The organism is Pseudomonas sp. PAMC 26793, assembly GCF_000313235.1.
In the GTDB taxonomy this organism is placed as follows: Bacteria; Pseudomonadota; Gammaproteobacteria; order Pseudomonadales; family Pseudomonadaceae; genus Aquipseudomonas; species Aquipseudomonas yamanorum.
Window position 1 is genome coordinate 56,997 of record NZ_AMXG01000015.1, and the last position, 57,671, is coordinate 114,667.

Here is a 57,671-nt window from a genome sequence, read left to right on the forward strand (position 1 = left end):
CGGCGCTGATAAAGGTCAGGTTGGCCACCAGCAAGACGGTGGTCAACAAGACCAGCAGGGCCGCCAGCAGTTTTTGCCCAACCGGTAGATTTTCGAGACGCTGGCGCAGTGGCATCAAGGTTTTCGCTGCAAAGGAACAAGCAGGCAGGGTAGCGCGTGCTTCAGTCGCTGGGCAATCCGCGTGCAGACAGTTGCTGTACCAGGCGGACCTGAAGTTGTTGCAGGTGCGGCAAGGTCAGTTGGTGACGTGCGGCCGCCTGGCAGGCATAGCCCAGCAAGTAGCTGATTTCGGTGCGTCGGGCATTGGCCACGTCCTGGTACATCGATGAGTAATTGGCCGCCGTGGCCTGGATCACCCGTTCCACTTCGCTCTGCAAATCCTGTGCGGCGGCGGGTTGGCCGCAGCATTCCAGCAGTTCGGCGAGTTCGGCGCACAGGGTGGCCACTTCGCACTGATGGGCTTGCAGTTCCCCATTGCGGCATTCATACAGCACAGTCAGCGGGTTGATGGCGCAGTTCAGGGCCAGTTTGCGCCACAGGCGGGTGAGGATATCGGTGCTCCACGCATGGGGGATGCCGGCGGCTTGCAGGTCATCCAGCCACAGAGGCGGGGTAGGGTGGCTCGCATCTCCCAGCCAGGTGTAGCCATGGCCGGCAAACACGACCCGCCAGTCGCTTTCGCGAAACGCGCCTTCGGTGCTGGAGGCAAAGATGCAGCGGGCTTGGGGCAGTTGGGCGGCGACTGCATCCTGGCTGCCCAGGCCGTTTTGCAGCAGGATCAGCTCGGCGTCGGGTGCCAGACGATGTTCAAACTGTGCGACGGCCTCTTGGGCGTCGTAGGCTTTGCACGCCACCAGCAGGCGATGAATCGGCCCAGGGCTGTCGGATGTTTCGCCGACGACTGGATAGGTGTGAGCCACGCCGTGCTCGACCAGGGTCAGGCCCTTGCCGGTCTGATAGCTCGCCAGCCGCGCGTGGTCCCGCAGGATCAGGCGCACCGGCAACCCGGCGCGGGCCAGGCGGGCAGCCCACAATGTTCCGAGGCTACCAGCGCCGAGGACATGCCAGGTGGTCGACATCAGTTTTTACTCCGTAAGGCTGCCCGCAGTGAACGAGGCGAAAGAACCGCTATAATGCCCGGGCATTTTAGCCTGGGCGTGCTCCATCTCTACTGAGCCGCGCCCCTTTTTATTGGAGAAATTACATGCCGTCGTTCGACGTGGTATCCGAACTGGACAAACACGAAGTCACTAACGCCGTCGAGAACGCCGTCAAGGAGCTGGATCGCCGCTATGACTTGAAGGGCAAGGGCAGCTTCGAGTTCAAGGAAAAGGAGCTGACCGTCAACCTGACCGCAGAAGCCGACTTCCAGCTGGAAGCGATGATTGAGATCCTCAAGCTGTCCCTGGTCAAGCGCAAGATCGATGCGCAGTGCCTTGAAATCAAGGACGCCTATGCCTCCGGCAAGCTGATGAAGCAGGAAGCCGTACTCAAGGAAGGCATCGACAAGGAGCTGGCGAAGAAAATCGTCGCCCACGTCAAGGACGCCAAGCTCAAGGTCCAGGCCTCTATCCAGGGCGAGCAGGTACGTATCACCGGCAAGAAGCGTGACGACTTGCAAGAGGCCATTGCTGCCCTGCGCGCCAAGACCTTCGACATGCCGCTGCAGTTCAATAACTTCCGCGACTGATAGCACTTTGGGGAACCTGTGGGCGTTTTTGACGTCCCACGCCCCAGAACCAGCGCCCACCATTGAGCCCTACGGGGCTCAATTGTATTTAGGGCCAACCAATAGGCCGAGCATCCGGTAAACAGGAGAATGTAGATGGACTTGAACGCTGAAGTGGATCACCTGATCAAGAGCTCGGAGTCATGGTTACCGATGATCATGGAATACGGCAGCCGATTTTTGCTGGCGGTGGTCACCCTGGCCATCGGTTGGTGGCTGATCAACGTCTTGACCCACCGAGTGGGGCGTTTGCTGGCACTGCGTAATGCGGACCTGGCGCTGCAACACTTCATTACCAACCTGGCGAACATTGCGCTCAAAGTCATGCTGGTGGTCAACGTGGCCTCGATGATCGGCGTGGCAACTACGTCGTTCGTTGCCGCGATCGGTGCCGCTACCCTGGCCATCGGCCTGGCCTTGCAAGGCAGCCTGGCGAACTTTGCCGGCGGCGTGCTGATTCTGTTGTTCCGCCCGTTCCGCATTGGTGACTGGATCGAAGCCCAGGGCACTTCCGGTACCGTCGACAGCATCCAGATTTTTCACACCGTGCTGCGCACCGGCGACAACAAGACGGTGATCATCCCAAACGGCAGCCTGTCCAACGGCCTGATCACCAACACCAACCGTCAGCCGACCCGCAAGGTAGTGTTTGATGTGGGTGTCGACTACGAAGCCGACCTGCAGAAGGCCCGCGAAGTGCTGCTGGAACTGGCCAAGGATCCACGGGTGCTGGCTGATCCGGCGCCGGCAGCGGTAGTTTCGACCTTGGGCGACAGTTCGATCACGGTATCCCTGCGAGTCTGGACCAAGACTTCGGATTATTGGGATGTGATGTTTATGTTCAATGAACTGGCACGTGACCGTTTGAAAGCCGCGGGGATTGATATTCCATTTCCGCAGCGGGTTATTCGCGTCATGCAGGAAAGTGCAGTGAAGTAAACGTGCGACGTGCGGATTAAACTTGTCTGGTGTGTCAGGTTTTATTCGCGGGGTTGAACTAGATAGCTAGCTTGCTAGTTATTCGGTTGTTGAGATCAAGTTGCAATAAAAAAGCCGCTCACTTGTGAATAAGTGAGCGGCTTTTTAGTTAGAGCCGAAGCCCTAAGTCATCGTTGTAATCAAACTGGCAATTACAAGATGTTCAGCGGGTAGTTTGCAATCAGGCGCAGCTCGTCGATCGACGGCGAGCCGTAGTAAACGCTATCACTGGAGCGGTAGGTAGCTTGACGCAGACGCAGGCTCAGGTCTTTAGCCGGGCCGCTCTGGATCACGTACTTGGCTTCGATGTCACGTTCCCACTCTTTGGCGTTGTTGGTCACGCCATTGTCAGCACCGCTACCGGTGACATAACGAGTCATGAAGCTCAGGCCTGGAATGCCGAAAGTGGCCATGTTCAGGTCGTAACGAGCTTGCCAGGATTTTTCACCTTCAGCGTTGAAGTCGGAACGGGCAACGGAGTTGGCGAGGAAAATCGTGCCGCCGCCGTCTACGCCGTAACCGTAGTCGCCGTCACCGGTGACCTTCTGGTAGGCCAGGGTGAAGGTGTGAGCGTCGATGGTGTACGCGCCTTGCAAGCTGTAGGCACGGTTGTCGAGCTTGGTGGTGTTGTCTTTTTCTGCGCGTTGCAGACCAAGGCCATCACTTTTGGTGCTGTAGATGTTGAAGTCAAAGGCCAGCGACTGTTCCTTGCTCAGGGCATGGGTCCAGTTGATGTTGGCGTAGGTCTTCTTCCAGTAGTCTTCGGTTTTCGCGTAGTACAGGCTACCGGTCAGCTCTGGGGTGAACGCGTAGACGCCACCGACAAAGTTGGTTTCCTTCAGGCCCAGGCTGTCATGGTAGGTCTGGGCTTGCGCGGTGCTGGCGGTGAAGTGACCACCTTCCAGTTTCAGGCCCTTGATCTCGTTGCTGGTGATCGAGACACCTTGTGGCAGCTCTGGCAGCAGGCGGCTGTCGTCGGAAGCGAAGACAGGAGCGGTGGTGTATTGGTCGCCGATTTTCAAGACCGTGTCGGAGAAACGGAATTTAACGGCGGCGCCACCTTTGGAGTAGTCATCCTGTGCACGGCCGTCGGAGCCGTTAGGGAACAGGCCGGTACCGGCACGACCCTTGCCGCTGTCGAGCTTGACGCCCAGCAGACCGATAACGTCTACACCGACACCGATGGTGCCTTGGGTAAAGCCCGATTGGTAAAGACCATTGAAGCCCAGACCGGTTTCTTCGCGGCGGCTCTGAGTGCCCGAAGGATTGTTACGGAAGTCGCGGCTGAAATACAGCAGGCGAGTGTTGATGCTGAAAGTGCTGTCTTCAACAAAGCCCTTGGCATCGTCCTGGGAGGACGCGATTGCGAACTGCGAGGTGCCTGCTGAAACAGCCAGGGCGATCATGCTCCACTTCATCACGCGCATCGTGATTTGCTCCTTTGGTTTTAGGAAGAGTACTGCCGTCCCACCTATATTTTTGTCTGGGCGGCTCTTTCTTTTTTGTGTCGGCGCAAAGTTATATCACGCAGACATTATTGACGATACTTGCACATCTATCCTTTCAGCTTCTTTACGGGCCTGTCGTAAATTGCTAGCTCCATGTCGCAAATTCACAGTCCACTTGTAACCGGACTGACAACTTCAATACTGTTTAAAAGCATCGAGGTAGGGGGGGAACCTCCCTTCTCAAAGTTTTAACTCTTTCCTGAAAAAGCATTGAACCGCTGTTGTTTTCCGTCGCGAAACACCTGCTTCCTGCCGGTGCCGTTGTCGACGATGCAGGGGTGAATGCAACAAGCGTGCACAAACCGGTAACCGAATGTGATTTTTTCGTGAAAATTGTCAGCGGCCTGTAAAAACCGCATAAGCACGGGCTTTTTACGCCGTTTGGTTTGGCCTTGTTCCACCTGCCGCGCTTCTCTGCGGTGGTGCATAAAACCTGCACCAGAACAAAACGTTACCGGTTCACCCCTTTCTGTGGGTAGTCGGCGGATCCCTTTGAGGCACAAATGGGTCATTTTGGTGCAGGTGTTCCTTGACTGCGTTTTTGCTAGAAGTCGCTCTTCGCCCCTTGAAAGCCCTCTGGCTCAAGGTCTTGAGGGAGCGCCCGCGTCCCGACTTTGACTGCATCCGGATACATTGGTCATTTAGCGTAGCTGAAATATTGGTCTGTCTCGAAATGGTGCGCTTTTTTTCATGACGTGCTGTTTGGGCGCGTATTTGGCCTGATGCATTCGCCGTGAAGCGCTCGGCATTCGCAGGTATGCTGGGCGCCTGAAACCTGACCCGCCGAACGGGAGTGACTGCTGTGTTCGCCTTAGATCCACGTCTTCAACAAGACACCTTGCCCATTGGGGATTTCCCCCTGTGCCGGCTGCTGCTGTCCAATGACTCGAATTACCCCTGGTTCATCCTGGTGCCGCGCATCGACGGTATCAGCGAAGTGTTTCAACTGGATGTCGCTGACCAGCAGCGGGTGTGGCAGGAAAGCACGGTGCTGGCGCAACTGCTTAATGAAGGGTTTGGCGCCGACAAGATGAATATCGGTGCCCTGGGTAACGTGGTCAGCCAACTGCACGTGCATGTAATCGTGCGCAAGCGCGATGACGCTGCCTGGCCGGCGCCGGTCTGGGGCAAGCATCCGGCGAAGCCTTACAGCGACGAGCAGGTGGCGGCGATTCGTGCACGCCTGCGCGAGATCCTGCCGGCTGATTTCATGTTTCTGGAGGCTTGAGTCATGGACCTCCAAGACCGTGTGACCGATCTGGAAAGCCGCCTGGCCTTTCAGGACGACACCATCGAGACCCTCAATGACATCCTGGTCACCCAACAGCGGGCGGTCGAACGCCTGCAGATGCAGATGACTGCGTTGCTCAAGCGCCAGGAAGAAATGGGCGGCCAGTTCGAGTCATCCGAGGAAGAAGCGCCGCCGCCTCATTATTAATAAGGCAGGGATGAATCCCCGGGCGTAAAAAAACCGCGATGCAGCCAGGCTGCATCGCGGTTTCTTTTTTCGGGGTGCTGGAATCAGCGACGCGGCAACGCGGCGATCACATCTTCAGCTTGCAGGCCCTTGTCACGATTCATGACGGAGAACTCCACGCGTTGGCCTTCCACCAGTACGCGATGGCCTTCGCCGCGAATCGCCCGGAAGTGGACGAAGATATCGTCGCCCGAATCCCGGGAAATAAAGCCGAAGCCCTTGGAGGTGTTGAACCACTTCACGGTACCGGTATCCCGGTTGGTCATGTCGTAGCTTGGCGACGCAGCGGCCGGGGAGGAACGGTAGAAACTGATGGCCAGATGAAGAACGATGGCGACCAGTGCGATTGCCAAACTGAGCAGGACGGCCGGGTGGCCACCGACTTCAGGCATAGGCGCCAGCAGGGTGAGGGTTTGCACGACAACAGCCAAGACCAGCAGGGCGCTGACCAGGTTTTGCAGTTGATGACGCGGGCCTTTGTTCCAGTAAGGAATGACTGGAGCCAGTGTCAGGTTAAGAAGACCAAAAAAGGTCAGGTAGAGAGCGTCAGGTTGTTGCAGGTAAGGCAGGGTTTCTGATCGCAGGCTGGGGATAAAGGACAGCAGCAAAGCTGCAGCGCCCGTTAGCAGGTGGACGATTTTCAACATTTTGATTAACTCACGTTAAGACGGATCACGAGGAAGAGCTGACTGGCACGGTTCGCTTCTGAACAATGGGAGGCGTTGGACACGTACACGGGTATCAGCCTATGCCGCTTGCCGCAAACAAAAACGGCGGCGACACGCTGCCTATTTAACAGCAAAGCCTGTGCCTACTCAAATCAAGCATTTCGGGCTGTTGCGAGGCATGCGGCATTTCTGCGTCAAACGCTTGTCCTAGACAGGTGCGGTTTTTTTTCGCCGGCGGCGGATAATTTTTTTTCGGCAGGGCTTGAAGCTTTGCCTGCCGTGTAAACCCGCTCTGCGAGGGGCGATTTGCCGCACCTCGAGAGGGTCGGCCGGGCTGCGCAAGGCCGGCACTCTTGCTAGAGTGGTCCTGCACCTGATCAATGAATGTTTATCAATTGAAGGGGAAACACATGGCAATCGATATTGGTATCAGTGAAGAAGACCGTAAATCAATCGTTGACGGACTTTCGCGCCTGCTTTCCGATACCTATGTACTTTACCTGAAGACCCACAACTTCCATTGGAACGTAACGGGCCCGATGTTTCGCACACTGCACTTGATGTTTGAAGAGCAGTACAACGAACTGGCGCTGGCGGTGGATTCAATTGCAGAGCGTATTCGCGCCCTGGGCTTCCCCGCACCGGGTGCTTATTCGGTGTACGCACGACTTTCTTCGATCAAGGAAGAAGAGGGTGTGCCGAGTGCGGAAGACATGATCAAGCAATTGGTCGAAGGCCAGGAAGCGGTTACCCGCACGGCCCGGGGCATCTTCCCGTTGCTGGATAAAGTCAGCGATGAACCCACTGCGGACTTGCTGACCCAGCGTATGCAAGTTCATGAAAAGACCGCGTGGATGTTGCGTTCCCTGCTCGAAAACAAGTAATGCCGGTGGCGGGTGGGCGTCGAGCTGACGCCCCTCGCGTGCCTGTTTTCCGGCGATTTCCCTGACCCTGCGAGCTTCCTGATACACGCGTTGGCTTGTCCTACGGCGATCGGCTCCCTGTCTTCTGGCTGCACTTGTCTTCTTGATGTTTTATAGCTCAACGGCCAACGACAACACTGATGAGTGGCCGTCAGGCAATGGAGTGTCAAGTGTATGTCACGCGGAGCAGGTAATGGAGTTATGGAAACGTGCGGGTTGCACAAGATAAAGGTAGATCCCTTTGCCAAAGGGTTCGATATGAACTTGGCCAGGCCATTATCCCGATCCGTTCGGCTTAATGGTTTTTCGACGTGTCTGCGACTCGAAGAGGTCTATTGGAATATCCTTGCGGAAATAGCCCGGATCAATACATGTTCGGTCAGTGCGTTGCTGTCTTACGTGGACCGTGAAGTGCACTTGCGATATGGCGGTGTAAAGAACTTCAGTGGTCTGGTCAGGGTGGTTTGTGTGGTTCATGTATTGAAAGAGCGCCTTAATGCGCCGGGTGTCCATCCGGACCTGGCATGATCCTTGTGCCAGTCGCCAGGCTCGGGATTGCCCCGGGTCGGGCGCCTGGCAGAAGCCTGCTGCAGCCACCTATATAAAGAGCAGCGCGCCGCTACGGCTGCACAGCCTCGATTTACCAGATATAATCCCGGGCTTTGCTGCGCATGCCGGGATTTTCCCACGGGATAGAGCCAGGGCAGGGCGTGGCGCAGTAATGATCTGATCGCCGAGACATCTCCATGCCCATGTACGACTATCAATGCGCTTCCTGTGGTCATCAGTTGGAAGCCATTCAAAAGATCAGCGCAGCGCCGCTGGTCGATTGCCCTGCCTGTCAGGCTCCGGAGCTCAAGAAGATGTTGTCCATGCCGGGCTTTCGCCTGAGTGGCAACGGTTGGTACGAGACCGATTTCAAGACCGGTTCGAAGAAGAATCTGGCCGGCGGCGACAAAGCAGACTGAGTTGAACTCTACGCGCAGGCTCCTGCATTATCCGTCACCTGACTTAGCTGTACGGTGATGAGGCAGGCCTCCACCGAATTTCGAATTACGAGAAGCGAAACCACTATCATGATGCGCAGCCACTATTGCGGCCAACTGAACGAGACCCTGGAAGGTCAGGAAATCACCCTTTGCGGATGGGTTCACCGTCGCCGCGACCACGGCGGGGTGATCTTCCTCGATATCCGTGATCGTGATGGTCTGGCCCAGGTGGTGTTCGATCCGGACCGCGCCGAGAGCTTCGCCGCCGCCGACCGCGTGCGCAGCGAGTACGTCGTGAAGATCACCGGCAAGGTTCGCCTGCGTCCGGCTGGTGCCACCAACGCCAACATGGCGTCGGGCATGATCGAAGTGCTGGGTTACGAGCTGGAAGTGCTGAACGAGTCGGAAACCCCGCCGTTCCCGCTGAACGAGTTCTCTGACGTTGGTGAAGAAACCCGCCTGCGTTATCGCTTCCTGGACCTGCGTCGCCCGGAAATGGCCGAGAAACTGCGTCTGCGTTCGCGCATGACCACCAGCATCCGTCGCTTCCTGGACGAGAACGGCTTCCTCGACGTCGAGACGCCGATCCTGACCCGTGCTACTCCGGAAGGCGCCCGCGACTACCTGGTGCCGAGCCGTACCCACGCTGGCTCCTTCTTCGCCTTGCCGCAATCGCCACAGCTGTTCAAGCAACTGCTGATGGTGGCCGGCTTCGACCGTTACTACCAGATCGCCAAATGCTTCCGTGACGAAGACCTGCGGGCCGACCGCCAGCCGGAATTCACCCAGATCGACATCGAGACCAGTTTCCTCGATGAAAAAGAGATCATGGGTATCACCGAGCAGATGATCCGCAACCTGTTCAAGGAAGTGCTGAACCTGGAGTTCGGCGAATTCCCGCACATGACCTTCGAAGAAGCCATGCGCCGTTACGGTTCCGACAAGCCGGACCTGCGTAACCCGCTGGAACTGGTTGACGTTGAAGACCAACTCAAAGACGTTGACTTCAAGGTGTTCAGCGGCCCGGCCAACGACCCGAAATGCCGTATTGCCGCCTTGCGCGTGCCTGGCGCTGCGAGCATGCCGCGCAAGCAGATCGACGACTACACCAAGTTCGTCGGCATCTACGGTGCCAAGGGCCTGGCGTACATCAAGGTCAACGAGCGCGCCAAGGGCGTTGAAGGCCTGCAGTCGCCAATCGTCAAGAACATCCCTGAAGCCAACCTCAACGTGATCCTGGATCGTGTTGGCGCGGTTGACGGCGACATCGTGTTCTTCGGTGCCGACAAGTCGAAGATCGTCAGCGAAGCGCTGGGTGCACTGCGGATCAAGGTCGGTAACGACCTGAACCTGCTGACCTGCCAGTGGGCGCCGATGTGGGTTGTCGACTTCCCGATGTTCGAAGAGAACGACGACGGTAGCTTCAGCGCGCTGCACCACCCGTTCACCGCTCCGAAGTGCACGCCGCAAGAGCTCGAAGCCAATCCGGCTGGCGCTCTGTCCCGTGCCTACGACATGGTGCTCAACGGCACCGAGCTGGGTGGCGGTTCGATCCGTATCCACCGCAAGGAAATGCAGCAATCGGTCTTCCGCCTGCTGGGCATCAACGAAGATGAGCAGCAAGAGAAGTTCGGCTTCCTGCTCGACGCCCTGAAGTACGGCGCGCCGCCTCACGGTGGCCTGGCCTTCGGCCTGGACCGTCTGGTGATGCTGATGACCGGTGCCCAGTCGATCCGTGAAGTGATTGCCTTCCCGAAAACCCAAAGTGCTGCCGACGTCATGACGCAAGCACCGGGTGTGGTGGATGCCAAGGCACTGCGCGAGCTGCATATCCGTCTGCGCGAGACACCAAAGGCTGAGTAAGGCCGCAGCGTGAAAGCGCCATAGGGTTTTACATTGTCAGCTAAGGGCGCATCTTCGGATGCGCCTTTGCGTTACAAGGGCTGCACGTTAAAGAGGGAAGTCCCGCCTGGGGCGGGATTGACAGGTTTCTACAGAATTTCGGAGTTGTGTTATGGCTGGCCATTCCAAGTGGGCGAACATCAAGCACCGCAAAGAGCGTCAGGATGCCAAGAAAGGCAAGATCTTCACCAAGTGGATTCGCGAGCTGACCGTGGCTGCGCGCCAGGGTGGCGGTGACCCGGGTTCCAACCCGCGCCTGCGCCTGGCCTTGGACAAGGCCCTCGGCGCCAACATGAGCCGCGACATCATCGACCGCGCCGTGGCCCGTGGTGCCGGTGCGGCCGATACCGACGACATGGTCGAGTTGAGCTACGAAGGCTACGGCCCGGGTGGCGTGGCGGTGATGGTCGAGTGCATGACCGACAACCGCAACCGCACTGCGGCTGCCGTGCGCCATGCGTTCAGCAAATGTGGCGGCAACCTGGGCACCGACGGTTCGGTGGCCTACCTGTTTGAGCGCAAGGGGCAGATCTCCTTCGCGCCGGGTGTTGACGAAGATGCGCTGATCGAAGCAGCGATGGAGGCCGATGCCGACGACGTGGTGACCAACGAAGACGGTTCCATCGACGTGTTTACCTCGTTCGCGGGCTTCTACTCGGTGCGTAACGCGTTGGAAGCGGCCGGTTTCAAAGGTACCGATGCGGAAATCGTGATGCTGCCCACCACCAGCGCCGAGCTGGACCTGGATGGGGCGCAGAAGGTGCTCAAGATGCTCGACATGCTTGAAGACCTGGATGACGTGCAGAACGTCTACTCCAATGCCGATATCCCGGAATCGGTAGCCGAACAGCTAGGCTGAGGGATGATGCAGATCTAATGTGGGAGCGGGCTTGCTCGCGAAGGCGGCGTGTCAGTCAGTCGATAAGGTGACTGATACACCGCCTTCGCGAGCAAGCCCGCTCCCACATTTTGATCTTGGCTATATCAAGAATTTTTTATCCAACTGCAGGCGTTATGACTCTAATCCTAGGTATCGACCCCGGTTCGCGAATCACCGGCTTTGGCGTGGTCCAACAGACCCCGCGAGGCTGCGTGTACGTAGCGTCGGGCTGTATCCGTACCGGCGCCGGCGAGTTGGCCGAGCGCTTGCAGATCGTTTACCGCGGCGTGCGTGAAGTGATCCAGACCTACGGGCCAGTGACCATGGGCATCGAAAAAGTGTTCATGGCAAAAAACGCCGACTCCGCCTTGAAGCTCGGCCAGGCCCGCGGTGCGGCCATCGTCGCGGGTGCCGAGGAGGGCATGGAGATCGCTGAATACACCGCGACCCAGGTCAAGCAAGCCGTGGTCGGCACCGGTGCGGCCAACAAGGAGCAGGTGATGATGATGGTCATGCACATGCTCAAGCTCACCGCCAAACCGCAAATCGATGCCTCCGACGCCCTGGCCATTGCCATTTGCCACGCCCATACCCGCTCCAGCCTGATGCCTCATGGCTTGGGTACGGCACGCAGTCGTGGCGGCCGGCTTCGTCTCTGATAGCATCAGCGCAATCATTCTGCGTGGGGTGCACGAGCGGCCTGTACTGTCGGCCGGCATGCCCGCGTTATTACCGGTCAGGCCTTGATCTGAGCCGATTCTTAAGGATTCGAACGTGATTGGACGCTTGCGCGGCACCCTGGCTGAGAAACAGCCGCCGCACCTGATTCTGGATGTAAACGGGCTGGGCTATGAGCTGGAAGTGCCCATGACCACCCTCTACCGCCTACCGTCGGTCGGTGAACCGCTGACCTTGCACACCCACCTGGTGGTGCGCGAAGACGCACAATTGCTCTATGGTTTTATTGGCAAGCGTGACCGGGACTTCTTCCGTGAGCTGATCCGCCTGAACGGCGTGGGCCCGAAGCTCGCGCTGGCACTGATGTCGAGCCTCGAAGTCGATGAACTGGTGCGCTGTGTGTCGGCCCAGGACACCTCGGCGCTGACCAAGGTGCCAGGCGTTGGCAAGAAAACCGCCGAGCGCTTGCTGGTGGAGCTTAAGGACCGCTTCAAGGCCTGGGAGGTCGTGCCGAGCATGTTCGCCCTGGTGCCTAACCAGCCCGATGCGCCGGGTGTGCCGGTGGCCAGTGCTGAAAACGATGCAGTCAGCGCGCTGATCTCCCTGGGCTACAAGCCCCAAGAGGCGAGCAAGGCCGTGTCGGCCATCAAGGACAAGAACCTGAGCAGCGAAGACATGATCCGCCGCGCCCTGAAGGGAATGATTTAAGTGATTGAAGCTGATCGTCTGATCGCGGCCACCGGCCCTCGTGATCGTGAAGAAGTCCAGGACCGGGCGATTCGCCCCCTGAGCCTTGCCGAATACATCGGCCAGCCCACCGTGCGCGAGCAGATGGAGTTGTTTATCCAGGCGGCGCGCGGGCGCAGCGAGTCCCTGGATCACACGTTGATCTTCGGCCCGCCGGGCTTGGGCAAGACCACCCTGGCCAACATCATCGCCCAGGAAATGGGCGTGTCGATCAAGTCTACCTCCGGTCCTGTGCTGGAGCGTCCGGGCGACCTGGCGGCGCTGCTGACCAATTTGGAGCCCCACGACGTACTGTTTATCGACGAGATCCACCGGCTTTCGCCCATCGTCGAGGAAGTGTTGTACCCGGCCATGGAAGACTTTCAGTTGGACATCATGATCGGCGAAGGCCCGGCCGCGCGCTCGATCAAGCTCGACCTGCCACCGTTCACCCTGGTGGGGGCCACCACCCGTGCGGGCATGCTGACCAATCCGCTGCGAGACCGTTTCGGAATTGTTCAACGTCTAGAGTTCTATAGCACGGCGGATCTGGCCACCATCGTCAGCCGTTCGGCGACTATCCTCGGCTTGCCCCTGGACCCCGAAGGCGCGTTTGAAATCGCCCGCCGCGCCCGGGGTACGCCGCGGATTGCCAACCGGTTGCTGCGTCGGGTGCGCGACTTTGCCGAAGTACGCGCCAAAGGGCATATCACCAAGCCCGTGGCAGACCTGGCGCTGAACCTGCTGGATGTGGATGAGCACGGCTTTGACCACCAGGATCGACGCCTGCTGTTGACCATGATCGAAAAATTCGACGGCGGCCCGGTGGGCGTGGACAGCCTCGCGGCAGCCATCAGCGAAGAGCGGCATACGATTGAGGATGTACTGGAGCCGTATCTGATCCAGCAGGGCTACATCATGCGTACACCGAGGGGGCGTGTGGTCACCCGGCATGCGTATCTGCACTTTGGGTTAAACATTCCGTCACGATTGGGCGAGATGCCCGTAGTAGACGAATTCCTTGATGCAGTGGACGATTAAAAACGCTTGGCGATTCGATTTATTCGGCGTTTGTGCTGTCCTAGTGGCTGGCGTCGTCATTCTTTCGTTAGAAATGTGCCACAGAATGAAAAACAGTTGCCTGGCCGGATTGGCAACCTGAGGAGTAAGCACTAGAGTATGCGCGCGCAAAACGGGGATCAGTCGTTCGCACATCGCTGTCGCGTTTATTACGAGGACACCGATGCCGGCGGCATCGTTTATTACGTCAATTACCTAAAGTTCATGGAGCGGGCTCGAACCGAGCGGCTACGGGAGCTGGGCTTTGCCCAATCCCAGCTGGCAGGGGAGGACCTGTTGTTTGTCGTGCATTCCAGCGAGGCTCGTTATTACGCGCCGGCGCGACTGGACGACGAACTGCTGGTCAGCGCAGAAATAACCGAATTGAACCGTGCCAGCCTGCGCTTTAAACAGCAGGTCAGGCGGGCTACGGATGCAACGCTGCTCTGTGAGGGGCAGTTCCTGGTGGCCTGTGTTCGCACCAATAGTTTGAAACCCCGGGCCATTCCCGAAGCTCTACGCACGGCCTTTGCCGGCGTGAGCGGCGCGGGTAAACATTCAGAGCAGGAGATTTAGCGTGGAACCTACCGTCGTCGACCATTCCTCCATGTGGAGCCTGGTCAGCAATGCCAGTGTCGTGGTTCAACTGGTGATGCTGGTCCTGGTAGCCGCATCGGTTACCTCTTGGGTCATGATTTTTCAGCGCAGCAACCTGCTGCGTGCCGGTCGACGTGCCCTGGAGAGCTTCGAAGAGCGCTTCTGGTCGGGTATCGACCTGTCCAAACTGTATCGCCAGGCCGGCAGCAATCCGGACCCGGACTCGGGCGTCGAGCAGATCTTCCGTGCCGGCTTCAAGGAATTCTCCCGTCTGCGCCAGCAGCCAGGCGTTGACCCGGAAGCGGTCATGGAAGGCGTGGCCCGTGCCATGCGTGTAGCGATTTCCCGCGAAGAAGAAAAGCTTGAGCAAAGCCTGCCGTTCCTCGCCACCGTAGGTTCCGTGAGCCCGTACATCGGCCTGTTCGGTACCGTATGGGGGATCATGAACTCCTTCCGCGGCCTGGCCCAGGCCCAGCAAGCGACCCTGGCCACCGTGGCCCCGGGTATCGCCGAAGCGCTGATCGCCACCGCCATCGGCCTGTTCGCAGCTATTCCCGCAGTAATCGCCTACAACCGTTTTGCCGCTCGTGGCGAAACCTTGATCAGCCGTTACTACACCTTCGCCGATGAATTCCAGGCGATCCTGCACCGTAAAGTGCACACCAGCGAAGAATAAGCAGGTAATTCCCAATGGCTTTAATCGCTCGAGCTCGCAAAAAGCGCAAGCCGGTCGCCGAGATGAACGTAGTGCCTTACATCGACGTGATGCTGGTGCTGCTGGTTATCTTCATGGTGACCGCGCCGATGCTCAATCAGGGCGTGAAGGTTGATCTGCCCAAGGTTTCCAGCGAAGCCTTGCCGCAGGACAACAACACTCAGGTCCTGACCATTTCGATCAAGGCTGACAAGACCTATTACTGGAACCTTGGCAGCGAAGTCGACACTCAGAAACAGCAGGACAAGGCCATGACCTTGCCGCAGATGACTGATGCTGTGACCAAGATCATTCGCGCCGGCAACGAAGGTGGCAAGCACACCCAGGTGTTCATCCGCGGCGACAAGGTCGTCGACTATGGCTCCGTGATGGGCGCCATGGGCGGGCTGCAGAAGGCCGGCGTCGGTAACGTTGGCTTGATTACCGAGGCGCCCTGATGCACCAACAGCGAGAGCCGTCCGCCTCGGAAAGCTTCTTCTGGCCTAGCGTCTGGGCAATTGCCCTGCACGTCCTGGTGTTTGGCATGCTGTTCGTCAGCTTTGCCATGACCCCGGACCTGCCGCCAGCCAAGCCGATCGTGCAGGCGACCCTGTATCAGCTGAAATCGAAAAGCCAGGCCACCACCCAGACCAATCAGAAGATTGCGGGTGAGGCCCAGAAGTCGGCTGCGCGCCAGACTGAAGTCGAGCAGATGGAACAGAAGAAGGTCGAGCAGGAAGCGGTGAAGGCTGCTGCGGAACAAAAGAAAGAAGAGGCGGCTCAAAAGGCCGAGGAATCGAAAAAGGCTGACGAGGCGAAGAAAGCTGACGAGGCTAAAAAGGCTGATGAAGCCAAGAAAGCCGATAAAGCTGCCGAAGCTAAGAAGGCTGAAGAGAAACAATTGGCTGATATAGCCAAGAAGAAGTCTGAAGAAGAAGCCAAGAAAGCTGCTGAAGAAGAGGCCAAGAAAAAGGCCGCTGAAGACGCGAAGAAAAAGATAGTCGAAGACGCGAAGAAGAAAGCCGCGGACGACGCCAAGAAGAAAGCTGAAGCTGACGAGGCGAAGAAGAAAATCGCCGACGATGCGAAGAAGAAAGCTGCCGCCGATGCCTCGAAGAAAAAGGCCCAGGAAGCAGCACGTAAGTCGACCGAAGACAAAAAGGCCCAGGCCTTGGCCGATTTGCTTTCCGACACGCCGCAACGCCAGCAAGCCTTGGCCGATGAACGTGGTGATGAAGTCGCGGGCAGTTTCGATGACCTGATTCGTTCACGGGCAGCGGAAGGTTGGACCCGTCCTCCTTCGGCACGTAAAGGCATGACAGTAGTGCTGCAGATCGGCATGTTGCCGGACGGTACGGTGACCTCGGTCAGCGTGGCCAAGTCCAGTGGCGACGGTTCGTTCGACAGTTCGGCGGTAGCAGCGGTCAAGAACATTGGCCGGTTGACCGAGATGCAGGGAATGAAACCAAGCGACTTCGCTCCCTACCGTTCATTCAAGATGACATTCACACCTGAGGATCTAGCCTTGTGAGAAACCTTCTTCGAGGAATGCTTGTCGTTATTTGCTGCATGGCAGGGATAGCGGCGGCGGATGAAAAGAACATCCTGGTCACCAGCGGTAGCGATCGGGCCACCCCGATCGCCGTTGTACCGTTTGGCTGGCAGGGCGGCAGCGTGCTGCCGGACGACATGTCGCAGATCATCAGTGATGACCTGCGCAACTCCGGTTACTACGCGCCGATCGACAAAGGCAACATGATCAGCCAGCCGACCCAGGCCAGCGAAGTCATATTCCGTGACTGGAAAGCGCTGAACGCCCAGTACCTGATGGTGGGCAGCATCACGCCTGCCGGCGGTCGCCTGCAGATCCAGTACACCCTGTTCAACGTCGCGACCGAGCAGCAAGTGCTGACCGGCAGCGTGTCGGGTACCACGGATCAGTTGCGGGACATGGCGCACTACATCTCCGACCAGTCGTTTGAAAAACTGACCGGGATCAAAGGTGCCTTCTCGACTCGCCTGCTTTATGTAACAGCAGAGCGTTTTTCGGTAGACAACACGCGCTACACGCTGCAGCGCTCCGACTATGACGGCGCTCGTGCAGTGACGCTGCTGCAATCCCGTGAGCCGATCCTGTCGCCACGCTTTGCACCCGACGGCAAGCGTATCGCCTACGTGTCCTTTGAACAGAAGCGTCCACGGATCTTCGTTCAGCACATCGACACCGGTCGCCGTGAGCAGATCACCAACTTCGAAGGCCTGAATGGCGCGCCAGCCTGGTCGCCGGATGGTTCTCGCCTGGCGTTCGTATTGTCCAAAGACGGCAACCCGGACATTTACGTGATGAACATGGCTTCGCGCCAACTGAGCCGTGTTACCAGCGGCCCAGGCATCAACACCGAACCGTTCTGGGGTAAGGATGGTTCGACCATCTACTTCACCTCCGACCGTGGCGGCAAGCCGCAAGTCTACAAAACCAGCGTCAACGGCGGCGGCGCCGAACGTGTGACCTTTATTGGTAACTACAACGCTGCACCTAAGCTTTCGGCTGATGAAAAGACGTTGGTGATGATTCACCGTCAGGATGGTTTCACTAATTTCCGGGTTGCGGCCCAGGATTTGCAGCGCGGAACCGTAAAAATCCTTACAGATACCAACCTTGATGAGTCAGCCACTGTTGCGCCCAACGGCACCATGGTAATCTACGCCACCCGCCAGCAGGGCCGGGGAGTCTTGATGCTCGTGTCCATTAATGGACGCGTAAGGCTCCCGCTTCCTACCGCACAAGGCGAAGTCAGAGAACCATCCTGGTCCCCTTACCTGAACTGACGCGGCGCTACAAAAAGAAGTACTTAACACACTGGGGTTCATTAGGAGTTTCACGATGGAAATGCTGAAGTTTGGTAAGTTTGCTGCTCTGGCTCTGGCTCTGTCCGTAGCCGTTGGTTGCTCGTCTAAAGGCGGCGACAATGCCGGTGAAGGCGCAGCTGTTGATCCAAACGCTGGTTACGGCGCTAACACTGGTGCAGTTGACGGCTCCCTGAGCGAAGAAGCTGCTCTGCGCGCTATCACCACTTTCTACTTCGAATACGACAGTTCGGACCTGAAACCAGAAGCCATGCGCGCTCTGGACGTTCACGCGAAGGACCTGAAAGCTAACGGCGCTCGCGTTGTTCTGGAAGGTAACACCGACGAACGTGGTACTCGTGAGTACAACATGGCACTGGGCGAGCGTCGTGCGAAAGCCGTTCAGCGCTACCTGGTACTGCAAGGTGTTGCTCCAGGCCAACTGGAACTGGTTTCCTACGGTAAAGAGCGTCCAGTTGCTACTGGCCACGACGAGCAGTCCTGGGCTCAAAACCGTCGCGTCGAACTGCGTAAGTAATTCGTCATGCGAACGTGCCGTCGTGCTCTAACTGTATTGGCTCTCAGCCTGGCACCGCTTGCGGTGTGGGCTGCGGTTCCTGTGGAAGATAGCAACTCTGGCTATAACAATAGCGGGAGCAGTTATCCGCCAGCGGGTTATGGCACGAACGGCGCCTATGCCGGGGGGGCGGCTACGGCCGCGCCTTCGGCACAGGGCGAACTGTTCAACCAGCTGCAACGCATGCAGGATCAATTGTCGCAGCAACAAGGCACGATTGAAGTTCTGCAGAATCAAGTGAACCAGCTGAAGCAAGAAGGCCTGGAGCGTTACCAGGATCTTGATCGACGTATTGGAGCCGGCGTTACACCAGCCGCTACTCCTGATAATTCTTCTGCCGGTGGCGCGCCAAGTTCCGCCGCCGGTGGTGCAGCAGCAGGGGCTGCGGCTGCCAGCCAAACCCCTGCCGCCAGCAGCGAACCGGGTGATCCGGCGAAGGAAAAACTGTATTACGATGCAGCCTTCGACCTGATCAAAGCCAAGGATTTCGATAAGGCCAGCCAGGCTTTTACCGCATTCCTGCGCAAATACCCGAACAGCCAGTACGCGGGCAACGCCCAGTACTGGTTGGGTGAGGTGAACCTGGCCAAAGGCGACTTGCAAGGTGCAGGTCAGGCGTTTGCCAAGGTCAGCCAGCTGTACCCCAAGCACGCCAAGGTGCCGGATTCGCTGTACAAACTGGCTGACGTAGAACGCCGCCTGGGTCATACCGACAAGGTCAAAGGCATTCTGCAGCAGGTGGTGGCCCAATATCCGGGTACCTCTGCTGCTCAGTTGGCACAGCGGGATCTGCAACGCATGTAAGCGTCGCAACCCGTTTAGAAGAAACCCGCGCCCTGCGCGGGTTTTTTCGTTAGAATCCACGCCCTTTTATGAAACACGCTTCCTGGGGTTTACGCGTTGGCGGAATTCCTCGAAGTGCCTGACGGAGGCGGACAGCCTGTTTAGCTGTTACGCCCGTGGCGACTATGCAAGACACATTACGTATCACCGAAGTTTTTTACTCGTTGCAGGGTGAAACGCGCACTGCCGGGCTGCCCACTGTATTTGTGCGCCTCACTGGTTGCCCGCTGCGTTGCCAGTACTGCGACAGCGCCTACGCCTTCAGTGGCGGTACCGTGCGCACCCTTGAGGACATCCTCGAGCAAGTGGCCGGTTACCGGCCGCGTTATGTCTGCGTCACCGGTGGCGAGCCTCTGGCTCAGCCTAATGCCATTCCCCTGCTCAAGCAGTTGTGTGATGCCGGTTACGAGGTGTCCCTGGAAACCAGCGGCGCCCTGGATATTTCCGCGGTCGACCCTCGCGTCAGTCGTGTCGTCGACCTCAAGACCCCGGGTTCCAAGGAAGCGCACCGCAACCGCTACGAGAACATCGAGTTGCTGACGGCCAACGACCAGGTCAAGTTCGTCATCTGTTCCCGTGAAGACTACGACTGGGCGACCTCCAAGCTGATCCAATATGGCCTGGAGCGCCGCGCCGGCGAAGTGCTGTTTTCCCCCAGCCACCACGACCTGAATGCTCGCGACCTGGCTGACTGGGTTGTCGCAGACAATCTGCCGGTGCGCCTGCAACTGCAGTTGCACAAGTACCTGTGGAACGACGAGCCGGGGCGCTGAGATGACTGATCAAAAGCGTGCAGTCATCCTGCTGTCCGGCGGCCTCGACTCCGCCACCGTGGTCGCCATGGCCCGTGCAGAAGGCTACAGCTGCTACACCCTGAGCTTCGACTACGGCCAGCGCCACCGCGCCGAGTTGAATGCTGCTGCCCGTGTCGCTCGAGACCTGGGCGTGGTGGAGCACAAGGTGATCGGCCTGAACCTCGACGGCATGGGTGGTTCGGCTTTGACCGACAGCTCTATAGACGTGCCGCAAGGCCCCAGCGAGGGCATCCCGGTGACCTACGTGCCGGCGCGCAACACCGTCTTCCTGTCCCTGGCCCTTGGCTGGGCCGAAGTCCTCAAGGCGCGCGACATCTTCATCGGCGTCAACGCCCTGGACTACGCCGGCTACCCGGACTGCCGTCCCGAGTACATCGAGTCGTTCGAGCGCATGGCGAATCTGGCTACCAAGGCCGGTGTAGAGGGGCAGGGCTTTCGCATCCTGGCGCCGCTGCAGAACCGCAGCAAGGCCGATATCGTGAAGGCTGGCGTAGGACTTGGCGTCGATTACTCGCTGACCGTTTCCTGCTATCAGGCGGACAATGACGGTCGTGCTTGTGGGAAATGCGACAGCTGCCGACTGCGTGCTGAAGGCTTCCAGGCAGCCGGAATTACTGACCCGACGCGTTATTTCTGATTTATTTTAAATAAGGTGTTGAATAATCCTTAGAAATCAGTATTATACGCGCCACCACACAGCGGGTCGTTAGCTCAGTTGGTAGAGCAGTTGGCTTTTAACCAATTGGTCGTAGGTTCGAATCCCACACGACCCACCATTTTTGGCGGTTTAGAAAATCCGGAAGGCCCACGCAAGTGAGGATTTCCGGGTTTTTTTTGCCCAACAAAAGCCGATCACTCTCGTGGCAGAGAGTGATCGGCTTTTTTGTTGAACCTAGCCAAACCGCCCGGTGATGTAGTCCTCGGTCTGCTTCATCTTCGGCTTGGTGAAGATCTCATCCGTATTGCCGTGCTCAATCAGCTCCCCCATAAACATGAACGCCGTGCTGTCCGAGACCCGAGCGGCCTGCTGCATGTTGTGGGTCACGATGATCACCGTGTATTGCTCTTTCAGCTCGGTGATCAACTGTTCGATGCGTCCGGTGGAAATCGGGTCGAGCGCCGAGGTCGGTTCATCCAGCAGCAAAACCTGCGGCCGCAGTGCAATGGTGCGGGCGATGCACAGGCGCTGTTGCTGGCCACCTGAAAGACTCTGGGCGCTCTGCTTGAGCTTGTCTTTCACCTCATCCCACAGCGCGCCGCCGCGCAAGGCTTGCTCGACTCGATCATCCATTTCCCGGCGTGACAGCTTTTCATGGTGGCGCACGGCATAGGCGATGTTGTCGTAGATCGACATCGGGAACGGCACCGGCTTCTGGAAGACCATCCCGACGTGGCTGCGCAGGCGGTTCATCGAGTAGCCGGGGGCGAGGATGTTTTCGCCATTGAGCAGCACTTCACCGCGGGCTTCCTGCTTGGGATACATCGAGTAGATACGGTTGAACACCCGCAGCAAGGTCGACTTCCCGCAACCTGATGGGCCAATGATCGCGGTGATGCGTTTTTCCGGAATGTCGATGTCGATGGATTTCAGCGAACGTTGGTTGTTGTAGAAAAACTCCAACCCACGGACACGGATTTTGGTTTTTTCAGGATCAAGGCGGGTCGATTGCATCAGTGGGACCTATTGCGCAAAAGAATCAAGCGAGACAGCAAGCTCAGCACCAGTACGAACATCGTCAGTACCAAGGCGCCTGCCCATGCGAGGGAGTGCCAGTCATCGAAGGGGCTCATGGCGTACTGGAAAATAACCACCGGCACGCTGGCGATCGGTTTGAGCAGGTTGCTGCTCCAGAACTGGTTGCCGAAGGCGGTGAACAGCAGCGGGGCGGTTTCCCCGGTAATCCGGGCCAGCGCCAGCAGGATGCCGGTCACCACACCCGCCTTGGCCGCTCTCAACACGATCTGCAACGTCAGCTTCCATTGCGGCACGCCCAAGGCCAGGGCCGCCTCACGCATGGTGGAGGGCTGCAGTTGGAGCATCTCGTCGGTCGTCCTCACCACCACCGGAATCACCAGCAAGGCCAACGCCAGCGCACCAGCAATGGCAGAGAAACCGACCTGGTGATTGGTCAGCAGGTTCAGCGGCAGGATTACGCCGGTGTAGATGAACAAACCGAGGACGATCGAGGGCGCGGACAGCAGAATGTCGTTGATGAAACGCACGGTGGTGCCCAGGCGCGAGTGCCGTGCGAATTCCGCCAGCCAGATACCGGCCATCAGCCCGATGGGCGTGCCAATCAGCAGCGCAATCCCGGACATCAGGGCACTGCCGTAAAACGCGTTGGCCAGGCCGCCGTCTGTTCCGGGGGGCGGCGTCATCTCGGTAAACAGGCGCAGGTTGAGTGCTTGAAAACCGTTGATGATGGTGGTCAGCAGAATCCACGCCAGCCACAGCAGGCCAAAGACTGTCGCGCCGCAACTGAGCAGCATGGCCACCCGGTTCTTGAAGGCACGCTTGCGGTACAGGCGGTCGTTGCTGCTCATAGGCCCTCCTTGCGTGACAGGCGCATGAGCATCAACCGCGCCAGTGCCAGCACCACGAATGTCACGATAAACAGCAGGAAGCCCAGGGCGATCAGCGCCGAGCGATGCAGGTCGGTGTAGGCCTCGCTGAACTCGTTGGCGATGACCGACGCGATGGAACTGCTGGGCATCAGCAACGAGGCGGAGAACTGTTGCGCGTTACCCAGCACGAAGGTGACGGCCATGGTTTCACCCAGGGCGCGGCCGAGGCCAAGAAAGATCCCCCCGACTACTGCCGAGCGGGTGTAGGGCAACACGATGTCCCACACCACTTCCCAGGTAGTACTACCCAGTGCGTAGGCCGACTCCTTCAATTGAGTCGGCACACTGCGGAAAACCTCATGCATCACCGACGTGATGAACGGCGTAATCATGATCGCCAGGACGATGCCGGCGGTCAGCATCCCGATGCCCAGCGGCGGCCCCTGGAACAGCGAGCCAATAAACGGCAGTGCGCCCAGGTAGTCATTGATCCAGGGTGACAAGTGTTCTGCCATAAAGGGCCCGAAAACAAACAGGCCCCACATGCCGTAGATGATTGAGGGAATGCCCGCGAGCAATTCAACGGCGGAGGCGACTGGCATTCTCAGCCAGGGCGGCGCCACTTCGGTGAGGAAAATCGCGATGCCGAAACTCACGGGCACCGCAATCAGTAACGCGAGGAAAGAGGTGACCAAGGTGCCGTAAATCGGCACCAGGGCGCCGAAGTGGTTGTTGACCGCATCCCAGTCGGTGCTGGTAATGAAACCGAAACCAAACGTCTTGAAGGCCAGGCCGCCGCCCCAAAGCGTTGAGGCAGCAATGCTGGCCAATAACAGCAAGACCAGCATGGCAGCGCCGAACATGGAGCGTTTGAACCACAGGTCGTTGCGCTGATCGCGAGCAGCACGGTTGTCACCGCTCACATCGCCCGCGTGAGTAGTCATCACCATCGGTTGCACGGTTTCGTTCATATCAGATGTGCTCACCAGCGCCCCCTGGCATCAGGTTGCTTGAGGGCGCGGGTCTCAGGGACGGATCAGTGGGCGAAGTCGGACTTCCAGTAACCTTCGATCCGGGTCACGAGGGAATCAGGCAGCGCGACGTAGTCCAATGCCGCAGCCTGCTGTTGACCTTTCTCCAACGACCATTTGAAGAAGTTGAAAGCGGCCTGGCTTTGCTCTGCGTTCTTTGCCTGCTTGTACATGATGATCCAGGTGGTCGCCGTGATCGGCCACGCGTTCTCGCCCGGTGCGTTGGTCATGATCAGGTTGAAGTCCTTGGCGTTGGCCCAGTCGGCGGTATCCGCCGCTGCCTGGAAGGCCTTGGCGTTGGGCTCGACGAATTTGCCGGACGCGTTCTTCAGTGAGGCGTAAGTCATCTTGTTCTGCAGGGCGTAGGCGTATTCAACAAACCCGATGGAGTTCTTGATCTGCTTTACGTAGGCCGAAACACCTTCGTTACCCTTGCCGCCTACACCGACTGGCCACGGCACGGTGGTGCCGAAACCGATTTTGGTTTTCCAGCCATCACTGACTTTGGAGAGGTAGTTGGTGAAGTTGTACGAGGTGCCCGAGCCGTCCGAGCGGTGAACCACGGTGATATTCGCGCCGGGCAGCTTCAGGCCGGGGTTGAGGGCGGCGATAGCCGGGTCGTTCCAGGCCTTGATGTCACCGAGGAAAATCTTCGCCAGTACCTCACCATCCAGTTTCAGCTGGCCAGCCGCCACACCCTCGACGTTCATCACCGGCACGATGCCGCCAATCACGCTGGGGAACTGGCCGAGGCCGCCGGCCTTCAGTTCATCTGCCGACAGCGGTGCGTCGGAAGCACCGAAATCCACGGTGGCCGCCTTGATCTGGGCGATGCCGCCGCCAGAACCGATGGACTGGTAGTTGATCCGGTCACTGGAGCTTTTGCTGTATTCCTGGGACCACTTGGACAGCACCGGGTAGACGAAACTGGAGCCTGCACCCGTGACGTCAGTGGCGTGAGCGACACCACTCAGGCACAGGGCAGTGAACAACACTGACAGACTCTTTTTGGTCAGCAACATCACGACGACACCTCAAAGGAAGGGGGTAGGTGGAGGGCTCCACCTGTCTGGGACGTGACGATTTAATTCCTGAAATGTGTCTGTTTAATGACGGTTTGGCTTTATGAAGAAACATTTAGAAATGTTTGCTCCGGTGAAGGCGGGCGTGCCCGTCTCCACCGAAGCAGGGTTGCTTAGTGGGGGCCTTGATCAATCCCGGCCTGTAGCTCCTGGCTATCACTGTGCCCGCCTACCCGCAGCGATCCGAGGTTGATGGCTTGATCCTTACGCGTTGCGTCGTCCTGTTTGCGGGTCAATTCGTCCTTGGCGCCCAGCGCCAGATTGACCGGTGACTTCGAGACGTTCAGCCCGACATCCGCGCGATAATCGCTGCCCGTCAACGCGGTGGCGTTTACCGCAGAACCCCCCAGGTTGACCTTGCCTTCCGAAGCCCCGATGCGCGCACCGGTCAGCCGAGTCTCGCCACCCACCTGCAAGTTCACGCCCTGGGTGCCGCTGATGCCCGAGGCCTGAGTGACGCTGTCCTTGGCGACGTGGCTGACGTTCAGGTTCAAGGTCGGGGTGTAGGCGGTGGTGCCGCTCTTGTCGCCGAACAACACGCTTTCTGCGGTATTGGCCACCGAGCTGCCGGTGGTGTTCTTGCCGCTGACGGCGTAGCTGTCACTGGTTTTTGGCCAGAGCTTTTCCTTGACGCTGGACAGGCGCGTGCCCAGGGCGTCCTTCTTGTCGGCGAGGTAAGTCTTGGCCTGATCCACGCGCGTGCCAAAGGCGCCACGAGGCTCGGGGTTCACGTCGTAGCTACCGCTGCGGGTGAGTTTTTCGCCCAGGCGCTCCTTGGCGTTGCCGACGCCATTAACCACGCTGTCCTTGGCCGAGGCCAGGTGCTCTGTGCCCTTGTCGAACGCGTTCTCGAGTTTTTCGCGGTGCTTGTCGAACGCGCCTTCCGCCTTGGCCTGCAATTTGTCCTTGAGAGGGCCGGTGGTCTTGGCGAGTTTATTGACGATTCCGGGCTGATTTTTCTCGACGTCCAGCCTGGCATCGACGTTGACCTGGGTGCTGCTGACGTGATCCTTGCGGCTCTCGACAACGAGGTCGCCGCCGATCTTGCCGCTCACCTGATTCGCGTCGATCCGTGCCCCGGACAATCGGGTATCACCGGCACTGTTGATCACCACGGTGTCGGCCTTGATCTGGCTGTCGTGCTGAGTGGTGCCTTGCAGGTAATCGACGTCGACCTTGGCCCGGGCATTGATGCCATGTTGGGTCTTGGGCGTGTCGTGTTCACCCGCGTTGGCCAGCGTGGTTTTGCCGCCACTGCCGCCCGCGCCCAAGGTCACGCCCCAGCTGTCATGGGCCTGGGTCGATTGCGCCGACTCCTGCAGGATGCCGCCATTTACCGCGTCGAGGCTGACGTTGCTGGCCGCGATTTGCGTGCCTTGCAGGTGGATGGCATCGGCGCTGTTGCCGCCGCTGGCGAGCGTCACGTTGCCGTTGCTGTGCAACTGCCCGACGCTGACGGCCTGGTCGTTTTCCGCGCCCTTGCCGATGTTGAAGTTGGCGCTGAGGCTCCCGGTCTTGCCGCTGCTTTCAGCGCTGCTGGTCTTGCCGGCGCCGACGTTCAGGCCGCCGCCCAGGTTACTGGCGTTGCTGCCGTGGCGCTCGGTGGCGGCTTGCAGGTCCAGCTTGCCACCGGCGGCGAGGTTGATGTCACCGGTCTTGGCGCTGCTGCTGCCAATCCGGGTGCCTTGCAGGGTCAGGTCGGCGCCGCTGTTGAGTTGCACCGGACCTTTGCCCTGGAGGGTCGCGACCCGGGCCTGGCTGTCCTGGGTGTCCAGGCGCTTGTTGTCCAGCTGCACGTCGGCACCGAGGTTGAGGTTATTGCCGTTGGTGCCCGGCGCCGTGCCCACGGTCAACGAGCCGTTGCCGCGCAAGGTGCTGCTGGTGTTGCTCTGGGTGTCGTTGGCTTGATTCAGCGCCAACTCGCCGCCCGCCTTGAGGTCGACACCGGCCTGGCCGCCCTTGAACTGGCTGCCTTCATAACGCGCATCGCCCTTGACGTCGATGCCCACGCCCTGGGCCCCGGCGTAGCTGCCGACCACTGCCGTGCTGGTGGATTCGCGTAAGTCACTGCTGCCGCCGGCGCCGCTGCCGCGCACGTTCAAGTCTTCACCCGTGGTGGTGTAGATCCGCACGCCGGCCTTGGCGTCCACGCCTTGCTCGCTGCTGCTGTGGGTAGTGGCGGCAGCGGTGGCAAGGTGGCTGCCGGCGTCGATTTTCAGGCCGCCCTCGGTGGCATGGTATTGAGTGCCTTCATCCTGCAATTTGCCGGCGACGTTGACCTGCACCGTGCCGCCCGTGAACTGGCTGACCACTGCCGTGCTGTCCTGCTGTGTGCGGGACTTGTTGGCATGGCCGACGTCAACATCGAGCCCGACATTGGGTTGCTCGAACGCGTCCAGCAGCCCTGGCTGATGAAACTTGCTTTGGGCCACACCTTCGATGGCTTTTTCGATGGGCCGGGGGAGGCCCTTGTATTCGACATTGGCGCCGACATCGGCCGTCCAGCCATTCTCCTTGTGGGTGCTGGACTCGCTGTTATGCGCCGCCTGGTTGTCGACCTGCGCAGCGTTGACCTGCAACCCGGAACCGGCCTTGACCTGTGCGCCCTGGCTGGTGAGGGTGTTGCCGGCATTGATGGTCAGCTTGCCGGCCGCCGCAACGGTGCTGGTGTGCGCGGTGGTTTTGCTGTTGGTGTCGTGGCTGCTTTGATGGCTGAACTGCGCGCCGCTGCCGGCCCTGTCGAGGCCGCCGGTGTAGTAGACGCCGCCGCCAGTGGTGGTCTGCTCGGTGGCGTTGGCCGTGCTGTCATGGGTCGCCAGCAACTCGATATTTTTCCCGCTTAAGGTCGCATCACCCTGGGTGGCCTTGAGGCCTGAACCCTCGACGCTCAAATCGCCACCCGCGGCGACGGCCAGGGTACCGCCGCTGAGGCTGGAGGCTTGTTGGCGGGTGGTGTCGGTGTGGCTGGTTTTCTGCTGGTCTTCGTAGTTCACGCCCGCGCGATACTGGCGCGTGCCGTCGGCGGTTTCCTTGGCGTAGCCATCAAAACCCCGGGTGTGAGTGCGGGTGGTGTCGCTGGAAGTGTTTTCCGCCGAGGCGATCTTGATATCACCCTTGGCGTCAGCCGTCAGTTCGCCTGTGGCAGACACCTTGGAACCACTGACTTCGATGTCCTTGGCGCTGTGCAGTGCGAGGTTACTGTCCGAGCGCAGTTCGCTGGCGACCACGGTGCTGTCCTTGAGGTTCTTGCGGCTTTCGTCCTTGGAGATCCCGAAGAACTTGCTGTCCTTGCTGTAGCGGTTGTCGTGGGACGTGTCGCGTACGCCATCAATCACCAGCGAGCCCTTGTCGCTGATGACGCTGGCCTGCGTGCCGCCACGGGCCTGGCTGCCGCTGATGCGTACTTCATCGGCCTTCACGATCAGCTTGCCGTCGGCGTTGACCTTGCTGCCGGTATTCAGGGTTTTGCCCTTGTCGCCATCGCCCTTGGAGCCGAAGAAACTGCCGCCCACCAGGTCACCGGAGTAACCGTTGTCCCGGCTGCTTTGGGTACGGCTGGCGCTGGTGATTTCCACGTGCCGGGCGGCCAGTTGGATATCCCCCGGGGTTTGCAGTTCGGCGCCTTGCAATTGCAGGGTCTGCCCACCGGTCAGCTCCAGGTTCTTGCCGGCCTTGAGGCTGCTGGTGATGCTGCGTTGTTCGCTGGCGGATTTGTCCCAGTCGGCTTTCCACAGGTGTTTGCGGTGGTTGCCCTGGTCGCGGGTTTCATGGGTCTCGGTGGCGGCGGTCAGGCGCAGGTCCGCGCCACTGTTGACCCGCACGGTGTCGCCGGCGTCGACACGGCTGGCCTTGATCTCGGTGTTGGCGCCGGAAGACAGCGCGGCATTCTGTTGCGCGACGACGCTGTTGCCATGCTGGCGCGAGTCCTTGTCGGTGGTGGTACGGTCATAGGTTTCGTAGGTGAAGAGGAAGTTGCTGTTGTTCCACTGCTCACGCTTTTCCTGGAGCTTGCGGCTCTCCAGGCTACTCAAGGTCAGGTTGCGGCCAGCGTCGAGCTTGACGTTGCGCCCACCGACATCGGTGGCGGCCAGGCTCAAATCCTTGGCGCTGTGCAGGTCGACATCGCCCTGGCGGCTCTGCACCCCGGCGCGGGTGGCCTCGAGGCTATTGGCGTGCACCTGGCCGCTGATGTCGAGGTCGCCGGCCGAGCGGATGTTCACGCCGTCCCGCCCATCCACTTGCACGGCCCCCACGCGTACGCCGGCACCTTCGGCGGTACTGACGATATTGATCCGCCCGGCCTGCATCGCACCGAACAGGCTGGCGTCGATACGCTGGTCGCCGGTCTTGCTGGCCGGGTCTACCTGGCGCACCTGGCCGCTGGCAACGTCGACCTGATTGCGGCCGATGGTGAGGTTCAATTGATCACGGGCGCTGAGCCGACCTTCGCTGTCGATGCGCGGTGCGATCAGGTTGATCGAGCCGTCACGGTTTTGCAGACCCTGGGCCTGCACCGTCAGTTGGCCGCTTGCATCACGGGTGTTCAAGCCTTGCAGCTTGCCGTCGTTGAGCTCGGGACGGCCGACGACCAGGTTGGCGTTGGGGGTGTTGATGAAGCTGCCGCCGTTGACTGAAATCCCGTTCGGGTTGGCCAGCACATAATCCGCCGCCCGGCCAAAAATCTCCTGCGCACCGTTGAGGGCCGAGGCGTTGCGGCTGACCACTTCATTGAGGATCACGCTCGCTGCCTGGCCCTGGAACTGCGGGTTGGCCGCCAGGTGCCCGGCGAGTTGGGATTGCCCCGCCTGCAAGGCGTTGTTCAACACCACGCCTTGGCGGTCGACGTTGTAGTCGAGAAATTGGTTGTGGGACAGGCCGCCGGCATTCGGCGCGACGATATTGACGATAGGCACGCCCGCCTGGTTTTGCAGTTGCGGGGTGCCGCCGGGCCCTTCGATGACGGTCAAGCCGCCGGCCAGTACGAGTTGAGGTAACAGGAACAGGCTGGCGATGGCCCAGCGCAGTTTGCCCTGTGGAGAGAGGTGAAAGGCATGAGTGTTAGTCGGCATAAATAGTCTCGCTCTGTTGGCTGATCCGTGAAGTGCGTCGTTCGGTGCAACGCTGCCGTGCTGATCAGGTGCTGCGGTTATTTCAGGCAAATCAGGTGTCGGCTCATATCTGCAAACTAAGGCGCGTCAGCCAGACCTCCGGCTCTTGGGCAAACGCTGCGGGGGTGTTCAGGTTGCGTTGGTAATCGAGGTCGAGCTGCACGTTCTTCCAGCTCAGGTTGAGCCCGGCACTGGCGCCGCTCAGGCGTTGGCTGCGGGCGCCGTATTCACGCTTGACCCAGCCGTTGTCCAGGCCCAGGCGCGGGGTGATCTTGAACGGCAGGTCGCTGTTGAGTGGCAGGCGCAGGGTGTTGCGCCACACCGCGCCAATGGCGCCGGACGCGCTGTTCTCGCGATAGCCACGCACCGCCGAATCGTCAGTGACCAGCAGTTGTTCGATGGCAGGCAATACATCCGGGCTGTATTGCATCGACAGTTGGCTCTGCCACTGCCACGGTTGCCCGATGAGCTGGCCGTTGCGCCATTGGGTGAGGTTGGCGCGGTACTTGTGAAATTGCGCCTGGGGCAGGTTCTTCACCACCTGATCGGCGTCGCGGTCGGCGCCGAACCAGGTCAGGCCCTGGGCGTAATTGACGTCCAGGTTCCACACTGCGCTGTTGAGCCAGAACAGATTCACACCGGCCTCGGCCACGGTCAGTGTCGGGCTCTGGATACCCAGGCGGACCTTTTGCAGGTAGCTGTCGACGTCCTTGTAAGCCAATTGCAGGTTGGCGCTCAGTTGATGGCTTTGGTCGCGCCACAACACCCGGTCGGTGCGCAGGCTGACTTGATCGGTGCGGCCACTGTTATAGAGCGTGGTGCGGCTGAGCTTGAACGGCGAGCGGTACTCGGCATGGCTGGCGAACAGGCTGTAGGTCCAGTAACCGTAGGGGATGGAATAAAACAGGCTGTTGCTGCGGCTGTAACGCGGACCGTGGTTGAGGGTGTCGCTGAAGCTCAGGTTGAGGGCGTCGTTGAGCTGCAACGGGCTGTCCAGGCTCAGGCTGACCGCATTGCGATCACGGCCGGTGCAGGCGCTCCCGAGGTTGTCGACACCCAGTCCCAACGCCCACCGCGAGGCACTGCTGCGCGAGCGCAGGATGATCCGTGAGGCGCCCGCTGCGCTGCCAGGGGCGATGTCGGCGGTGAGGTCTACCGAGCGCAGGCGATTGAGTTGGTCCAGGCCTTGTTCCAGGTCCCGCAGGTTCAGCGGTTCGCCGAGCATGCCCGGGAATGCCCCGCGTAACGACACGGGCAGGCTCTGGTCGGCCAGCTCGATAGCTTCGACGTAGCCTTCTTCGACGTGAATATCCAGCGGGTGCCCGGCGGCCGGGGTGCTGATCAGGTATGGGCGACTGGCGATATAGCCGGCCTCGACATACAGGCGGGTGATCTCGGCGAGCAGGCGGTTGATCTGCGCGACGCCCATGCACGGCGCCACATAGGGTTCGATGCGGGTGTTCAGTTCAGCCTTGTTGAACAGCGTGACACCGGCCACGCGCGTACCGCTCAAAGGCCAGCAGCGCTGGTCCTGGGCGGTGTCTGCCGGCAGTGCGGGTGTGGTCGGTGGTACTGCGAAACGGCCTCGCTGGATTTGCCGCTGACGCTGTTCCAGTTGTAATTGCTGCAGGTCGCGCTGCTGTTGCTGTTGCAAGCGCAATGCTTCCTGGCCAGGCAGCGGCCCATCGGCGGCGGCCGCCGGCAGCGTGCACAGGCAGAGCAGGGCAACGATCAGTCTATTGCTACAACAGAGTGGCTCGGTTGAGGGCTGATTTGGCACTCGACATCCTTAACGTGAAATACGCACGATCCATGCCCCTGAGCCAAAACGGTGAACTCAGGGACTTTCCACAGTTGAGCCACCTTTAAAACGTTTGTTACATCAGGGACAGGATTTATTACATAAAACGTGGGGAATGCCGCGTTATTCACAAAATAAATGCACAGAGGTGGTGCAAGTCGGGTAGAAGGGTGCCTAATGCAGGTTGTTTTTGCGGGCTTTTTTCGTGAGGAGTGGTGCGAGGGGCTTTTTTATTGTTGCAGCAAAGGCGTTTAATCATTTTGTTTATGCGTGACTGAAAAGGGCAGCCCCGGTCTTGGCAAGAGACCGGGGCTGCTTCGTTTCAACTCAGTGTTGGCCGCGTACCAGAATCGATTCATCGATTTGTGCAATCGACGTGACCCCGGTCAGCGTCATCGCCACGCGCATCTCCTTGGCGAAGATATCCAGCAGGTTCTCCACGCCACGCTGCCCGTCAGCGGCCAGTGCGTAAGCCTGGGCACGGCCCAGCAACACGCCCTTGGCGCCCAGCGCGAGCATGCGCACCACGTCCAGCCCCGAGCGTACGCCGGAGTCCACCAGCACCGTCAGATCGCTGCCCACGGCTTGTACGATAGGTGCCAGCGCCTTGGCCGTGGACAGCACGCCGTCCAGTTGGCGGCCGCCGTGGTTGGAGACGACGATGCCGTCGGCGCCAAAGCTCACTGCGTCCTTGGCATCCTGGGGATCGAGGATGCCTTTGATGATCATCGGGCCTTTCCAGAACTCGCGGATCCACTCCAGGTCTTTCCAGCTGATGGACGGGTCGAAGTTGTTGGCCAGCCAGCCGATGTAGTCCTTCAGTTGGGTGGGCTTGCCCAGGTATTTGGAGATGTTGCCCAGGTCGTGGGGGCGCCCCAGCAGACCCACATCGAAGGCCCAGGCCGGTTTGGTCATGGCCTGCAGGATTTGGCGTTGCGGCCCGTAGGCGCCGGACATCCCGGAATGGGCGTCGCGATAACGCGCGCCGGGGGTGGGCATGTCGACGGTGAACACGAGGTTTTTTACCCCGGCGGCCTGGGCTCGCTCCAGGGCATTTTTCATGAAACCGCGATCTTTCAGCACATACAGCTGAAACCAGATGGATTGCGCGCTCTGGGACGCCACTTCCTCGATCGGGCACACAGACACCGTCGACAGGCAAAACGGTATGCCCTTGTTCGCTGCCGCCTTCGCCGCCTGGACTTCACCGCGCCGGGCAAACATGCCGGTCAGGCCCACCGGGCTGAGGACCACCGGCATCGCCAAGGGCTGGTCGAACAGCGTGGTTTCAAGGCTCAGGCTTTCGACGTTACGCAGGATGCGCTGGCGCAGGCTGATATCGGACAGGTCCGAGCTGTTGGCCCTGAGGGTGTGTTCGGCGTAGGCACCGCCGTCGATGTAGTCGAACAGGAAACGCGGCAGTTTGCGGCGGGCGGCTTCGCGGTAATCCGATGCGGACGAAATGATCATGAACAGTGATGCCCCGAGTGAAGAAAAACGGTGGGGTGAGCATAGACAAACGCCTTTCATGGTAAAAACAACTTTTCCAACTTGATTCAAGTCGCAAATGGAATACTCATGAACCTTCGCACGTTGTTGGCCTTTGTCGAAGTGGTGCGCCAGGGCAGCTTCTCACAGGCGGCCGAGGTGGTTTCGCTCACTCAGTCTACCGTCAGTAAGGCGGTCAAGACCCTGGAAGATGAGTTGGGCACGCCGCTGTTCAATCGCATCGGCCACAAGAGCGAGCTGACGGCCGCTGGCGAAATTGCCTATCGCCGCGCTCTGGTGTTGCTGGCCGAGCGCAGTGACCTGGTGGCCGAGATCAACGACCTGCTGGGGCTCAAGCGCGGTGTATTGCGCATTGGCTTGCCGCCGGTGGGCAGCGGCGTGCTGTTTGCGGCGATGTTTGCGTTGTATCGACAGCGTTATCCGGAGATCGAGATCGAGCTGATCGAGCACGGCAGCAAGAAGTTGGGCGAATGCCTGGAGGCCGGGGAGGTGGACCTGGCCGCGTTGCTGGTACCGGTGGCGGGTGAATTTGAATATCAGGATGTCCGCGTCGAGCCGCTGATGGTGGTGATGCCGATCGACCATCCATTGGCCGGGCGCAAAAGCGTCGATTTTTCCGATCTGGCCGACTCGCCCTTCATTCTGTTCGAGGCTGGATTTGCGCTTAACCGGATTATTCTCACGGCCTGCGAGCGCAGAGGCGTAGTCCCACGCGTCACCGCCCGCAGCGCCCAGATCGACTTTATCGTCGACCTGGTGGCCGCAGGCTTGGGGGTCGCGTTTTTGCCGAGCATGCTGGCTTACAAACACCTGCATGCCGGTATTGCCCTGATCCAACTGGACGAGCCCCAGACCGATTGGCACATCGCCCTGGCCTGGCGGCGACAGGCGCATCTGCCCCCGGCAGCGCGGGCCTGGCTGGACTTGGCCCTGGAGATGGGCAATGTACCAGACAGCGCGGCCCAGCCTGCGGTTTAGCCTTGAGCGATCAGGGTCAGGCGACTCTTGACGACTTTTTGCAGCAGCAGGGCCAGGGCCTCGGTGGAGTACGGCTTCTGCAGCAAGACAAAACGGCTGGCCTCTTCCTGAGCGATACGCGCGTACTCGTCGTTGTAGCCAGTGGTGAGCACCACCGGCAGCCACGGATACAGGGCCTCGATTGCGTCCAGCAACTCCAGGCCGCTCATGCCGGGCATGGAGATGTCGGAGAACACCACCTGAAAACTTTCCGGGTTGGGGGCCAGGGCTTCCAGCGCACTGTTGGCATCCGGCACCCAGAGGACGTGAAAGCCCATTTGTTCCAGGGTTTGCGAGGTATACAGGCCGACATCGGCGTTGTCTTCGACCATCAGCACGCACAAGCTTGAGACGATGGGCGTGGCGCTGGTGTCTTGAAGAACCGGTAGGGTACTTGGCTCGACCTTGGGCAGGTACAGGGTGAACTGGCTGCCAGTGCCGCACTCGCTCTGCACCAGGATTTCACCGCCCGACTGCTTGGCGAAGCCGTACACCTGGGACAAACCCAAACCGGTGCCCTGGCCGATGCCCTTGGTGGTGTAGAAGGGCTCAAAGATCGCGTCGAGTTTTTCCGGCGGGATACCCGAGCCGGTGTCGGCCAGCTCGATGGTCACGTATTCGGCGACGCGTACCGGATGAGCGCGAACCGAAGGCAACCAGTTTGCCGTCGAAACGGTGATCGTCAAATGCCCATGACCGGCCATGGCGTCGCGGGCGTTGACCACCATATTGACCAGCGCGGTATCGAACTGGCTTTCATCGGCGTTGATAAAGCAGGCATCGTCAGGCACCTGGATGCTGACCTTGACCCGTGAACCGGTCAGGCTGTCCATCATCTCGCCCACTCGCTTCACACTTTCGCCGACGTTGAACACTTCTGGCCGCAAGGCCTGGCGGCGAGCGAACGTGAGTAACTGGGCGGTCAGGCGGGCTGCGCGGTCGACGGTGCTGGCGATGGCTTCCACGTATTTCACGCGCCGCGCCTCGCTGAGGGCGGGCGGCTTGAGCAAGTCGGCGCAGGACTTGATCACCGTCAGCAGGTTATTGAAGTCGTGTGCGACACCGCCAGTCAGCTGGCCGATGGCTTCCAGTTTCTGCGACTGGCGCCGGGCATCCTCCGACAGGCGCAAGGCTTCCTTGGCTTCTTCTTCGGCCTGGATGTCGCGGCCCACCGCATGGATGTAGTCGCTGTCGGGCACGGCCGTCCAGGCGATCATGCGGTAGCTGCCGTCCTGGTGACGGTAACGGTTCTTGAAGTTGGGGAAGTTCTTGCCATCCCCCAAGCGGCTGACCGCCGAGGATGAGACGGCCAGGTCGTCGGGGTGAACCAGGGCCAGCAATTGGCTGCCCACCAGGTCGTGTTCGGTGTGGCCGAGCATGCGTGTCCAGGCCGGGTTCACGGCGGAGATCACACCATCGAGTTGCGCCACCAGCATCAGGTCCGGCGACAGGCGCCAGATACGGTCGCGGTCGCGGGTGCGTTCGATCACCCGCTGTTCCAAGGACTCGTTGAGTTTGCGCAGGGACTCTTCGGCTTCGCGCAGGGGCGTGATGTCCCGGGACACGCAGAGGATTTTTTCCGGCAGGCCGTTACTGCCCATGATCGGGCTGACGTTCACGTGCCACCATTTCAGGTTGCCGGCCAGGGTGTTGGCGGCGCCGACAAAGCTGGCGTTGCGCCCGGCCTTGGCGGCCTCTACGGCGGCCTTGGCGTCGAGATTGCCCTGGTCCTGCCAGAAGTCCGGCCAGGGGCAGCCGCGAATCGCATTGAAGTCGCTGACTTCCATGATCTGCTTGCCGCCTTCGCTCATGAAGGTCAGACGGGCGTCCAAGTCCAGCACCTTGATGCAGTCATTGATGCTGGCAAGCACGCGCTCAGTGAAGGCTTCACTGTGAGTGAGGCCCGCGGCGGACAAATCACTCTCGCCAGATTCAGGTGGGCTATTTGTATCGGAGCCCTTCCCGATAGTGCTATTCATTTGAGTGCGGCCGCGCGTGTTAAATGGCCGCCATCATGTCATTACGACACCTATACCACCAGCGACTTGACACTTATTCGGGGACCACCGCTCGCCATGCTGCAAGCGGAAGGACCGGGCTTAAAACCCATCAGTCATATTCGGGTTTTCGGGTCTGAATAAGTGCCGGGAAAACCGTCGAAGTCTTTGAAAAAGCTAAGATTGTCGGACAATTTTTCCCATGAAAAACTCTTCATAATTTGCCCGCTCGAAGATTGGTAGCTTCCTCTCGCTGCCCAACAATTCGAGTTCTAATAATGAATAAAAAACTCTTCAAGAGCGCTTTGGCGCTGTCGATTTCGCTCGCCTCCACTTCCCTGCTTGCGGGTGGTTTCGCCCTCAATGAACAAAGCATCAGTTCAATGGGTACCGGTTACGCCGGGCGTTCCTCTTCCGCCGATGACGCCAGCACGGTGTACGGCAACCCGGCCGGCATGGCCCGCCTCAAGCAGAATGAAGTGAGCATCGGGGCGACCTACCTGGATGCCAGTTCGAATATCAAGAATGCCAGCTCCTCGCAATTGGGTGCCAACAACCCCGGCACCGACAAGGGCGACATGGTGCCGGGCATTGCCGTACCGATGGGCTACCTGGTGACGCCGATTGATGAACACTGGGCGTTCGGCCTGGGGATCTACGCGCCGTTCGGCCTGGAAACCGACTATGAGCGCAGCTTTCAGGGCAATGGCTTTGGCAATAAAAGCGAGATCAAGGTCATTACCGTCCAGCCGACGGTCAGTTATGCCTTCAACGACAAGGTCTCGGTGGGTTTCGGTCCTACCTTCAACCGGATCTCGGGTGAACTGGATTCCAACGTGCCGCTCGGGGGGGGCGCCGGCGAGAAGGTCAAGGTCAAGGGGGACGACACCGCCACCGGTTTCAATGCGGGTATCCTGGTACAGCCGCTGGAAAGCACGCGCATTGGCCTGACTTATCACTCGCAAGTGGTCTACCACCTCAGCGGCAAGACCAACGCTTCCGGCCTGATTTCCGATGCCTTTGATGGCGGCCCGCAACGCTATGACGCCAGCCTCAATGTCACCACACCCTCGTCGGTGGACTTCTCGGTTACCCATCAACTGAACGATGACTGGACCTTGTACCTGGGCAGCACTTACACGCGCTGGAGCCAGTTGAAGAAGATCACCATCAACAACGACGGTGTGTCCGCTTTGGCCGCCCAGTTCGGCGGTTTGAATTCAATCACCGAACAGCAGAACTGGCATGACACCTGGTCCCACGCCATTGGCGCGGCGTATCGGGTCAATAAGCAACTGGTGCTGCGTACCGGGTTCTCGGTGGACCAGACGCCAACCAACAACACCGACCGTTCCGTGCGGATTCCGACGGGTGACCGCACCGTATTCAGCCTCGGTGCCGGGTGGACGCCAATCGAAAACGTAACCTTTGACGTGGCCTATTCCTACCTCAAGGAAGAACCGATCAAGGTGCGCCAGAGCCAGCCCGCCTTGGGCCTGACCTACGACGCCAAGTATGAAAACAGCGCCAACGGTTTTGGTGGTTCGGTAACTTACCGCTTCTGATGCACCGAAACAGGGCAAAGAGTCATTTTTCTGACATGGCTCTTTGCTAGCAATTGTATCGATCGTGCTACCAAACTCTGCCTGTCTTGGTTAAATTAGGCGTAATTCAGCTCAAGACAGGGATCGTCATGACTACGCTTTCGCCGATCAGCTCCGCCATTCCCCTTATCAATCGACCCGCCGTTGCGCCGCCAGCGACGCTGACGCCAGAAACGGACGCCACTGCCGTGCGTCCTTCCTCGGTGGTCAGCCTTGGCAATGTCACGGTGGATGTTCAAGCCGACACCTATTCCCGTAACGGCCAATTGCCCGGCCATGGGTCGATCAACGCCTGGGAAAGTGACAGCTACTATGCGGTCACTAAAGCGATCAACACGAATTTCTATGTGCTGCCCAGAGGCACGGGCTTCAGCGGCCTGGGCGCTACCCTGATCGAGCAATTTGCGAAGAGCGGTACCGACATTTCCCAGTCGGCGCTGAGCACCACTTCGTCCAAGACCCAAAGCCCCGACGAGCTCAAGATTCAACAGGCGTTGCTGCACAGCAAGGCAGACAACCTGGTCAGCCTCACCGTCAAGACTGCCAGCGGCAAGACCGTCACCTTCAGTCTGGCCAGCCAGTCCAGTGGCCTGGCCGCGCAGGCCAAGGTGGACGGCGGCACCCTCAGCGCCGCCGAGCTCAAGGAAGTCGCCAAGTTGGGCGAAGCGTTCCAGGGGGCTATCGACGGCCTGGCCGCCCAGCCGCCGAAACTCGAGCTGAGCAAGCTGACGCAGTTTGATTCCAGTGTGTTGTCCTCGGTGGACCTCAGCGGCAAATTGAAAGTACGCAAGGCTGAGGACCTCACCCTTGCATTCCATGCGGACAGCCAGAGCCGTACGACGCGGATGAGTGGCCCGGCGGGGGAGGTGAATCTTTCGGTCGACCTGAAAAACGCCGGCATTATCGGTAATGCCAAGCAACAGGCAATCGCGCTGAAAAGCTACCTGGCCCAGTTCGACAAGGCCCAGGCGCGGGGCAAAGCCGACGCTGACCTGATGGCGATGTTCAAGGACGCGTTTACCGCCATGAACAGCAACTACCCACAGGGCATCAAGGCACCGCAGCCACTGACCCGGAGTGCGGCGGATCAAGGCCTGCTCACCGGTCTCGCAGATTTCAAGGCCTCCATCCGCCAGACGGCCACGTTACCGAACCCGTCCCGTCTTATGGAAACCGACACGTTTGCCTATGAGGTGTCCCAGAAGACGCGTGTGGGAGGCAATGACCTCTCGAATCGCACGGTCGACCAGGTCCAGCAATCAACTCTCAAAGCCCGTTTTCATTTGGCGCTCAATGGCGGCAAGCCACCGTCTTTCGACACCCAGCGCGAGTCGCAGAACTACCTCTACGTGCAGGTCGACGACAAGGCCAGCAGCGCGGCGAATATCACCTACAAGGACGGCCTCCTGACCAACGCCTCCGTGGACCAGAGCGCCAGCCAGAACACCCGCACCCAGCGCTATGAGATGGGGATATTGGTTAAAGACAGCGTGGCGCCGAACCAGGCCAGCAGCCATCGCGACTACCTGGTGTTGCTGGAGTACGCGGCGCGGGAAGGCAAGAAGGCCCAGGGCGCCGATGAAACCATCCTGAAGGATGCGCTGGCGAACATGCATCAGTGGGTGTTGCTGCAAGACGACCCCACCGTTTTGGCCCGTTAAACCGGTCGTTGTAAAAAAGGGAAACCCCTGGCCGGGTTTCCCTTTTTTATGCCTCGCCGAATCCCAGATTAGGCTTTTGAAACCATTCGATATTCTGTAGCCTTGCGCAGCTTCACCGTGCTTGATGAACACAATCACTTCGTCCGGCGGCGCCCGAAGGGCTCCAGAGCCGGTGGTACACTCGACTTTCGCGCAACTGCGCCTGCAGGTCTTGCGAACATGACGCAAATTTCCGAACGCCTTCTGGTCCAAGCCCACCTCGACGCCAAGCAGCCCAAGGTGCTGAGCGCCGAAGAAGAGGCGGGCTACCGTGCCGCCATCGCCGCCGAGCTCAAGGCTCAGGACGCGGTGCTGGTGGCGCACTTCTACTGCGATCCGGTGATTCAGGCCCTGGCCGAAGAAACCGGTGGCTGTGTCTCCGACTCCCTGGAAATGGCCCGCTTCGGCGCGGCGCACCCGGCCAAGACCGTATTGGTGGCGGGCGTGCGCTTCATGGGCGAGACGGCCAAGATCCTCACGCCTGAAAAACGCATCCTGATGCCGACACTGGAAGCCACCTGCTCCCTGGACCTTGGCTGCCCGGTGGATGAGTTTTCGGCGTTCTGTGATCAGCACCCTGAGCGCACGGTGGTGGTTTATGCCAACACGTCGGCAGCGGTGAAAGCCCGGGCTGATTGGGTGGTCACCTCCAGTTGTGCGTTGGAGATTGTCGAAAGCCTGATGGATAACGGCGAGACCATTATCTGGGGGCCGGACAAGCATCTGGGTACCTATATCCAGCGCCAGACGGGGGCGGACATGCTGCTGTGGGACGGTGCGTGCATCGTTCACGAGGAGTTCAAGTCCAAGCAGTTGGAGGACATGAAGGCGTTGTACCCGGACGCAGCGATTCTGGTGCACCCGGAGTCGCCTACTTCGGTAATCGAGTTGGCGGATGCGGTGGGGTCGACCAGCCAGTTGATCGCGGCGGCGCAGCGGTTGCCGAACAAGACGTTTATCGTGGCTACCGATCGGGGCATCTTCTACAAGATGCAGCAGCTGTGCCCGGACAAGGTGTTTGTCGAGGCGCCGACGGCCGGGAATGGGGCGGCGTGTCGCAGTTGTGCGCATTGTCCCTGGATGGCGATGAATACCCTGGAACGTACGCTGCAGTGTTTGCGCGAGGGGAGTAATGAGATTTTTGTTGAGCCTTCGGTGATTCCGCAGGCGGTTAGGCCGCTGAAGCGGATGTTGGATTTTACTCAGGCGGCTCGGTTGAGGTTGGCGGGGAATGCCTGATTTGCGGTGGGTTGGTTTGTGTACATATCCGTTGCTGCGGTAACGGCCGCTTATGGTTCCGCTCTTACAGCGGGTCACTTTTGGCAAACGCCCGGAATGCCGGCCCAGCCAAAAGTAACCAAAAGGTCTTTGCCCCACCACTCGGTGCCTCGCTTAGGCTCGGCATGCCCGCACTCCGGCCCGGTTCCGCGGGCCGCCGCGACGGGCCATCCATGGCCCGGCGCGGCTAAATCGGCATCCTTGCCGATTTACCCGCTCCACCGTGCCTACTTGCGGCCATCGTGGTTAACGGGGCCCGCAGATCAAAAGCAAAAGCACAGCGGCCTCCCGGCCGGCTTGAGTGTTAAAAGCAGAGGCAAGATCCAGAGCGGAAGCAGAGCTGCTTTTCTGTGGGAGCGTGCCCGCTTTAGCTTTTGATTGTGCTCTTCAACACTCAAGCCGGCCGGTAGGCCGCTGTGCTCTTGCTTTTGATCTTGATCTTAGGCGCCCTGTTAAACCACGCTGGCCGAACGCAGGCTTTGGAGCGTGGGTAACCCGGCAGGACGCCGGGTTAGCCGCGCTGGGCCAAGGATGGCCCATCGCGGCGGCCCACGGTCCAAAGCCGGAGTGAGGGCACTCCGAGCCTAGGCGAGGAGCCGAGTGGTGGGGCAAGAGCGTTTTGCTTACTTTTGCGCTTTTCAAAAGTGAGCCGCTGTAAGAGCGGAACCATAAGCGGCCATCACCGCAGCAACGGATATGCCCCCAATCTAAAAACCTACTTCTTTTTCTTCGGAACCCGCACCAACTGCGTGTCGGAGTAGATGTCGTGCCAGCCACGCTTCTGCTTGTCGAACAACGACCAGATAAACCCAAGCCCCAGACACAACCACGAAGCAATCGACACCACAAACCGCAACAACGCCTGCCACAGACTAATCCGCGACCCATCAGCGTTCTGCACCCGCACCCCCCAAACCTGCATCCCCAGGGTCTGCCCCGAATGCGTCCAAAACTTGGCAAAAAACCCAAACAACACAAAAAACAAAATCGTCGACAACAGCGGATCACCATCCAGCGCACCGGATTCAGACAGCGCCCGTAACTTGGCCTCCCCGACAAACCCCATCCACACCAGCTTGTAGATAAAGGCCGTGACGATCAGCAGGGCCGTGCACAACAGGAAGTCATAGAACATCGCTGCCAGACGACGGCCCAGGCCTACGGCGGGAAACTCGCCTTGGGGGCTCAGCAGGTGTTTCGACATGGCATGGCTCTCGGCAGGAAAAAAGCCATTTTACGGAAGAACGCCCATAAAAAAGCCCCTGATGTCATATCAGAGGCTTTTTGTCGCAGCAAGGATCAGCCTTCTGCTTGTACTTCGTCGGCTTGCATGCCTTTTTGGCCTTGCACCGCGATGAAGGTCACTTTCTGGCCTTCTTTCAGGCTTTTGAAGCCGTTGCCCTGAATAGCGCGGAAGTGGACGAACAGATCCGGACCGCTTTCTGGAGTGATAAAACCAAACCCTTTTTCGTCGTTAAACCACTTGACGGTACCGCTCTGACGATTCGACATTTCTTATTTCCTTGACGCTAAAAATTAATGACAGCCCCTTTCACATGAAAGAGTACTGGGCTGGGTTGCAGGAAAGTAAGAGACGTCGAACGGGTTGTAGCAAACTTTGGCTACTGCCCAGGTCCAGGTTCCAAGCGACCCATGCAAACACAGTGGGCAAACTCTACGACAACTAAGACAGAAAAAACAAGCCCCGGGAAAAGCCCAGGTTTTGCTCGGGTTCATTACAGTTCTGTTCACAATGTGGAACGTCTTTATTCGATAGAATTCGTCACTTGTTATAGGTGACGGAACATAACATTGACTATCGACAGTGCACTTTAATGTGGCGGTTGCGTTACAGATTAGTGCACGTTAACGCAACCGCGTTACTTATAGGAACAGTCAATCAACCACGGTAGTAACGTTGTGGCACGAATGGCATTTTACTTACACGAAGTGGCACCTTTTTCCCACGTACCAAGGCAGACACTTCGGTATCCAGTGCGATGAATGCGCTGTCCAGGTAACCCATGGCGAGCGGGCCACCCAGGCTCGGGCCAAAACCGCCGCTGCAGACGCTACCGATCACGGTACCGTGTTCGTCGACGATTTCTGCGCCTTCACGCACCGGTGTCCGCTCCTGCGGCAACAGGCCCACGCGTTTGCGGCTTACACCGGTTTGTTGCTGGGTGAAGATTGCGTCGGCACCCGGGAAGCCGCCGGCACGTGCGCCATCCGCGCGACGGGCCTTGGAAATCGCCCACAACAGGCTGGCTTCAATCGGCGTGGTCTCGGTGTTCATGTCATGGCCGTAGAGGCACAGGCCGGCTTCCAGGCGCAGGGAGTCGCGAGCGCCCAGGCCGATGGCCTGCACTTCGGTTTCGGCCAGCAGGCTGCGGGCCAGGGCTTCGGCACTGGCGGCCGGCACCGAGATTTCGAAGCCGTCTTCGCCGGTATAGCCCGAGCGGCTGACGTAGCAGTCCACACCCAGCAGGCGGGTCGGTGCGAATTGCATGAAGGTCATGTGCTTGACCTCCGGTGCCAGGCGCGCCAGCACGCTGACCGCGGCCGGGCCTTGCAGGGCCAGCAGGGCGCGTTCCTCGAACAGCGGCTCGATGGTGCACTGGTCACCGATGTGCTGGCGCAGGTGGGCCAAGTCCTGGTCCTTGCAGGCGGCGTTGACCACCAGGAACAGTTCGTCGTTACCCAGGTTGGCGACCATCAGGTCATCCAGGATGCCGCCTTGCTCGTTGGTGAACATCGCATAGCGCTGCATGCCCACCGGCAGGTCGATGATGTCCACCGGCACCAGGGTTTCCAGGGCTTTTGCGGCACCGGCGCCGGTCAGGCGGATCTGGCCCATGTGCGACACATCGAACAACCCGGCCTGTTCACGGGTGTGCAGGTGTTCCTTCATCACGCCCAGCGGGTATTGCACCGGCATGTCGTAGCCGGCGAAGGGCACCATGCGCGCGCCCAGCTCGATGTGCAGGGCGTGCAATGGGGTTTTCAACAGGGTTTCGGTGGACATATTCAGCTCCTGAAAAACGTGCGGACGCGCGGGTGGGCGTCAGCACTCGATAATGTTGACCGCCAAACCGCCACGGGCGGTTTCCTTGTATTTGCTTTTCATGTCGGCGCCGGTCTGGCGCATGGTGCGGATGACCTTGTCGAGGGACACGAAGTGTTGCCCGTCGCCGCGCAGGGCCATGCGCACCGCATTGATGGCCTTGACCGAACCCATGGCGTTGCGCTCGATGCAGGGCACCTGCACCAAGCCGCCGATGGGGTCGCAGGTCAGGCCGAGGTTGTGTTCCATGCCGATCTCGGCGGCGTTCTCCACCTGGGAAACCGTACCGCCCAACACTTCGCACAGGGCGCCGGCGGCCATGGAGCAGGCCACGCCGACTTCCCCCTGGCAGCCGACTTCGGCGCCGGAGATCGAGGCGTTTTCCTTGTACAGAATGCCGATGGCCGCGGCGGTGAGCAGGAAACGCACCACGCCGTCTTCGCTGGCCCCTGGGATAAAGCGCATGTAGTAGTGCAACACCGCCGGCACAATCCCGGCTGCACCGTTGGTGGGCGCAGTCACCACGCGCCCGCCATTGGCGTTTTCTTCGTTGACCGCCAGGGCGTAGAGGTTGACCCAATCCAGTACCGACAACGGGTCACGCAGCGCCGATTCCGGGTGCTTGCACAGTTGGCGATGCAGCGCGGCGGCGCGTCGCTTGACCTTCAGGCCGCCGGGCAAAATCCCTTCGTTGCGACAGCCCGCGTCCACGCAGTCCTGCATCACCTGCCAGATTTTCAGCAGGCCGGCGCGGGTTTCCGCTTCCGGGCGCCAGGCGCTTTCATTGGTCAGCATCACCTGGCTGATGGACAGCCCATAGGTGGCGCAATGGCCGAGCAAGTCCTTGGCACTTTTGAACGGGAAGGTCAGGGGCGTGGCGTCTTCGACGATACGGTCGTGGCCGGCGGCGTCTTCATCCACCACAAATCCGCCGCCCACCGAGTAGTACTCGCGGCTGCGAATCTGCAGGCCGGCGGCGTCGAAAGCGCGGAAGATCATGCCGTTGGGATGATAGGGCAGGGGTTTGCGAATCATCGCCAGGTGTTCTTTCTCATTGAACGCAATGCTGTGTTCGCCGAGCAGGTTCAAGCGTGCGTTGCCGCGAATTTCCAACAGGCGGGCGGCAACGGTTTCAGTGTTCACGGTGTCCGGGTGTTCGCCTTCCAGGCCCAGCAATACAGCCTTGTCACTGCCGTGGCCTTTGCCGGTGGCGCCGAGGGAACCGTAGAGTTCCACCTTGACGCAGGTGGTGGCGCCCAACAGGTTGTCGCGCTTCAGTCCCTCGACGAATCGAGCGGCAGCGCGCATCGGGCCGACGGTGTGGGAGCTGGAGGGGCCGATGCCAATCTTGAACAGGTCGAACACGCTTAAAGACATGGTTGTTCTCCGGTTTCTTATTATTTATCGGATGTACTCGGTCCAATTGTGGGAGCGGGCTTGCTCGCGAAAGCGGTGGGTCAGTCACCAGATGTATCAACTGACACTCCGCATTCGCGAGCAAGCCCGCTCCCACATTAGGTTACGCGTAGCTCTCGATCGACGGGCAAGCGCACACCAAATTGCGATCGCCAAACACGTTGTCGACCCGGCCAACCGGCGGCCAGTACTTGGCTTCGATCAACGACGCCACCGGGTACACCGCTTGCTCGCGGCTGTATGGGTGGCTCCATTCGCCAACCAGTTCCGCGGCAGTGTGTGGTGCGTTCTTCAGCGGGTTGTCGTCCTTGTCCAGGGAGCCGTTTTCCACTGCGCGAATCTCTTCGCGGATGGCTATCATCGCGTCGCAGAAGCGGTCCAGTTCTTCCCGGGATTCGCTTTCGGTCGGCTCGATCATCAGGGTGCCGGCTACCGGGAACGACATGGTCGGGGCGTGGAAACCAAAGTCGATCAGACGCTTGGCCACGTCATCCACGCTGATGCCGCTGCTGTCTTTCAACGGGCGCAGGTCGAGGATGCATTCGTGGGCCACCAGGCCATTGCTGCCGGTGTACAGCACTGGGTAGTGCTCTTCCAGGCGGCGGGAAATGTAGTTGGCATTCAGGATCGCCAGCTGCGAAGCGCGCTTGAGGCCCGCGCCTCCCATCATGCTGATGTACATCCAGGTGATCGGCAGGATGCTCGCGCTGCCGAACGGTGCGGCACAGACCGCGCCTTCCTTGCGTTCCATCGCGGCATGGCCGGGCAGGAACGGCGTCAGGTGGGATTTGACGCCAATCGGGCCAACGCCCGGGCCGCCACCACCGTGGGGAATGCAGAAGGTCTTGTGCAGGTTGAGGTGGGACACGTCGCCGCCGAACTTGCCCGGGGCACAGAGGCCGACCATCGCGTTCATGTTGGCGCCGTCGATGTACACCTGGCCGCCGTTGTCGTGAATGATCCCGCAGATTTCGCGGATGCCTTCTTCGAACACGCCGTGGGTGGACGGGTAGGTGATCATCAGCGCGGCGAGGTGTTCGCGGTGCTCGATAGCCTTGGCGCGCAGGTCTTCGATGTCGACGTTACCGCGGGCATCGCAAGCGGTGACCACCACGCGCATGCCGGCCATGTTGGCGGTGGCCGGGTTGGTGCCGTGGGCCGACGACGGGATCAGGCAGATGTCGCGGCGCTCTTCGCCACGGCTCTGGTGATAGGCACGGATGGCCAGCAGGCCGGCATACTCGCCCTGGGAACCGGCGTTCGGTTGCAGGGAGATCGCGTCGTAACCGGTGGCTGCGCAGAGCATGGCTTCCAGTTCGGTGGTCAGTTGCTGGTAGCCGGCGCTTTGCGAGGCGGGGGCGAACGGGTGCAGGGCACCGAACTCGGCCCAGGTCACCGGGATCATTTCGCTGGCGGCGTTGAGCTTCATGGTGCACGAGCCCAGCGGGATCATGGTGCGATCCAGGGCCAGGTCCTTGTCGGCCAGCTTGCGCAGGTAGCGCATCAGCTCGGTTTCGGAGTGATAGCGGTTGAACACCGGGTGGCTGAGGATCGGCGACTGGCGCAGCAGCGCGGCCGGCAGGGTGCTTTCAACGCTGGCAGCCAATGCGGCGAAGTCTGGCAGGGCTTTGCCGTCGGCGAATACGCTCCACAGGGTTTCGATATCGGCCTGGGAGGTGGTTTCGTCCACCGACAGGCCAAGGCGTTCGCCATCGACCACACGCAGGTTGATGCGCTGGGCGCGGGCCTTGTCGTGCAGGGCGGCGGTTTGCGCGCCGGTCTGGAGGGTCAGGGTGTCGAAGAAGTGGGCTTGTTCAACTGCCAGGCCCAATGCGCTCAAGCCTTTGGCGAAGATCGCGGTCAGGTGATGGATGCGGTTGGCAATCTGGGTCAGGCCTTTCGGGCCGTGATACACGGCGTACATGCTGGCGATGTTGGCCAACAGCACTTGGGCGGTGCAGATGTTGCTGGTGGCTTTCTCGCGGCGGATATGTTGCTCGCGGGTCTGCATGGCCAGGCGCAGGGCCGGCTTGCCGAAACGGTCGACGGACACACCGACCAGACGGCCCGGCATGTCGCGCTTGAACGCATCCTTGGTAGAGAAGTACGCCGCGTGCGGGCCACCGAAGCCCAGCGGCACGCCGAAGCGTTGCGCGCTGCCGATGGCCACGTCGGCGCCGAACTCGCCCGGCGGGGTCAGCAGCGTCAGGGCCAGCAGGTCGGCGGCCACGGCCACCAGTGCGTTGGCGGCGTGGAAACGCTCGGTCAGTTCGCGGTAGTCGAACACGTCACCGTTGCTCGCCGGGTATTGCAGCAGGGCGCCGAAGAAGGCGCTGACGTCGGTCAGTTCACGCTCGTCGCCCACGACTACGTCGATGCCCAGTGGCTCGGCACGGGTGCGCAGTACGTCGAGGGTTTGCGGGTGGCTGTGCACGGAGGCGAAGAACGCGTTGCTGCCTTTGTTCTTGCTCAGGCGCTTGCAGAAGGTCATGGCTTCGGCAGCGGCGGTGGCTTCGTCCAGCAGCGAGGCGTTGGCGATCGGCAGGCCGGTGAGGTCGCTGATCAGGGTCTGGAAGTTCAGCAGCGACTCCAGGCGGCCCTGGGAAATCTCAGGCTGATACGGCGTGTAGGCGGTGTACCAGGCCGGGTTTTCCAGGAGGTTGCGCAGGATCGGCGACGGTGTGTGGCAGTTGTAGTAGCCCTGGCCGATGTAGGTCTTGAACAGCTCGTTCTTGGCGGCAATCGCCTTGATCGACGCCAGTGCGTCGGCTTCGCTCAGGCCATCACTCAGGCCCAGCACGGCGGTGCCCTTGATGCTTTCCGGGATCACGCTGGCGCTCAGGGCTTCCAGGGAATCAAAGCCCAGGGTGGCGAGCATGTGTTGCTCGTCGTCCTGGCGCGGGCCGATGTGGCGGGCAATGAATTCGTTGGCGGTGGTCAGATTAGTCATGGCGCGCTCCTCAGGCTTCAGCGTTGGCTTTGATCAGGCGGTCATACGCATCCTGATCCAACAGCTTAGCTACTGCATCGGCATCAGCCGGTTTAAAGCGGAAGAACCAGCCTTCGCCCATCGGGTCTTCGTTGACCAGTTCGGGGCTGCCGTCCAGCTTGTCGTTCACTTCGAGGACTTCGCCGTCCAGCGGCATGTACACGCCGCTGGCTGCCTTGACCGACTCAACGGTGGAGGCTTCTGCGCCCTTGTCGTAGGCCTGCAGTTCAGGCAGTTGCACGAAAACCACATCACCCAGCGCGTTCTGCGCAAAAGCGGTAATGCCCACGGTAACGCTGCCGTCGGCTTCGGCGCGCAGCCATTCGTGATCTTCAGTAAAGCGCAACTCGCTCATGGAAACTCCTCAGGGCCAGATTCGTCTGGTGGACGGGATTGGAATAATGGGGAGTTGCTTAGCAAAATCGCGGCCAATGTTTTTTTATTCTTATAAAACAATTGGTTACTGATTATGGTTGGCGATGTCTGAACGCTGGCTGTAGCGATATCGCTACAGCTGAGAGGGTGAAAAAAAGACTATGAGGATCAAAGCCTTGCATAGCGACGGCTGGGGCGGTGTGTATCGATATCGTTCCGCTGTAGCGCTTTCAGTACAGACGGAGGTCGCTTTTGAGGGCGCCGTAGATCAAATGTGGGAGCGGGCTTGCTCGCGAAAGCGGTATGTCAGTGCCGAATGTATTGACTGACCCAATGCATTCGCGAGCAAGCCCGCTCCCACATGTTGACCGCGTTCAGTCAGGGCTTGTTGGGAATGCCGTACTTGCGCAAGCGATGGGCGATGGCGGTGTGGGAGGTTTGCAGGCGGCTCGCCAGCTGGCGAGTGGACGGATAGCTGATATAGAGCTTCTCCAGCAACCCGCGCTCGAAGTCTTCCACTGCCTGCTCCAGGCTGTCGACTTCACCATCGCTCTGGCGCGCCACCGAGGTGCCGGCGATATCCAGGTCGCCAATATCCACCAGGCTGCTTTCGCAAATGGCTGCGGCGCGGAAGATCACGTTCTGCAACTGCCGCACGTTGCCCGGCCAGCGGTTGCCCAGCAGCGCAGGGTAGGTGCCCGGCGCCAGGCGGCAGACCGGGCGCTGGATCTGTGCGCAGGCCTGCTGCATGAAGTAGCGGGCCAGCAGCAGGATGTCCTGGCCGCGCTCGCGCAGGGGCGGCACTTCGACGTTGAGCACATTGAGGCGGTAGAACAGGTCTTCGCGGAAGGTGCCTTCGCTGACCATTTTTTCCAGGTCGCGGTGGGTGGCGCTGAGGATCCGCACATTGACCTTCACCTCACGGTCGCCGCCTACCCGACGGAAGCTGCCGTCGTTGAGAAACCGCAGCAGCTTGGCCTGCAAGTACGGCGACATCTCGCCGATCTCGTCGAGGAACACCGTGCCCTGGTTCGCCAGTTCCATCAGCCCCGGCTTGCCGCCACGCTGGGCGCCGGTGAATGCGCCGGGGGCGTAGCCGAACAGTTCGCTCTCGGCCAGGTTTTCCGGCAGCGCCGCGCAGTTCAGGGCCAGGAACGGCGCACTGTGCCGCGCGCTGATGGCGTGGCAGGCGCGGGCCACCAGTTCCTTGCCGGTGCCGGTCTCGCCCTGGATCAACAACGGTGCATCCAGCGCCGCCACCCGTTGCGCCCGCGCCTTGAGGGTGCGGATTGCCGGGGACTCGCCCAGCAGCGCATCGAAACCTTCGGCATGGTCGTGGTGCAGCGCCGAGAGTTGTTCGCCGATGCGGTTGGGTTGGTACAGGGTCAGCAGGGCGCCGGCATCGGTGATCGGCGTGGCGTCCAGCAGCAAGGTCTGGCCGTTGACGCTGATTTCCCGCAGGGCCAGGCGAAAGCCGTGTTCCAGCAGGGTGGCCAGCAGCGTTGGGTCGTCGAACAGTTCGTTGATGCTTTCCCCTGCGGGCTCTCGGCCGTACAAGGCGATCAGGGCCGGGTTGGCCAGGAGGATCTTGCCCGCGCTGTCCAGGGCCAGTACCGGGTCGGTCATGGCGGCCAGCAAGGCGTCGAGTTGCAAGTGCTGGCGTTGGCCGGGGAGGATGTCGACCACGGTCACGGCTTGCACGCCGCGCACGCTGAACAGTGCGTCGCGCAGTTCTTCCAGCACCTCGGCGCTCAAGGTCGGCGCGTCGATGTAGACGTTGGGCGGAACCATTTCCACCGCATCCAGGTTGAGATTGCGCCCACCGAGCAAGGCCAGGACTTCCTGGGTGATGCCGACGCGGTCGATGAAGCTGACGTGGATACGCATGGGGCGGTTAGCGGTTCTGGCGAGCGAGAGGTGGCAAGTATGCCTTGGAGAAGATGGAGATCAAAATGTGGGAGCGGGCCCGCTCCCACATTTGATGGTTGGTGCTTGGGAAATCGGGTTATTCGAGGTGTTCGGGTTTGACCGGATCTCCCGGCTTCACATCCAACTGGTGCCGCACATCCTCAAACATCAAATCGTACTGCTTGTGCATCTGGCCATTGAGCGTCGCGACCTTCGGCATGCCATATTTCTGAGCAATATTCATCGCATGCCGGGCGAAGTCGAACGACTGGTCCTTGGGCAGGAAAAACTCTTCGTTGAGCTCCTTGCCTTGCACCGAGCCGTGCATTTTGAAGAGCATTCCTTTGCCTTCCTTTGGGTCCTGGCTGACTTCGTAGTCGATGCACAGGTTGTAGCTGTAGTCATCCTTGTTCAGCGCGTGGCGTTCGATGTGCAGGTGACCAGGTTCAAAGGTAGCCATAGGCATTTCTCCTCTACTTCACAGGTAGGTGATTCCGGGTTTCGCCGTGCTGATTCGCGTGCCGGCAGTGCCCTGGACAATCGCTTCGATGTCCGAGAGTGAACCGATCACTGCGGTTTTGCCAGTCTGGCGGGCGAACTCGCAGGCGGCCTGGACCTTGGGGCCCATGGAGCCGGCGGCGAAGCCGAGCTTTTCGATTTCGTCCGGATGCGCCTGGCCGATGGCTTTCTGAGTGGGCTTGCCGAAGTCGATAAACGCGGCATTGACGTCGGTGGCGATCACCAACAAATCGGCGTCCAGTTGCCCGGCCAGCAAGGAGGAGCACAGGTCTTTGTCGATCACCGCTTCAATGCCCTGGAGCTTGCCGTCTTCGCCATACATCGTCGGAATCCCGCCGCCGCCGGCGCAGATCACGATGCTGCCTTTTTCCAGCAGCCACTGGATCGGGCGGATTTCAAAGATCCGCTTCGGCCGTGGGCTGGCCACCACGCGGCGATACTTGTCGCCATCGGGGGCAATCGCCCAGCCTTTTTCCGCGGCAAGTTTTTCCGCTTCGGCCTTGGCGTAGACCGGGCCGATGGGTTTGGTCGGGTTCTGGAAAGCCGGGTCCTTGGCGTCCACTTCGACCTGGGTCAACAGCGTGGCGAACGGCACCTCGAAGTCCAGCAGGTTGCCCAGTTCCTGTTCGATGATGTAGCCGATCATGCCTTCGGTTTCGGCGCCCAGCACGTCCAGTGGGTAGGGCGACACCTGGGTGTAAGCCGCCGCTTGCAGCGACAGCAGGCCCACTTGCGGGCCATTGCCGTGGGCAATCACCAGCTCGTTGCCGCTGTGGATCTTGGCGATCTGTTCGGTGGCGATGCGGATATTGGCCCGTTGATTGTCTGCGGTCATGGGTTCACCACGGCGCAGAAGGGCGTTGCCGCCCAGTGCAACGACGATACGCATAATTCAATCCTTCTAAAATTCGGCCTTGTGAACACAGGACAAAATGTGGGAGCGGGCTTGCTCGCGAAAGCGGTGTATCGGCGAAAGATGCAGCGACTGACACGCCGCCTTCGCGAGCAAGCCCGCTCCCACATTGACTGTGTTGTGGGTTTAGATATCCGCCAACGCCGACACCAGGATCGCCTTGATGGTATGCATGCGATTCTCAGCCTGCTCAAAGGCGATATTGGCCGGGGACTCAAACACTTCTTCGGTCACTTCCACACCGTTGGCCAGGTTCGGATAACGCGCGGCGATGTCCTTGCCGACCTTGGTTTCACTGTTGTGGAACGCCGGCAGGCAGTGCATGAATTTCACCCGTGGGTTGCCCGAAGCTTTCATCATCTTGGCGTTGACCTGGTACGGCAGCAGTTGCTCGATGCGCTCGTCCCACGCTTCCACCGGCTCGCCCATGGACACCCAGATATCGGTGTGGATGAAGTCCACGCCTTTCACCGCTTCCTTCGGGTCTTCGGTGATGGTGATGCGCGCGCCGCTTTCTTCGGCGAATTCCTGGCACTGCTTGATGAAATCAGCATGGGGCCACAGGGCTTTCGGTGCGCCAATGCGCACGTCCATGCCCAGCTTGGCGCCGATCATCAGCAGCGAATTGCCCATGTTGTAACGGGCGTCGCCGAGGTAGGCGTAGCTGATGTCATGCAGCGGCTTGTCACTGTGCTCGCGCATGGTCAGGGTGTCGGCGATCATTTGGGTCGGGTGGAATTCAGCGGTCAGGCCGTTGAACACCGGCACGCCGGCGAACTTGGCCAGTTCTTCGACGATTTCCTGTTCAAAGCCACGGTACTCGATGGCATCGAACATCCGGCCGAGGACGCGGGCGGTGTCTTTCATGCTTTCCTTGTGGCCGATCTGCGACGACACCGGGTCGATGTAGGTGACGTGGGCACCCTGGTCGTGGGCCGCGACTTCGAACGCGCAACGGGTGCGGGTCGAGGTTTTTTCGAAGATCAACGCGATGTTTTTGCCCTTCAGGTGCGGACGCTCGGTGCCGGTGTATTTGGCGCGCTTGAGGTCGCGGGACAGGTCGATCAGGTAGTGCAGTTCGCGGGTGGTGTGATGCATCAGCGACAGCAGGCTGCGGTTGCGCATGTTGAAAGCCATGATGGATCTCCTTAGTAGTCGATTGGGTCGCGAATGATCGGGCAGGTCATGCAGTGGCCGCCGCCACGGCCGCGGCCGAGTTCGCCGGCGCTGATGGTGATGACTTCCACACCGGCCTTGCGCAACAGGGTGTTGGTGTAGGTGTTGCGGTCGTAGCCGATCACTACGCCAGGCTCCACGGCCACCACGTTGTTGCCGTCATCCCACTGCTCGCGCTCGGCGGCGAAGCTGTTGCCACCGGTTTCCACCACGCGCAGGGCCTTGAGGTTCAGGGCGGCGGCGACGGTGTCGAGGAAGTTGGTTTTTTCGCGTTGGATATCGATGCCGCCGGGCTTGGTCTCGTCCGGGCGCAGGGTGAAGGCGACGATCTGGTTGACCACTTCCGGGAAGATCGTGACCAGGTCGCGGTCGCAGAAGCTGAACACGGTGTCGAGGTGCATCGCCGCGCGGGATTTCGGCAGGCCGGCGACAATTACGCGTTCTACGGCTTTGTGCTTGAACAGGTTCAGGGCAAGTTGGCCGATGGCCTGGCGCGAGGAACGCTCGCCCATGCCGATCAACACCACGCCGTTACCGATCGGCATCACGTCGCCGCCTTCCAGGGTGGCATTGCCGTGTTCCTGGTCCGGGTCGCCGTACCACACCTGGAAGTCGGCGTTGGTGAACTCGGGGTGGAATTTGTAGATGGCGCTGGCCAGCAGGGTTTCCTGGCGTCGTGCCGGCCAGTACATCGGGTTCAGCGTCACGCCGCCGTAGATCCAGCAGGTGGTGTCGCGGGTGAACTGGGTGTTCGGCAGCGGCGGCAGAATGAAGCTTGAGTGGCCGAGGAAGTCGCGGAACATCTCGATGGTCTTGCCGCCGAAGCTGCTCGGCAGGTCATCGGCCGACACGCCACCGATCAGGAACTCGGCGACTTTGCGCGGCTCCAGGCTGCGCAGCCACGAGCTGACTTCATTGACCAGCCCCAGGCCGACCTGATTGGCGGTGATCTTGCGCGCCAGGATCCAGTCCAGCGCTTCGGGGATGGCGACGATGTCGGTCAGCAGGTTGTGCATTTCCAGCACATCGATGTCGCGCTCGCGCATCTTGGTCACGAAGTCGAAGTGGTCGCGCTTGGCCTGGGCTACCCACAGCACGTCATCGAACAGCAGTTCATCGCAGTTGTTGGGGGTCAGCCGCTGGTGGGCCAAACCTGGGGAACACACCATGACTTTGCGCAGTTTGCCGGCTTCGGAATGTACGCCGTACTTCACTTTTTCCGTGGTCATTACAGATCCTCCAGTGAACAATAATTACAGGGTCAGGAAGCCGGAGTAGAGGCCATAGCCCGCCACGAGGGCGCCTACGACGACCGCGGCGAAAATCAGCTTCTCGACGTTGGTGAAAATCGGTTTGCCCAGTTCATGCTTGGCCATGGCGAACAGGATCACGCCGGGGGCGTAGAGCAGGGCGGACAGCAACAGGTACTTGGTGCCACCGGCGTACAGCAGCCAGACCGCGTAGATCAACGCGATGGCGCCGATCAGCAGGTCTTTGCGGCGTTCGCCCGGGGCGCTTTCATAGGTTTCACCGCGCACCGCCAGCAGCAGTGCATAGGCCGCCGACCACAGGTAAGGCACCAGGATCATCGAGGTGGCGAGGTAGATCAGCGACAGGTAAGTGCTGGCCGAGAACAGTGTGATCACCAGGAAAATCTGCACCATGGCGTTGGTCAGCCACAGGGCGTTGGCCGGCACGTGGTTGGCGTTTTCCTTACGCAGGAACTCCGGCATGGTGTGGTCCTTGGCGGCGGCGAACATGATCTCCGCGCACAGCAGTACCCACGACAGCAGCGCCCCGAGCAAGGAGATGATCAAGCCGACGCTGATCAGCACCGCGCCCCAGTGACCCACCACATGCTCCAGCACGGCGGCCATCGAAGGGTTCTGCAGCTTGGCCAGTTCCGGTTGGGTCATGATCCCCAGGGACAGCACGTTCACCAGCATCAGGAACAGCAGCACGGTGATAAAACCAATCACCGTGGCCTTACCGACGTCGGAGCGTTTTTCGGCGCGGGACGAGAAGATGCTCGCGCCTTCAATGCCGATGAACACCCAGACGGTGACCAGCATCATGTTGCGCACCTGGTTCATCACGCTGCCCAGGTCCGGGTTTTTCGCACCCCAGATGTCAGCGGTGAAGATGTCCAGTTTGAATGCGAAGAGCGCGATCAACACGAACAGCACCAGTGGCACCACCTTCGCGACGGTGGTCACCAGGTTGATAAACGCGGCTTCCTTGATCCCGCGCAGTACCAAAAAATGCACGGCCCACAGCAGCACCGACGCGCCGATCACCGCCGCCGGGGTGTTGCCTTCGCCGAAGATCGGAAAGAAGTAACCGAGGGTGCTGAACAGCAGCACAAAGTAGCCGACGTTGCCCAGCCAGGCGCTGATCCAGTAACCCCAGGCGGATGAGAATCCCATGTAGTCGCCAAACCCGGCCTTGGCGTAGGCGTACACCCCCCCGTCGAGGTTGGGCTTGCGATTGGCCAGGGTCTGGAACACGAAGGCCAGGGTCAACATGCCCACGGCGGTAATCACCCAACCAATCAATACCGAGCCGACATCGGCGCTGGCCGCCATGTTTTGCGGCAGTGAGAAGATCCCGCCACCAATCATTGATCCCACAACAAGTGCAACCAGTGCGCCTAATCGAAGTTTTCCGGGAGAATCAGACATCGCATGACTCCAATGCAGGAGAAGAGAGACCACAGAATAAATCCGTGCGCTAATCAAACAGCTGACTCAGATCACTTCATTGGCACATTCCATTGTGAATTAATGACTTATGATGAAAGGTACGGGCACTCAGGCGCCACGCAGAGGCTCGTTGTAGAGCGCTTCTACGTCTCAAACAGTAGGTTTTCTCATTAGTATGGACGGTTGAAGCTAGTTCTTTTTTTCAGATATGCAAACTTTTTGGAAAGGGTGTGTGCAACGCTTCACTGTCGCGAAAGTTCAATCATTATTTAAATTATAAATTTGTCTGAAGGTTATTTACTGTCATGCCTTTAAGTTATGAGGCGTGAGGGTTTATTCGCTATATCTAATAAACGCTGCTGGCGTTAGATAAATTAGTTGAGTGCACGCTTGTGGCCTCAACCGCTGTTTCTTTATTTCAGGAATATCCATGTCCCAAGCGTCAGAAAAGCTTCGCCTCAACGCCTTGATCGCCCTGGTGGTGGGCTCGATGATCGGCGGTGGGATCTTCTCGTTGCCCCAGAACATGGCGGCGCGGGCTGAAGTGGGCGCGGTGTTGATTGGCTGGGGAATTACCGCAGTGGGCATGTTGACCCTGGCCTTCGTGTTTCAAACCCTGGCCAACCGCAAGCCTGAGCTGGATTCCGGGGTCTACGCCTACGCCAAGGCCGGGTTTGGCGACTACATGGGTTTCTCATCCGCCTGGGGTTACTGGATCAGTGCCTGGATGGGCAACGTCGGTTACTTCGTGTTGCTATTCAGTACCCTGGGCTACTTCTTCCCGGTGTTCGGCCAGGGCAATACCCCGGTGGCCATCGGCTGTGCGTCAGTATTGCTGTGGGCTGTGCATTTCCTGGTGATGCGCGGGATCAAGGAGGCGGCGTTCATCAACCAGATCACCACCGTGGCCAAGATCGTGCCGTTGGTGATGTTTATCGTGATCGCCGCGGTGGCGTTCAAGGCCGACATCTTTACTCGGGATATCTGGGGCCTGAGCAACCCTGAGTTCGGCGGCGTGGTGGACCAGGTGCGCAACATGATGCTGGTCACGGTGTTTGTGTTTATCGGCATCGAGGGCGCCAGCGTCTACTCTGCGCGGGCCGAGAAACGCTCGGACGTGGGGCGGGCCACGGTGATTGGCTTTCTTGGCGTGTTGGCGCTGCTGGTGTTGGTCAACCTGCTGTCCCTTGGGATCATGAGCCAGCCGGAACTGGCCAACCTGCAAAACCCGTCCCTGGCCGGGGTGCTGGAACATATCGTCGGCCCCTGGGGCGCGCTGTTGATCAGCGTCGGGCTGGCGGTTTCGCTGCTGGGGGCGTTGCTGTCGTGGGCGTTGCTCTGCGCTGAAATTCTCTATGCCACCGCCCATGACAAGACCATGCCCGCGTTCCTGAAAAAGGAAAACGTCAATCAGGTGCCGGTCAATGCATTGTGGCTGACCAATGTGATGATCCAGCTGTTTCTGGTGATCACGCTGTTTTCGGAAAGCACCTACACCACCCTGATCTACCTGGCGTCCTCAATGATTTTGGTACCCTACCTGTGGTCGGCGGCTTATGCGGTGCTGTTGAGCGGGCGCGGTGAAACCTACGAAGGTGCCCATGGCGAACGCTTGAAGGACCTGCTGGTGAGCCTGATCGCCCTGGCTTACGCAGTGTGGCTGCTTTACGCCGGTGGTTTGAAGTACCTGCTGCTGTCGGCGTTGCTGTATGCGCCGGGGGTGATCCTGTTTGCCCTGGCCAAGCGTGAACAGGGCCAGCCCTTGTTTACCCACCTGGAAAAGGGCATTTTCGCCTGCGTGATCGCCGGGGCGAGCCTGGCGGCGTATGGGTTGTACAGCGGAGTGTTGTCGTTGTGAGGATGCAGCTGGCGTATCAGGCACCGTATGACTGGGCGGCCATGCTGGGCTTTTTGTCGGCGCGGGCGATCAGCGGGTTGGAGACGGTGGACGGCGGCGTGTACTCGCGCAGTATCAGTGTCGACGGTCAGCAGGGGTGGCTCAGCGTGGCGCCGGGGGCCGGTGATTG

The 57,671-nt window shown here is 59.9% G+C and carries 52 protein-coding genes and 1 tRNA gene (2 of these 53 cut by a window edge); 28 read left to right on the forward strand and 25 right to left on the reverse strand.

All coding sequences use genetic code 11. The features are described from left to right. Positions 1-115 carry the start of an ATP-binding protein gene (locus D109_RS0103305; RefSeq protein ID WP_017475667.1) on the reverse strand. It extends 1,922 nt beyond the left edge of the window, so 115 of the gene's 2,037 nt are visible here — the first part of the coding sequence; its start codon is at positions 113-115; its stop codon lies beyond the left edge, outside the window. Positions 116-161: 46 nt separating this feature from the next. Then, positions 162-1,079, reverse strand: a complete 918-nt coding sequence (locus tag D109_RS0103310) for a putative 2-dehydropantoate 2-reductase (RefSeq protein ID WP_017475668.1) — start codon at positions 1,077-1,079, stop codon at positions 162-164. Between the two features lie 125 nt (positions 1,080-1,204). On the opposite strand from D109_RS0103310, the gene D109_RS0103315 reads away from it, so the two are divergent. Further along, on the forward strand, positions 1,205-1,690 hold the full coding sequence (locus D109_RS0103315) for a YajQ family cyclic di-GMP-binding protein (protein WP_017475669.1): 486 nt from the start codon (positions 1,205-1,207) through the stop codon (positions 1,688-1,690). A gap of 135 nt (positions 1,691-1,825) precedes the next feature. Continuing rightward, on the forward strand, positions 1,826-2,668 hold the full coding sequence (locus D109_RS0103320; RefSeq protein ID WP_017475670.1) for a mechanosensitive ion channel family protein: 843 nt from the start codon (positions 1,826-1,828) through the stop codon (positions 2,666-2,668). Positions 2,669-2,859: 191 nt separating this feature from the next. On the opposite strand, the gene D109_RS0103325 is transcribed toward D109_RS0103320, so the two are convergent. Then, positions 2,860-4,134, reverse strand: coding sequence for an OprD family porin (locus tag D109_RS0103325; protein ID WP_017475671.1), 1,275 nt, complete (start codon positions 4,132-4,134; stop codon positions 2,860-2,862). Positions 4,135-4,403: 269 nt separating this feature from the next. Further along, complete coding sequence (locus tag D109_RS1000000133780) at positions 4,404-4,727, reverse strand: hypothetical protein (RefSeq protein ID WP_177325497.1); 324 nt, start codon at positions 4,725-4,727, stop codon at positions 4,404-4,406. A 290-nt stretch (positions 4,728-5,017) separates the two neighbouring features. On the opposite strand from D109_RS1000000133780, the gene D109_RS0103335 reads away from it, so the two are divergent. Both D109_RS0103335 and D109_RS0103340 read left to right on the forward strand, forming a co-directional pair. Then, positions 5,018-5,443 (forward strand): HIT domain-containing protein, encoded by a 426-nt coding sequence (locus D109_RS0103335; RefSeq protein ID WP_017475673.1) that lies wholly within the window; start codon positions 5,018-5,020, stop codon positions 5,441-5,443. Between the two features lie 3 nt (positions 5,444-5,446). Next, on the forward strand, positions 5,447-5,653 hold the full coding sequence (locus D109_RS0103340; protein WP_017475674.1) for a SlyX family protein: 207 nt from the start codon (positions 5,447-5,449) through the stop codon (positions 5,651-5,653). Between the two features lie 83 nt (positions 5,654-5,736). On the opposite strand, the gene D109_RS1000000135120 is transcribed toward D109_RS0103340, so the two are convergent. Next, positions 5,737-6,339, reverse strand: coding sequence for a cold-shock protein (locus tag D109_RS1000000135120; RefSeq protein ID WP_017475675.1), 603 nt, complete (start codon positions 6,337-6,339; stop codon positions 5,737-5,739). Between the two features lie 431 nt (positions 6,340-6,770). On the opposite strand from D109_RS1000000135120, the gene D109_RS0103350 reads away from it, so the two are divergent. The 18 genes from D109_RS0103350 (at position 6,771) to D109_RS0103435 (ending at position 20,666) form a co-directional block, all read left to right on the forward strand. Continuing rightward, positions 6,771-7,244 (forward strand): Dps family protein, encoded by a 474-nt coding sequence (locus D109_RS0103350; RefSeq protein ID WP_003209800.1) that lies wholly within the window; start codon positions 6,771-6,773, stop codon positions 7,242-7,244. Between the two features lie 213 nt (positions 7,245-7,457). Next, positions 7,458-7,811 carry a ribbon-helix-helix domain-containing protein gene (locus D109_RS1000000132505; protein WP_026077756.1) on the forward strand — a complete coding sequence of 118 codons (354 nt, stop codon included), beginning with the start codon at positions 7,458-7,460 and terminating at the stop codon, positions 7,809-7,811. A gap of 218 nt (positions 7,812-8,029) precedes the next feature. Next, a complete protein-coding gene (locus tag D109_RS0103360) occupies positions 8,030-8,251 on the forward strand; it encodes an FmdB family zinc ribbon protein (RefSeq protein ID WP_003209804.1) in 222 nt (73 codons plus the stop codon). 108 nt (positions 8,252-8,359) lie between these two features. Further along, complete coding sequence (aspS, locus tag D109_RS0103365; RefSeq protein ID WP_003209808.1) at positions 8,360-10,135, forward strand: aspartate--tRNA ligase; 1,776 nt, start codon at positions 8,360-8,362, stop codon at positions 10,133-10,135. A gap of 151 nt (positions 10,136-10,286) precedes the next feature. After that, positions 10,287-11,033: a YebC/PmpR family DNA-binding transcriptional regulator gene (locus tag D109_RS0103370; RefSeq protein WP_003209810.1), complete on the forward strand. Its 747-nt coding sequence runs from the start codon at positions 10,287-10,289 to the stop codon at positions 11,031-11,033. 155 nt (positions 11,034-11,188) lie between these two features. Next, on the forward strand, positions 11,189-11,713 hold the full coding sequence (gene ruvC, locus D109_RS0103375) for a crossover junction endodeoxyribonuclease RuvC (RefSeq protein WP_003209812.1): 525 nt from the start codon (positions 11,189-11,191) through the stop codon (positions 11,711-11,713). Between the two features lie 115 nt (positions 11,714-11,828). Then, on the forward strand, positions 11,829-12,440 hold the full coding sequence (ruvA, locus tag D109_RS0103380) for a Holliday junction branch migration protein RuvA (protein WP_017475678.1): 612 nt from the start codon (positions 11,829-11,831) through the stop codon (positions 12,438-12,440). Further along, positions 12,441-13,499 carry a Holliday junction branch migration DNA helicase RuvB gene (ruvB, locus tag D109_RS0103385; protein ID WP_017475679.1) on the forward strand — a complete coding sequence of 353 codons (1,059 nt, stop codon included), beginning with the start codon at positions 12,441-12,443 and terminating at the stop codon, positions 13,497-13,499. Positions 13,500-13,637: 138 nt separating this feature from the next. Beyond that, positions 13,638-14,093 carry a tol-pal system-associated acyl-CoA thioesterase gene (gene ybgC / locus D109_RS0103390; protein ID WP_017475680.1) on the forward strand — a complete coding sequence of 152 codons (456 nt, stop codon included), beginning with the start codon at positions 13,638-13,640 and terminating at the stop codon, positions 14,091-14,093. A 1-nt stretch (position 14,094) separates the two neighbouring features. After that, entirely contained in the window at positions 14,095-14,790 is a 696-nt protein-coding gene (tolQ, locus tag D109_RS0103395; protein WP_003209819.1) for a protein TolQ, read from the forward strand. A gap of 23 nt (positions 14,791-14,813) precedes the next feature. Next, positions 14,814-15,266, forward strand: a complete 453-nt coding sequence (tolR, locus tag D109_RS0103400) for a protein TolR (RefSeq protein WP_161635741.1) — start codon at positions 14,814-14,816, stop codon at positions 15,264-15,266. Then, positions 15,266-16,339 (forward strand): cell envelope integrity protein TolA, encoded by a 1,074-nt coding sequence (gene tolA / locus D109_RS0103405; protein WP_017475681.1) that lies wholly within the window; start codon positions 15,266-15,268, stop codon positions 16,337-16,339. Before tolR ends, tolA begins: the two co-directional genes overlap by 1 nt. A gap of 17 nt (positions 16,340-16,356) precedes the next feature. Then, positions 16,357-17,637 (forward strand): Tol-Pal system beta propeller repeat protein TolB, encoded by a 1,281-nt coding sequence (tolB, locus tag D109_RS0103410; RefSeq protein WP_032868196.1) that lies wholly within the window; start codon positions 16,357-16,359, stop codon positions 17,635-17,637. Positions 17,638-17,692: 55 nt separating this feature from the next. Beyond that, complete coding sequence (pal, locus tag D109_RS0103415; RefSeq protein WP_003209827.1) at positions 17,693-18,193, forward strand: peptidoglycan-associated lipoprotein Pal; 501 nt, start codon at positions 17,693-17,695, stop codon at positions 18,191-18,193. 6 nt (positions 18,194-18,199) lie between these two features. Further along, positions 18,200-19,036 carry a tol-pal system protein YbgF gene (gene ybgF / locus D109_RS0103420; protein ID WP_026077757.1) on the forward strand — a complete coding sequence of 279 codons (837 nt, stop codon included), beginning with the start codon at positions 18,200-18,202 and terminating at the stop codon, positions 19,034-19,036. 164 nt (positions 19,037-19,200) lie between these two features. Continuing rightward, on the forward strand, positions 19,201-19,848 hold the full coding sequence (gene queE, locus D109_RS0103425) for a 7-carboxy-7-deazaguanine synthase QueE (protein WP_017475683.1): 648 nt from the start codon (positions 19,201-19,203) through the stop codon (positions 19,846-19,848). A 1-nt stretch (position 19,849) separates the two neighbouring features. Further along, complete coding sequence (queC, locus tag D109_RS0103430; protein WP_017475684.1) at positions 19,850-20,527, forward strand: 7-cyano-7-deazaguanine synthase QueC; 678 nt, start codon at positions 19,850-19,852, stop codon at positions 20,525-20,527. Positions 20,528-20,590: 63 nt separating this feature from the next. After that, a tRNA-Lys gene (locus D109_RS0103435) sits at positions 20,591-20,666 on the forward strand. 116 nt (positions 20,667-20,782) lie between these two features. Here D109_RS0103435 and pstB read toward each other — a convergent pair. The 7 genes from pstB to lldD form a co-directional block, all read right to left on the reverse strand. Beyond that, complete coding sequence (pstB, locus tag D109_RS0103440; protein ID WP_003209835.1) at positions 20,783-21,562, reverse strand: phosphate ABC transporter ATP-binding protein PstB; 780 nt, start codon at positions 21,560-21,562, stop codon at positions 20,783-20,785. Continuing rightward, on the reverse strand, positions 21,562-22,434 hold the full coding sequence (gene pstA, locus D109_RS0103445; protein WP_017475685.1) for a phosphate ABC transporter permease PstA: 873 nt from the start codon (positions 22,432-22,434) through the stop codon (positions 21,562-21,564). Before pstA ends, pstB begins: the two co-directional genes overlap by 1 nt. Next, positions 22,431-23,426, reverse strand: a complete 996-nt coding sequence (gene pstC / locus D109_RS0103450; RefSeq protein WP_017475686.1) for a phosphate ABC transporter permease subunit PstC — start codon at positions 23,424-23,426, stop codon at positions 22,431-22,433. Before pstC ends, pstA begins: the two co-directional genes overlap by 4 nt. Before the next feature lie 65 nt (positions 23,427-23,491). Next, the gene (gene pstS, locus D109_RS0103455) at positions 23,492-24,508 is read right to left on the reverse strand and encodes a phosphate ABC transporter substrate-binding protein PstS (RefSeq protein WP_017475687.1); all 1,017 of its coding nucleotides are present in this window, start codon (positions 24,506-24,508) and stop codon (positions 23,492-23,494) included. 173 nt (positions 24,509-24,681) lie between these two features. Next, positions 24,682-29,637 (reverse strand): hemagglutinin repeat-containing protein, encoded by a 4,956-nt coding sequence (locus D109_RS0103460; RefSeq protein ID WP_017475688.1) that lies wholly within the window; start codon positions 29,635-29,637, stop codon positions 24,682-24,684. 103 nt (positions 29,638-29,740) lie between these two features. Then, positions 29,741-31,411, reverse strand: coding sequence for a ShlB/FhaC/HecB family hemolysin secretion/activation protein (locus D109_RS0103465; protein ID WP_256219476.1), 1,671 nt, complete (start codon positions 31,409-31,411; stop codon positions 29,741-29,743). Between the two features lie 393 nt (positions 31,412-31,804). Continuing rightward, positions 31,805-32,947 (reverse strand): FMN-dependent L-lactate dehydrogenase LldD, encoded by a 1,143-nt coding sequence (lldD, locus tag D109_RS0103470; RefSeq protein WP_017475690.1) that lies wholly within the window; start codon positions 32,945-32,947, stop codon positions 31,805-31,807. Between the two features lie 108 nt (positions 32,948-33,055). On the opposite strand from lldD, the gene D109_RS0103475 reads away from it, so the two are divergent. After that, positions 33,056-33,964, forward strand: a complete 909-nt coding sequence (locus tag D109_RS0103475) for a LysR family transcriptional regulator (protein ID WP_017475691.1) — start codon at positions 33,056-33,058, stop codon at positions 33,962-33,964. Here D109_RS0103475 and D109_RS0103480 read toward each other — a convergent pair. Continuing rightward, positions 33,961-35,919 carry a PAS domain-containing sensor histidine kinase gene (locus D109_RS0103480; protein ID WP_017475692.1) on the reverse strand — a complete coding sequence of 653 codons (1,959 nt, stop codon included), beginning with the start codon at positions 35,917-35,919 and terminating at the stop codon, positions 33,961-33,963. The two genes, D109_RS0103475 and D109_RS0103480, sit on opposite strands and share 4 nt — an antisense overlap. Positions 35,920-36,278: 359 nt before the next feature. Between D109_RS0103480 and D109_RS0103485 the strand changes: the two genes are divergently transcribed. The 3 genes from D109_RS0103485 to nadA all read left to right on the forward strand — a co-directional run bounded on the left by D109_RS0103485 (position 36,279) and on the right by nadA (position 40,543). After that, positions 36,279-37,565 carry an OmpP1/FadL family transporter gene (locus D109_RS0103485; RefSeq protein ID WP_017475693.1) on the forward strand — a complete coding sequence of 429 codons (1,287 nt, stop codon included), beginning with the start codon at positions 36,279-36,281 and terminating at the stop codon, positions 37,563-37,565. 128 nt (positions 37,566-37,693) lie between these two features. Further along, positions 37,694-39,265, forward strand: coding sequence for a lactate dehydrogenase (locus D109_RS0103490; protein WP_256219470.1), 1,572 nt, complete (start codon positions 37,694-37,696; stop codon positions 39,263-39,265). A 219-nt stretch (positions 39,266-39,484) separates the two neighbouring features. Next, on the forward strand, positions 39,485-40,543 hold the full coding sequence (gene nadA, locus D109_RS0103495; protein ID WP_003209852.1) for a quinolinate synthase NadA: 1,059 nt from the start codon (positions 39,485-39,487) through the stop codon (positions 40,541-40,543). A gap of 754 nt (positions 40,544-41,297) precedes the next feature. Here nadA and D109_RS0103500 read toward each other — a convergent pair. The 12 genes from D109_RS0103500 to arcD (D109_RS0103555) form a co-directional block, all read right to left on the reverse strand. After that, positions 41,298-41,786, reverse strand: a complete 489-nt coding sequence (locus tag D109_RS0103500; protein WP_017475695.1) for an RDD family protein — start codon at positions 41,784-41,786, stop codon at positions 41,298-41,300. A 95-nt stretch (positions 41,787-41,881) separates the two neighbouring features. Further along, positions 41,882-42,094 (reverse strand): cold-shock protein, encoded by a 213-nt coding sequence (locus tag D109_RS0103505; protein WP_017475696.1) that lies wholly within the window; start codon positions 42,092-42,094, stop codon positions 41,882-41,884. A 388-nt stretch (positions 42,095-42,482) separates the two neighbouring features. Continuing rightward, a complete protein-coding gene (gcvT, locus tag D109_RS0103510; protein ID WP_017475697.1) occupies positions 42,483-43,607 on the reverse strand; it encodes a glycine cleavage system aminomethyltransferase GcvT in 1,125 nt (374 codons plus the stop codon). A gap of 39 nt (positions 43,608-43,646) precedes the next feature. Continuing rightward, entirely contained in the window at positions 43,647-45,023 is a 1,377-nt protein-coding gene (locus tag D109_RS0103515) for an L-serine ammonia-lyase (RefSeq protein ID WP_003220047.1), read from the reverse strand. Positions 45,024-45,165: 142 nt separating this feature from the next. After that, positions 45,166-48,012 (reverse strand): aminomethyl-transferring glycine dehydrogenase, encoded by a 2,847-nt coding sequence (gene gcvP / locus D109_RS0103520; protein WP_017475698.1) that lies wholly within the window; start codon positions 48,010-48,012, stop codon positions 45,166-45,168. A gap of 10 nt (positions 48,013-48,022) precedes the next feature. Further along, positions 48,023-48,406 (reverse strand): glycine cleavage system protein GcvH, encoded by a 384-nt coding sequence (gene gcvH / locus D109_RS0103525; RefSeq protein WP_005790845.1) that lies wholly within the window; start codon positions 48,404-48,406, stop codon positions 48,023-48,025. Between the two features lie 398 nt (positions 48,407-48,804). Beyond that, positions 48,805-50,313, reverse strand: coding sequence for a sigma-54-dependent transcriptional regulator (locus D109_RS0103530; protein ID WP_017475699.1), 1,509 nt, complete (start codon positions 50,311-50,313; stop codon positions 48,805-48,807). Positions 50,314-50,431: 118 nt separating this feature from the next. Further along, positions 50,432-50,794, reverse strand: a complete 363-nt coding sequence (locus tag D109_RS0103535; RefSeq protein WP_017475700.1) for a DUF5064 family protein — start codon at positions 50,792-50,794, stop codon at positions 50,432-50,434. Between the two features lie 18 nt (positions 50,795-50,812). After that, positions 50,813-51,742, reverse strand: coding sequence for a carbamate kinase (arcC, locus tag D109_RS0103540; RefSeq protein ID WP_017475701.1), 930 nt, complete (start codon positions 51,740-51,742; stop codon positions 50,813-50,815). A gap of 150 nt (positions 51,743-51,892) precedes the next feature. Beyond that, the gene (locus D109_RS0103545) at positions 51,893-52,903 is read right to left on the reverse strand and encodes an ornithine carbamoyltransferase (RefSeq protein WP_017475702.1); all 1,011 of its coding nucleotides are present in this window, start codon (positions 52,901-52,903) and stop codon (positions 51,893-51,895) included. 11 nt (positions 52,904-52,914) lie between these two features. Continuing rightward, positions 52,915-54,171 carry an arginine deiminase gene (arcA, locus tag D109_RS0103550; RefSeq protein ID WP_017475703.1) on the reverse strand — a complete coding sequence of 419 codons (1,257 nt, stop codon included), beginning with the start codon at positions 54,169-54,171 and terminating at the stop codon, positions 52,915-52,917. Positions 54,172-54,195: 24 nt separating this feature from the next. After that, positions 54,196-55,623 (reverse strand): arginine-ornithine antiporter, encoded by a 1,428-nt coding sequence (arcD, locus tag D109_RS0103555; protein ID WP_026077760.1) that lies wholly within the window; start codon positions 55,621-55,623, stop codon positions 54,196-54,198. 451 nt (positions 55,624-56,074) lie between these two features. Between arcD (D109_RS0103555) and arcD (D109_RS0103560) the strand changes: the two genes are divergently transcribed. After that, positions 56,075-57,502, forward strand: coding sequence for an arginine-ornithine antiporter (arcD, locus tag D109_RS0103560; protein WP_017475705.1), 1,428 nt, complete (start codon positions 56,075-56,077; stop codon positions 57,500-57,502). Between the two features lie 2 nt (positions 57,503-57,504). Beyond that, a protein-coding gene (locus tag D109_RS0103565) for a DNA-3-methyladenine glycosylase (RefSeq protein ID WP_017475706.1) crosses the window boundary here: on the forward strand, positions 57,505-57,671 show its start. It continues 697 nt past the right edge of the window; the window shows 167 of its 864 coding nt (coding positions 1-167); the start codon lies at positions 57,505-57,507; the stop codon falls past the right edge of the window.

Bases quoted from the DNA above. Each gene is read 5' to 3' on its own strand.
- gcvT (WP_017475697.1), bottom strand. From the start codon at position 43,607: ATGTCCACCGAAACCCTGTTGAAAACCCCATTGCACGCCCTGCACATC.
- D109_RS0103530 (WP_017475699.1), bottom strand. From the start codon at position 50,313: ATGCGTATCCACGTCAGCTTCATCGACCGCGTCGGCATCACCCAGGAA.
- aspS (WP_003209808.1), top strand. From the start codon at position 8,360: ATGATGCGCAGCCACTATTGCGGCCAACTGAACGAGACCCTGGAAGGT.
- ruvC (WP_003209812.1), top strand. From the start codon at position 11,189: ATGACTCTAATCCTAGGTATCGACCCCGGTTCGCGAATCACCGGCTTT.
- D109_RS0103310 (WP_017475668.1), bottom strand. From the start codon at position 1,079: ATGTCGACCACCTGGCATGTCCTCGGCGCTGGTAGCCTCGGAACATTG.
- D109_RS1000000133780 (WP_177325497.1), bottom strand. From the start codon at position 4,727: ATGACCCATTTGTGCCTCAAAGGGATCCGCCGACTACCCACAGAAAGG.
- D109_RS0103485 (WP_017475693.1), top strand. From the start codon at position 36,279: ATGAATAAAAAACTCTTCAAGAGCGCTTTGGCGCTGTCGATTTCGCTC.
- ybgF (WP_026077757.1), top strand. From the start codon at position 18,200: ATGCGAACGTGCCGTCGTGCTCTAACTGTATTGGCTCTCAGCCTGGCA.
- D109_RS0103370 (WP_003209810.1), top strand. From the start codon at position 10,287: ATGGCTGGCCATTCCAAGTGGGCGAACATCAAGCACCGCAAAGAGCGT.
- pstA (WP_017475685.1), bottom strand. From the start codon at position 22,434: ATGAGCAGCAACGACCGCCTGTACCGCAAGCGTGCCTTCAAGAACCGG.
- gcvP (WP_017475698.1), bottom strand. From the start codon at position 48,012: ATGACTAATCTGACCACCGCCAACGAATTCATTGCCCGCCACATCGGC.
- arcA (WP_017475703.1), bottom strand. From the start codon at position 54,171: ATGACCACGGAAAAAGTGAAGTACGGCGTACATTCCGAAGCCGGCAAA.
- D109_RS0103475 (WP_017475691.1), top strand. From the start codon at position 33,056: ATGAACCTTCGCACGTTGTTGGCCTTTGTCGAAGTGGTGCGCCAGGGC.
- pstB (WP_003209835.1), bottom strand. From the start codon at position 21,562: ATGCAATCGACCCGCCTTGATCCTGAAAAAACCAAAATCCGTGTCCGT.
- D109_RS0103460 (WP_017475688.1), bottom strand. From the start codon at position 29,637: ATGCCGACTAACACTCATGCCTTTCACCTCTCTCCACAGGGCAAACTG.
- D109_RS0103315 (WP_017475669.1), top strand. From the start codon at position 1,205: ATGCCGTCGTTCGACGTGGTATCCGAACTGGACAAACACGAAGTCACT.
- queE (WP_017475683.1), top strand. From the start codon at position 19,201: ATGCAAGACACATTACGTATCACCGAAGTTTTTTACTCGTTGCAGGGT.
- D109_RS0103505 (WP_017475696.1), bottom strand. From the start codon at position 42,094: ATGTCGAATCGTCAGAGCGGTACCGTCAAGTGGTTTAACGACGAAAAA.
- D109_RS0103535 (WP_017475700.1), bottom strand. From the start codon at position 50,794: ATGGCTACCTTTGAACCTGGTCACCTGCACATCGAACGCCACGCGCTG.
- lldD (WP_017475690.1), bottom strand. From the start codon at position 32,947: ATGATCATTTCGTCCGCATCGGATTACCGCGAAGCCGCCCGCCGCAAA.
- arcD (WP_026077760.1), bottom strand. From the start codon at position 55,623: ATGTCTGATTCTCCCGGAAAACTTCGATTAGGCGCACTGGTTGCACTT.
- pstC (WP_017475686.1), bottom strand. From the start codon at position 23,426: ATGAACGAAACCGTGCAACCGATGGTGATGACTACTCACGCGGGCGAT.
- tolB (WP_032868196.1), top strand. From the start codon at position 16,357: ATGCTTGTCGTTATTTGCTGCATGGCAGGGATAGCGGCGGCGGATGAA.
- ybgC (WP_017475680.1), top strand. From the start codon at position 13,638: ATGCGCGCGCAAAACGGGGATCAGTCGTTCGCACATCGCTGTCGCGTT.
- D109_RS1000000135120 (WP_017475675.1), bottom strand. From the start codon at position 6,339: ATGTTGAAAATCGTCCACCTGCTAACGGGCGCTGCAGCTTTGCTGCTG.
- D109_RS0103490 (WP_256219470.1), top strand. From the start codon at position 37,694: ATGACTACGCTTTCGCCGATCAGCTCCGCCATTCCCCTTATCAATCGA.
- pstS (WP_017475687.1), bottom strand. From the start codon at position 24,508: ATGTTGCTGACCAAAAAGAGTCTGTCAGTGTTGTTCACTGCCCTGTGC.
- D109_RS0103340 (WP_017475674.1), top strand. From the start codon at position 5,447: ATGGACCTCCAAGACCGTGTGACCGATCTGGAAAGCCGCCTGGCCTTT.
- D109_RS0103545 (WP_017475702.1), bottom strand. From the start codon at position 52,903: ATGGCTTTCAACATGCGCAACCGCAGCCTGCTGTCGCTGATGCATCAC.
- D109_RS0103320 (WP_017475670.1), top strand. From the start codon at position 1,826: ATGGACTTGAACGCTGAAGTGGATCACCTGATCAAGAGCTCGGAGTCA.
- pal (WP_003209827.1), top strand. From the start codon at position 17,693: ATGGAAATGCTGAAGTTTGGTAAGTTTGCTGCTCTGGCTCTGGCTCTG.
- gcvH (WP_005790845.1), bottom strand. From the start codon at position 48,406: ATGAGCGAGTTGCGCTTTACTGAAGATCACGAATGGCTGCGCGCCGAA.
- D109_RS0103515 (WP_003220047.1), bottom strand. From the start codon at position 45,023: ATGTCTTTAAGCGTGTTCGACCTGTTCAAGATTGGCATCGGCCCCTCC.
- nadA (WP_003209852.1), top strand. From the start codon at position 39,485: ATGACGCAAATTTCCGAACGCCTTCTGGTCCAAGCCCACCTCGACGCC.
- arcC (WP_017475701.1), bottom strand. From the start codon at position 51,742: ATGCGTATCGTCGTTGCACTGGGCGGCAACGCCCTTCTGCGCCGTGGT.
- queC (WP_017475684.1), top strand. From the start codon at position 19,850: ATGACTGATCAAAAGCGTGCAGTCATCCTGCTGTCCGGCGGCCTCGAC.
- D109_RS0103350 (WP_003209800.1), top strand. From the start codon at position 6,771: ATGGCAATCGATATTGGTATCAGTGAAGAAGACCGTAAATCAATCGTT.
- arcD (WP_017475705.1), top strand. From the start codon at position 56,075: ATGTCCCAAGCGTCAGAAAAGCTTCGCCTCAACGCCTTGATCGCCCTG.
- D109_RS0103500 (WP_017475695.1), bottom strand. From the start codon at position 41,786: ATGTCGAAACACCTGCTGAGCCCCCAAGGCGAGTTTCCCGCCGTAGGC.
- D109_RS0103325 (WP_017475671.1), bottom strand. From the start codon at position 4,134: ATGCGCGTGATGAAGTGGAGCATGATCGCCCTGGCTGTTTCAGCAGGC.
- D109_RS1000000132505 (WP_026077756.1), top strand. From the start codon at position 7,458: ATGTCACGCGGAGCAGGTAATGGAGTTATGGAAACGTGCGGGTTGCAC.
- D109_RS0103360 (WP_003209804.1), top strand. From the start codon at position 8,030: ATGCCCATGTACGACTATCAATGCGCTTCCTGTGGTCATCAGTTGGAA.
- tolA (WP_017475681.1), top strand. From the start codon at position 15,266: ATGCACCAACAGCGAGAGCCGTCCGCCTCGGAAAGCTTCTTCTGGCCT.